This window comes from Streptomyces sp. NPDC050085, assembly GCF_044460595.1.
In the GTDB taxonomy this organism is placed as follows: domain Bacteria; phylum Actinomycetota; class Actinomycetes; order Streptomycetales; family Streptomycetaceae; genus Streptomyces.
In genome coordinates this window covers 1-54808 of sequence record NZ_JBITJZ010000010.1, presented here as the reverse complement: position 1 = coordinate 54808, position 54808 = coordinate 1, and the positions used below count along the sequence as shown (strand labels likewise).

Sequence of the window (54808 nt, the reverse complement as noted above, 5' to 3'; positions counted from 1 at the left end):
CCTCGGGCACGGGAGACACGGGCTGAATCGGCTGGGTCATACGAGCTCCCCCCGCGAAGTGATGTGGTCGAGCTGCCGGGCCAGGAGATCGGCGACGGCCTTGCTGTCGATCGACTTCGGCCCGTACGCGGTGACGGAGACGAGCAGATCGTCCTCGTACGCGCTGCACATCAGCACGTCGAGCTTGGTGTCGCCGTCCCGGGGAGCGAGGAAGCAGTCGGCGTTGCTGTGCCCCTTGATCCTCGGGCCCTTGGTGAAGATGCCGAGCGCGCGCAGGAACTGCGTCTGGAACGCCTTGAGGTCCCGGCCCGCCTGCCGGTTCTGCAGCTGAGCCAACTGCAGTTCGACGACGAGATCGTCGGTGTCCGCGGAGTAGCTGCGCATCGCCAGGCCCTTGAGCTTCAGCCTGTCGATGGCCTTGCGCTGGGACGCGCGCTGGCGGGCGGGCAGGTCGTCCGCGGCCTTGCGCAGCCGGGCCACCGCCTCGGGCCCGGTGATCACCTTGTCGTTGCCGAACTCGTCGATGTCCGGCCCCGGAACGTACCCGTCGGGCACGGGCAGCAGCCGCTTGGTGAGATCGCCCTGCACGCCGCCGACACCTCCGGCACGCTGCTTCTGCTTCTCCGGCTTGCCCCACACCTCGGTACGGACCGTACGGTCGGCGTCGTTCACCTTCATCACGGTGAACCCGGTACCTGCGGCGACGGCCAGCACGACGACGCAGGCCACGAGGACGGCGGGCCAGCGGCGGGGCCTGCGGGCGGGCGCGGGTGCCTCGCCGGGCGGAACCTCCGCGAACTGTTCGTCGCTCACAGGCGCTCCAACTGCCGCTTGGCGAGCGCCATCGCGGTCTTCTTCGGAATCGGCTTGGTGTCGAAGAACCAGAGGTCCATGACGATGTCGCCGCGTGCGCCGAGCGCCCTGGCCTCGTACAACGGCAGGTAACCGGCCTCGGTCCTCGGGTGGTCGAAGACGTAGACGCGGGCGTTGGAGCTGCCGGGGACGGGCTCGCCCCCGTTGCCCGCCCACTCGGAATCGCTCATGTACGTCAGCTGGCCGCTGAGGAAGTTGCGGGAGCTGAGCTTCTCGGTGTCCCGGAACTGGATGAGGTGGACCTCGGTCGTGGACTGGCCCTTCTTCCACTCGGTGACGGCAGACCGCCTGAAGGAGTCGTCGGACAGGTCGGCGAACATCCGGCCCGGCTCCTTGTAGTCGCCCGCGTAGCCGTACTGGTCGACCCAGCCCTGCACGCCGCCCGACTTCTGGGTGCCCGCAGGACGCGGGACGAGCAGCTTGCGCAGGTCGCCGTCCGTCTTGACCCGGTGGTCCTCGGCGGCGGACAGCGCCACGGGCGCCTTGGTGTCCTTGGCCTGGCCCACCTTCTGCTGCGCGAGCGGCGGCAACGGGTCCGGCTCCCGCCCCGCCTGCACGACGTATCCGGTGCACACGCCCGCGACGACACCGAGCACGGCGGCGCAGGCAATGAGTGCGGCGGTACGCCCACGTCTACGGCGACGGAGCGGCTCCTCCGCCCGCTCCTCCGCTCGCGGAAATTCTTCGTGATCCAACGATCCCCCCAGGAACGTGAAGCGCGAATTCCGTATCCACGCGCACAGGAGACCCATAGAAGTCGTGCCTGGTTGTACGGGGGTTGATCACGGGTTCATCAAGACTCCACCACGAAATCGCTGGGGCGGGAGTCACAGATGCGTCACATGAACAACACACTAGGCGCAAGGGACATCCCTATGACAAGATCCCGCTGGGGGGCGCCTCGGAAGCTCATTGCCGAGGCCCAACAGGCGTGAACCAGCACCCTGGTTCCGCCTGTGCGAAATCAGATTCGGCCTGCCGGTGACGACGTCGTGAGTGACGTCCGCGGCACATGACCGGCACTGGCTTTCCCGGGCCGTTCCAAGGGGCTCTCCAGCACACCCTTTCATCACCTTCATCACCTTTTGTCGCCGAGGTCGCCTTCGACGACCCGCGACACCCCATCAACACCACCGGGCTCACGGCCACCACCAGTGGCCGGTCCCGGACTGAGGAGATCCTCATGACCCGTCGTACTACGCGCGCGATGAAGGCCCGCGTGGCCGTCGCTTCCGTCGCCGCCGCCCTGCTCGCCACGACGCTGGGCGCCGCGTCGGCCTCGGCCGACACGGGCTCCGCCAACGCCGCCAAGATCGCCAAGCACACCACCGCGCAGCAGAACCGGTCCTTCGCCGCGGCGTCGGCCGACGCCGCGGCCCCGCTGCCGGGCCTGTACGGCATCGACAAGAACGACTGGCTGTACCACTACACGCCCAACGGCTCGGGCGGCCTCCAGGCCCGTGAGCCCCTCGGCGACTACACCGGCGTGATCGCGGCCGCCGACGCCGACAACGACGGCGACGGCTACAGCGACGACGCCTGGATCTGGACCAAGAACGGGGACGTGTACAACACGGACTCCAAGAAGGTCGGCTACGGCTGGACCATCTACAGCAAGGTGCTGTCCCCCGGGAACATCGCCGGTGCCCAGGGCGCCGACGTCCTCGCCCGTGACAAGTCCGGTGTCCTGTACGCCTACCTCGGCTACGGCGACGGCACGCTGACCAAGCGCATCAAGATCGGCAGCGGCTGGAACCAGTACAACCAGATCACCGGCCGCGGCGACCTGACCGGCGACGGCAAGGCCGACATCGTGGCCCGCGACAGCGCCGGTGTCCTGTGGCTGTACAAGGGCACGGGCAACGTGAACTCGCTGTTCAGCGCCAAGGTCAAGATCGGCGCCGGCTGGAACCAGTTCAACACCCTGGTCGGCAGCGGCGACATCGACCTGGACGGCAAGGCCGACCTGCTCGCCCGCACCAGCACTGGTGACCTGTACCTGTACAAGGGCACGGGCAGCGCCTCACCGGTGTTCGCCGCGAAGAAGAAGATCGGCTACGGCTTCTCGACGTACCGCCTGCTCTACAGCTGATCCTGCACGCTGAACTGAAAAGCGCCGACAGTGAGCCCGCCCTCGGGCTCACTGCCGGCGCTTTTTTGGTTTCAGCCGACAGCACTACACATCTTCATAAAGCTCACCGGTGAAATGCCCCTTCACCCACTCAACACCCTTCGGGCGAAACCCGGTCCCCTCGCGGAAGTAAATCCGCGACGTCAGTGCCAAGCTCTTCCCTCACCCGGTCGGCAAATCGGCCCTCGCACCAGCGCGGCGCTACGGCTCCCGCCGCCGCTTCTTCCCGTCCAGCTCGTCCCACCACTCGTCGGACTTCGAGTCTCCCGACGGGTCGTCCCACCACCGGTCCTCGGGCCCGCGCCGGTTCGCGACGATCGCGGCGAACGGGGGGATGACCATGGCGACGACGCACATCGCCACGGCGGCGGGGATCGACCAGAGACGTACGACGCCCCACGCCAGGACGAAGAGGGCGATGCAGACGCCCATCATGGCGAAGTAGAGGTGCTTTCGCCGCGCGTACATGTCTCCAGCGTAAGTCCGGGCAAGCCAAAGGGCCGCACCCTGTTCCCGGAATGGCGTCCAACCCCCAGGGGTGCGGCCCTCAGGCCGTTCAACGAGTGACCGCTCAGGTCACTCAGATCATTCAGGTCACTCAGACCGCGATCGCGACCTCCGCGAGGCCGCCCGTCTGCGCGACGACCGTACGGTCCGCCGTGCCACCCGGCACCAGCGCGCGCAGCGTCCACGTGCCCTCGGCCGCGTAGAAGCGGAACTGGCCCGTGGCGGAGGTGGGGACCTCCGCGGTGAACTCGCCGGTCGAGTCCAGGAGACGGACGTAGCCCGTCACCGGCTCGCCGTCGCGGGTCACCTGGCCCTGGATCGTGGTCTCACCGGGCTTGATCGTCGAGGCGTCGGGGCCGCCGACCTTCGCTCCACACATGCTGAACTCCTAGAAGAGGAAGAGAAGTTGAAGGTCGGTTGGGTTACTTGTTGGCGCCGAGCTCGATCGGCACGCCGACCAGCGAGCCGTACTCGGTCCACGAGCCGTCGTAGTTCTTGACGTTCTCGACGCCGAGCAGCTCGTGCAGGACGAACCAGGTCAGGGCCGAGCGCTCGCCGATGCGGCAGTACGCGATGGAGTCCTTGGCCAGGTCGACCTGCTCCTCGGCGTACAGGGCCTTCAGGTCGTCGTCCGACTTGAAGGTGCCGTCGTCGTTGGCGTTCTTCGACCACGGGATGTTGCGGGCCGACGGCACGTGGCCGGGGCGCTGCGACTGCTCCTGCGGGAGGTGGGCGGGGGCGAGCAGCTTGCCGCTGAACTCGTCGGGGGAGCGCACGTCGACCAGGTTCTGGGTGCCGATCGCGTTCACGACGTCGTCGCGGAAGGCGCGGATCGACGTGTCCTGGGGCTTGGCCTTGTACTGCGTGGCCGGACGGTTCGGAACCGCGTCGCCGTCGACCAGGTCGCGGGAGTCGAGCTCCCACTTCTTGCGGCCGCCGTCGAGCAGCTTGACGTCCTGGTGACCGTAGAGCTTGAAGTACCAGTAGGCGTAGGACGCGAACCAGTTGTTGTTGCCGCCGTAGAGGACGACGGTCGTGTCGTTGGCGATGCCCTTCTTCGACAGCAGTGCCTCGAAGCCGGCCTGGTCGATGAAGTCACGGCGGACCGGGTCCTGGAGGTCCTTGGTCCAGTCGATGCGGATCGCGTTCTTGATGTGGTTCTTGTCGTACGCCGACGTGTCCTCGTCGACCTCGACGATCGCCACGTTCTCGTTGTCGAGGTTGGCCTCGACCCAGTCGGCGTCGACCAGGACGTCAGTGCGGCTCATGCTGTCTTCCTCCGGGGCAGTTGCGGCAGGCATGCGGGGATGTGAGGGGTGCGGATGCACGGATGGGCCCCGAGTCGTCTCAAAGGGCCGAGGAGGAGCGGGAGTTGACCGCCCGCTCAGACGGCGCGACAGAGCATGGCGGCGACGCGGCACAGGTCTACTGCCCGCCGCTTCGTGAGATCCGCCTGTCGCTTCATGCATCCGATCGTAAGGACGCACAGGCGGCCGTGTCACCGGCGTGTCGGATCCTGAGACAGGATCGTCCGGCATATGAGAATGATCAGGCCCCGGGGCCGCTCCCGCGGGGTCCCGGGGCCGCTGTGGCTCCGCTCACTTCTGCTGTTCGGACGGCGCCGTCTCGCAGTGCGGACGCAGCGCCGTCTGTCCGGTGCCCTCGGTGCCCCCGGTGCCTACCCGACGAGGTCGAGGTTCGAACCCTTCACCGTGATCTCGACGCCGTCCTCGACGGCCTCGACCTTGTCCAGCTTGATGCCGGCCGGCAGGTCGTCGATCTTCTGCGAGAAGTCGGTGACGTTGCGGGCGGTGCCCTCGGGCAGCGGCACGGAGACGCCCAGGACCTTGAGGGACTTGGGGATGCTGTCGGCGTGCGCGTTGATGGTGTCGCCCTTGACCGTGATCGTCGACGTGACGTACATCGGCTCGGGCAGCTTCACGCCGCCGCGGCTCACCTCGACGGCGACCTTGATCTTGCCGTTGCCGCCGTCGGAGAGGCCGATGACCTTGCCCGTCGCGCCGAGCGGCAGCTCGACCGGCTCGGACTTGGCGGACTTGAGCAGTTCGGCGTACGTGATGAGGGCCGTGCCCGTGGCGGAGTCGGCGGTGGCCGAGCTGTAGCTGCTGTTGAACTCCACGCCGTGCATCTCGGCCTTCAGGTCCGCGATGTGGACGCTCTCGCCGCCGCTCTTCGCCTCGTAGTCCTTGATGCCGATCTCCACGTCGTCCAGGCTGCCGCCGACGACCTGGGTCAGGAACGGGAAGCCCTTGATGGACACGTCCGGCGTGCTGGCCAGGCCCTCGCTGGACTTCAGCTTGTCGGCGGCCTTGCCCTCGGCGAAGTTGACCGCGACGCGGTCGGCGATGACGAAGAGGCCGCCGACGATGACGACGATGATCAGCAGTATTCGCAGTGCGCGCATGGCCTTGGGGCTCCCCCACGTCCGACGTTCCCCGGCGCCCGTGTGTCCCCCGGCCGGGATGTACTGGTCGCGAGGTTACGTGGCGAGGACCACGGGTGGCGGGCCTGGGCACAGTTGTTCCCAAGTTGTCGATCAGGCGCCGGGCGCCGCGGGGGCCTAGCCGAGCGCCCTTAGCCGAGCGCCCGGCCCAGGACGTACACCGCCGGAGCCGCCGCGGCGAGCGGCAGGGCCACCCCCGCCGTCATGTGGACGAAGCGCGACGGGTAGTCGTACGAGGCGACCCGGTGGCCGATCAGGGCGCACGCGCCGACGCCGAGTCCGAGCAGCCCCCCGTCCGGGCCCAGGTCCGTCAGGCCCCCCGCCAGCACCCCCGCCCCGGCGGCCGCGAGCAGCGCGACGACCACGGACACCGGTGTCGGCAGCGGCAGCGCGCGGGCCACGATCGCGGCGGCGACGGCGATCGTGCCGACCGTCACCGCGTCCGGCGTGGCCGCGAGGTGACCGGTGGCCACGATCGCGAGGGCCGCCGAGGTGACGGTCGCCATCAGGCCGTACATCCGCTCGTCCGGCGACGCGTGCGAGCGGAGCTGGAGGACGAGGGTGAGCAGGACCCAGACGCCGAGGGTGCCGAGGATCGCCGCGGGCCCGTTCTCCCGCCCCGCGGCGAGCAGCGCGACGTCCGCCACGACACCGCCGAGGAACGCGAGGGCGATGCCCTGCCGGGCGGGCCACATCCCGTTGAGCCGGAACCAGCCCGCGGCCGTGACCGCCTGCAGGAGCAGGAGCGGTACGAGGAGTGCGTACGAGCCGATGGCGGCGCCGCCCGCGAGGATCAGGGCCAGGACGGCGGTGAGGCCGGCCGGCTGGATGCCCGGCTCGATGATCGGGGAGCGGCCCTCGGCGCGGGCGCGCTGGGCGTCGGTGACGCGGGTGTTGCCGGTGGTCGTGGCGGGACCGTAGGAGGGCCCGGCCGGTTCCGCCGTCACGGAGACCGGCGCCGCCGGGGGCACCTGGGACTGGGACTGGGCAGGGGCCTGCGCCTCGTAGGACCACTCCTGCTGCGGCGGCAGCGGCTGTCCCTCGGCCCCGTACACGTACGCCTGCTCCTGCTGCTGCGGCGGCAGATACGCCTGCGGCGCGGGCTGCACCTGGGTGTCCCAGGTCTGCGCCTGCCACTGCTGGGTCTGCGGTTGCTGAGGCTGCTGCTGCGCGTACGGGTCGTAGGGCTGCCCGTACTGGTCGTACTGCGGTTGCTGGGGATGCTGCGGGTACTGCTGGTCGTTGCTCATCGGGGTCACCCTCCTGCGAACGGCGGGAGCACCTCGACCGTGCCGCCCTCGGCAAGCCGTACCGTCTCATGCCCACGGGTACCCACGGGGTTCCCGTCGACGAGGAACGAACAACGCTGCAGCACACGCACCAGTTCCCCGGGGTGTCGGCCGCGGGCCGCCTCGAGGGCCGTGGCCAGGTCGTCGGCCTCGTACGGTTCCTCGGCGACTCCGGCGGCCGCCTTGGCAGCCGCCCAGTAGCGAATCGTGCCCTGAGCCATCGGGCGGCTCCTCTCCTCGTAAGCAGTCGTCAGCGTCAGCAGGCGTCAGCAGTCGTCAGCGTCAGCAGTCGTGAACAGTTCGGCGTCCTATTGTGCGGCACCTGCGGCCGCGGCCCACTCCCCGATCCGTTCGAGGAGTGCGTCGCTCGCCGCGTGCTCCGCGTGCCCCATCCCCGGCTCCAGCCACAACTCGGCTCCAGCGCCCCCTTTCGAGGCCGCTTCGACGAGCATCCGCGGGTGGTCGAGCGGGAAGTACGGGTCGCGGTCGCCGTGCACGACGAGCAGCGGGGTCGGAGCGATCAGCGGGACCGACTCGACGGGAGACAGCGGGATCGGGTCCCACTCGTGGGGATGGATGCGGGTGCGCAGACCGAGGCGGCCGACCATCCGGCCCGTGGGCCGCGTCACCACCCAGTGCAGGCGCCGCATCGGCGCCGTCCCCCGGTAGAACCACCGCGCCGGGGCGCTGACCGCGACGACGGCGTCCGTACGCGCTTCCGTGCGCCCCCTGTGCGACGCCGCGTGCCGCAGCACCACCGAACCACCCATCGAAAACCCGACCGTCACCACGCGCGCGTGGCCGAGCGAGCGGGCCCATGCGACGGCCGCCGCGAGATCGAGCACCTCCCGGTCGCCGACCGTGGAGCGCCCGCCGGAGCGTCCGTGCCCCCGGAACGAGAACGTGACCACGGCCGCACGCTGCGCGAACACCCCTGCCGCGCGCCGCACATGGGGCCGCTCCAGATCGCCGGTGAAGCCGTGCGCGAGGACGATCACGGGCCCGCCGGGCACCCCGTCACCCGGGTCGTACGCCGCGTCGATCGCCACTCCGTCCTGTGTGCGGAGCATCACGCGCAGCGCTCGTTCAGTGAGCGGCCGCACAGAAGATCCACGTTCGTCACCTGCCGGACCCCAACTCATGTGGGCTATTGTGCTGGGCAGAGGACTCGGGCAATGCAGCCCCCGGGTCCTTTTGTGCTTTCAAGCGCGTTGTATACGAAGGCGCAGGACCCCGGGGCGCGGGGTCCACCGAGCAGTACGCAACACGAAGCAGTGCCGCAAACGTCCTCGCAGGGACCGAGGAGGAACCAGACGTTATGGGCGAGCGAACCGTGCACGAACGCAGGACCACCCAGGCAGGTGGGGACCGATGAGCTCTCTGCTGCTCCTCACCAATGCCCTTCAGCCGTCGACGGAGGTGCTCCCCGCCCTCGGCCTGCTCCTGCACAACGTGCGAGTGGCCCCGGCGGAGGGCCCCGCCCTCGTCGACACCCCAGGCGCCGACGTCATCCTGATCGACGGCCGCCGTGATCTCCCGCAGGTCCGCAGCCTGTGTCAGCTCCTTCGCTCGACGGGGCCCGGCTGTCCGCTGGTGCTCGTCGTGACCGAGGGCGGCCTCGCCGCCGTCACCGCCGACTGGGGCATCGACGACGTACTTCTCGACACCGCGGGCCCGGCCGAGGTCGAGGCGCGCCTGCGTCTGGCCATGGGCCGCCAGCAGATCGTCGCCGACGACTCCCCGATGGAGATCCGCAACGGCGACCTGTCGGTCGACGAGGCGACGTACAGCGCGAAGCTCAAGGGCCGGGTCCTCGACCTGACCTTCAAGGAGTTCGAGCTCCTCAAGTACCTGGCGCAGCACCCCGGCCGCGTCTTCACGCGTGCCCAGCTGCTCCAGGAGGTCTGGGGCTACGACTACTTCGGCGGTACGCGGACGGTCGACGTCCACGTACGGCGCCTGCGCGCGAAGCTCGGCCCCGAGCACGAGTCGCTGATCGGCACCGTGCGCAACGTCGGCTACCGCTTCGTCACCCCGGAGAAGCCGGAGAAGAGCGCCGACAGGAGCCCCGAGAAGATCGCCGAGCGGGCCGACGGCAAGCCGGTGACGAACGTGAAGGACCTCAACGCGGACGAAGCGGACACGGCACCGGCGGTGCGCGCCGAGGCCGTCACGGCGGAGCCCTAGGAACGGTCTTTACGCCCTGCCCACGGCGGGGTCCATCCGCGTAGACTCCGCGCGTGGCCAAGGTGACTCGGGACGACGTTGCGCGACTGGCGGGTACTTCGACCGCCGTCGTGTCCTACGTGATCAACAACGGACCCCGGCCGGTCGCCCCGGCCACGCGCGAGCGCGTTCTCGCCGCGATCAAGGAGCTGGGGTACCGGCCCGACCGGGTCGCCCAGGCCATGGCCTCACGGCGCACGGACCTCATAGGGATGATCGTCCCTGACTCGCGGCAGCCGTTCTTCGCGGAGATGGCGCACGCGGTGGAACAGGCGGCGTCCGAGCGCGGAAAGATGGTCCTCGTCGGCAACTCCGACTACGTGAGCGACCGCGAGGTCCACTATCTGCGCGCGTTCCTCGGCATGCGGGTCTCCGGGCTCATCCTCGTCAGCCACGGTCTGAACGATCTGGCGGCGACCGAGATCGAGGCGTGGGACGCCCGCGTCGTGCTGCTGCACGAGCGGCCCGAGGCGATCGACGACGTCGCCGTCGTCACGGACGACCTCGGCGGCGCCCAGCTCGCCACCCGCCACCTCCTGGAGCACGGGTACGCGTACGTGGCCTGCCTCGGCGGCACCGCGGACACCCCGTCCGTCGGCGACCCGGTCTCCGACCACGTCGAGGGCTGGCGCCGGGCGATGCAGGAGGCGGGCCACTCCACCGAGGGCCGGCTCTTCGAGGCGCCGTACAACCGCTACGACGCGTACAAGGTGGCGCTCGAACTGCTCGCCGGGCCGCACCGGCCGCCCGCGATCTTCTGCTCCACCGACGACCAGGCCATCGGTGTGCTGCGGGCCGCGCGCGAGCTGCGCATCGAGGTGCCGAGCGAGCTGGCCGTCGCCGGGTTCGACGACGTGAAGGAGGCGGGGCTCACCGATCCGCCGCTGACCACGGTCGCCTCGGACCGTTCGGCGATGGCGCGGGCCGCCGTCGATCTCGTCCTGGACGACTCGCTGCGCGTGGCGGGATCGCGCCGGGAACGCCTGAAGCTGTTCCCGTCGCGACTCGTCGTACGTCAGTCCTGCGGCTGCGCGTAACGGGCGGGCCCAGGCCTTTATTTCGGGCAAACAGGCTTCTGCTGGGACTCTCAGGACACACTCAGGTGGCTCTCATGTACGCGCCACAGGCTTACTGCCATGACCGAGAGCTTCCGCCGCAGCGGCGAGTACCCCCAGGGCCCCGAGCAGTCCCCGTACTCCGAGAGCGCGTACGCCGAGAGCGCCTACCCTCCCCCGCCGTCGTACGAGCCCGTGAGCGTCGCTCCCGGTACGACGGTCTGGCCGGGCGGCGGTGACTCCGGGCACGGCGGTCACGGCGACGGGCACACCGCCCGGTTCGCCGCGTACGGTCCCGAGCCCCAGCCCGAGACCCCGAAGAAGAAGCGGCTGCGCGGCCCGGCCGGGCTGCTCGCGGCCGTGGCGATCGCGGCGGCCGCCGTCGGTGGCGGCACCGCGTACGCCTTCCAGGAGCTGACCGGCTCGGACAACGCCACGGCGTCCTCCTCCACCAGCACCAACGTCGTGCCCAGCAGCCAGAAGGGCACCGTCTCCGGGGTCGCCTCCGCGGTCAGCCCGTCGATCGTCGAGGTCAACGCGGCCCTGTCGAGCGGCTCCTCGACCGGCTCCGGCGTCATCATCACCGACGGCGGCGAGATCATCACCAACAACCACGTCGTCTCCGGCGCCTCCTCGGTCAAGGTCAAGACGAGCGACGGCAAGTCGTACGAGGCCGAGGTCGTCGGCACCGACGCCAAGAAGGACCTCGCGCTCCTCAAGCTGAAGAACGCCCCCTCGGGCCTGAAGGCCGCCACCCTCGGCGACTCCGACGGCGTCAAGGTCGGCGACCAGGTCGTCGCCATCGGCTCCCCCGAGGGCCTGACCGGCACCGTCACCAGCGGCATCGTCTCGGCCCTCGACCGCGACGTCACCGTCTCCACCGGCGAGGGACAGCAGGAACAGCAGCAGGGCGGTGGCAGCGGCCAGTGGCCGTTCGAGTTCGGGGGCCGGCAGTTCAACGGCGACACCGGCTCGTCCACGACGACGTACAAGGCGCTGCAGACCGACGCATCGCTCAACCCCGGCAACTCCGGCGGCGCCCTGATCGACATGAACGGCAACATCATCGGCATCAACTCCGCGATGTACTCGGCCGGTTCGGACTCGTCCGGTTCGTCGGGGGCCTCGTCGAGCGCCGGCAGCGTCGGCCTCGGCTTCGCCATCCCGATCAACACGGTCAAGGCCGACCTCGACACGCTCCGCGCCGGAGGCGCCGACAGCAACTGACCCCCTTCGGGGAGAACCGGGAGCACCACCATGATCCGCACCGTTCACCGTCACACCACCGAGGCCGCGGGCCCCGCCGACCTGGCCCTCGCCCTCACCGTCGCCGCGGCCCTCACCCCGCCGGTCACCCGCGCCCCCGAAGTCGTGTCCTCCACGGCACGGCGCCGGGCGGCACGCGGCCGCCGCGCCACCGTGCGAGGCTGAGAACCGCCCCGCCCCTACCCGTCCGTTAGGAAGCCGCAGCCCATGAGCCCCGCCGAAGGCGACCGCGACCCGCACCGCATCCTCATCGTCGACGACGAGCCCGCGGTGCGGGAGGCACTCCAGCGTTCCCTCGCCTTCGAGGGGTACGGGACCGAGGTCGCCGTCGATGGTGCGGACGCGCTGGAGAAGGCTGCCGTCTACCAGCCCGACCTGGTCGTCCTCGACATTCAGATGCCGCGCATGGACGGTCTGACGGCCGCGCGCCGCCTGCGCGCGACGGGCTCCACGACCCCGATCCTGATGCTCACCGCCCGCGACACCGTCGGCGACCGGGTCACCGGCCTCGACGCGGGCGCCGACGACTATCTGGTCAAGCCGTTCGAACTCGACGAACTCTTCGCCCGCGTACGCGCACTGCTGCGCCGCAGCTCTTACGCTGCCGCTTCCCACGGGGCCGTGGACGACTCCGATGCGCTGTCGTTCGCCGACCTGCGCATGGATCTGTCCACCCGTGAGGTCACCCGGGGCGACCGCACGGTCGAGCTGACCCGCACCGAGTTCACGCTCCTCGAAATGTTCCTGGCCCACCCGCGCCAGGTCCTCACGCGCGAGCAGATCCTCAAGGCGGTCTGGGGCTTCGACTTCGAGCCGTCGTCCAACTCGCTTGACGTGTATGTGATGTACCTCAGGAGGAAGACGGAGGCCGGGGGCGAGCCGCGGCTCGTTCATACGGTGCGGGGTGTGGGGTACGTGTTGCGCTCGGGCGGGGCCGAATGAACCGGTTGGTGCGGCGGATGCGGTCGTTGCCGTTGCGGTCGCGGTTGGCGTTGCTGGTGGCGGTGGCGGTTGCGGCGGCGGTTGCGGCTGTGGCGGTGACGTGTTGGTTCATGACGCGGGCTCAGTTGCAGGCGCAGATGGACTCTTCGCTGCGCAGTTCACAGGTGAGTAGTCAGTACCTGCGGCTCCTGGCCGGATCCTGCATCGGCGGAAGCGACCAGGCCCTGCCTCCGGTCGGCAACTACACCGTCCAGATCGTCACGACTCACGGTCAGAGCTGTACGTCCGCCGACCAGACGGCAATTCCCGTGCAGGCCGGCGATGTCGCCGTCGCCGACGGTGAACGCAAGAACGCGTTGCACACGACCGACAACGCCGACGGCACCGCCATGCGGGTCTTCACATACCAGCCGGGTCCAACTGCCCCTGTTCTTCAAGACAGGTACGCCGTCTCCATGGCCCAGCCCATGGACGAGATCACCAAGCCGCTCACCTCACTGGCCTGGGTCCTCCTCCTGGTAGGCGGCATCGGCGTACTCGGTGCCACGGCTGCCGGCCTATGGATCGCCCGCACAGGACTGCGCCCCGTCGATCAACTCACCGAGGCCGTCGAACACGTAGCCAGAACCGAGGACCTGACCGTCCGGATCCCCGTAGAAGGAGACGACGAGATCGCGCGGCTCTCGGAGTCGTTCAACTCCATGACCGCGTCGCTCGCCTCCTCCCGCGAACTGCAGCAGCAGCTGATCGCCGACGCGGGTCACGAGTTGCGGACCCCGTTGACGTCCATGCGCACCAACATCGAGCTGCTCACCCGCAGCGAGGAGACGGGCCGCGCCATCCCCCCGGACGACCGCAAGGCGCTGATGGCCTCGGTCAAGGCGCAGATGATCGAACTGGCCGCGCTGATCGGGGACTTGCAGGAACTGTCGCGTACGGGGCTGAACGGCACCGACGGCCCGCTCAAGGTGATCTCGCTGCACGAAACCGTGCGGGCCGCCATCGAGCGCGCCCGCCTGCGCGGCCCGGAGCTGACCATCGAGGCCGACCTGGCCCCCTGGTACGTACGGGCGGAACCGGCCGCGCTGGAGCGGGCGATCGTGAATCTGCTGGACAACGCCGTGAAGTTCAGCCCGGAGAAGGGCACGGTCCAGGTCGCGCTGATGCGCGGGACGCTCACGGTGCGGGACCACGGTCCGGGTATCCCGGAGGACGAACTGCCGTACGTCTTCGACCGGTTCTGGCGGTCGCCGACCGCGCGGGCACTGCCCGGTTCGGGGCTCGGCCTGTCGATCGTGGCCCGTACGGTCGAGGCGAGCGGCGGCGAGGTCGCGCTCGCGGCCGCGGACGGCGGCGGCACGGTGGCGACCCTGAAACTGCCGGGTGCGCCCACCCCGCCGCCGGAGATCACAGAGCAGCCGGCCTGAGCTCCCGCGGCGCGGAGGCCATGCGCAGGCCGACCTCGACCAGGGTCCAGCCGAGCCGGACGCGCAGGTCGCGCAGGTCGCGCGGCTGACGGGCGTCGCGGGCGCGCCGGTGTTCGGCGGCCGCGGCATGGAGTTCGGCAGCGTGCGTCTCGTGCAGGAGGAGATGACTCTCGGGAAGCATCGACGTGCCTTTCGGTCCTTGGACGTCAGTCCGTGTGGATGGGGAAGGCGTGCGTGTGGATCCGTACCTGCTCGGCCTGCGGGTCGCCCTTGGTGACGGCGAGGTCGCGGTAGCTCTCGAGCAACTCGTGCATCTTCTCGGTGAGTTCCTTGGTGAGCTCCGGCGTCAGCCGTAGCGTCCAGCTGCTCACGTCCGTGGCGTCGTCCCACGCCTTGCCCCACGCGTCGCGGCTGCCCAGCCAGGTGGACAGCTGCCGGGCGTGCATGGTCGCGACCTCGTGCAGGAAGAAGTCGGCGGCGCCCCGCACCTCCGGGTCCTCGTCCTTGAGCAGGGCGCTGTCGAAGACGGTCCCGGAGTAGACCGCCTTCCACCAGCGCTCGCGGCCCTTGCCGTGCTCCGGTGCGTCCTCGACGAAGCCGTACTCGGCGAGCTGGCGCAGGTGGTAGCTGGTCGCACCGCTCGACTCGCCCAGTTTCGCGGCGAGTTGGGAGGCGGTGGCCGGGCCGCTGTAGCGCAGCGAGTCCAGCATGCGCATCCGCAGCGGATGGGCCAGGCCCCGCAGCGAGCGGGCGTCCAGATTGCGGACTTTGGGTGTGGTCGGTTCGCTCGACGGCGGGGTGGGCGGTGGGGTGGGCTCGTCCATGGGTACAAAGGTAGCTATGCAAAGAATCCCTTGCAAGGGATTCTTTGCAACATCTTCTTTGGAAGGTCCTCAGCCCCCGTGGCCCACCGCCAGCCCCGCGCCCGACAGATCGATCCGGATCCCGTCCTTCTGCACGTCCACGCCCCGCAGCCGCACGTACCCGTGCCCGCCCGGCAGCCGCGGCATCCGGAAAGCGAGGGAGAGGCGGTCGGCGAGCTGCGGGCGGGTCAGCTGTGACAGGCCCTTGAGCAGCGACGGGTCCAGGCCCAACTTCTGCAGCAGCCAAGGGTGTTCGAGCCCGATGTCGATCAGGTTCATCCCCATCAGGCTCTTCACGAAGCGCGGCGAACCCGTGAGGTCGCTCAGCTTCGCGTCGCTGCGCAGGGCGGTGCGCACCGCCGCGTCGGGGACCCCGGCGCGGTGCACGATCGCCGGGACGGACAGCAGCCGCCTGGCCTTGTCGGTCTCGTCGGTGATCCGGGCCACCGACTTCGCCGTCAGGTACAGCCCCTCCGCGGACCGCGTACCGGGCCGGTAGGTCGCCAGGTCGCCGATGTCCAGGCGCATCCCGTCGATCTCGGTGGCGATGCCGGTCGCGCCGAGGCGCCGGATGGTGGCGTCGGCCCTGACCTTCACGTCGTGCCCGGCGACGGGCAGGGTGCCGCGCGCGAGCACCCGGTCGCGGCCGTGACCGGTGAACGTGACCTGGGACGCGCCCAGTTCACGGTTCATGTCGGCGAAGCTGAGCAGCACCTCGCCGTGCATCGCGTCCACGGAGGCACCGCTGATGCCGGTGAGGCCCGAGCCCTCGATGCGTACGTCCTTCGCGGTCGCCTGCACCTTGGCGAGGGTGACGCGGTCGGCGGCGACGTCGGGGACGGTCACCTTCATCTCGTCGACGCGGCGGTCGGCGAGCTGGGTGAGGAAGGGAAAGCCCTCGATCTCGACCTCGGGCGCCGCCGTCAGGTGCAGCTCCTTCTTGAGCTGCTGGGCGGCGCGGTGCTCGGCGTACAAGACGGCCCAGCGGTCGGCGAGGGCGAGGAAGGCGACGAGGACGAGGACGGCGACGAGTGCCTTGGCGGCGAGCGGGAGGCCCGCGAAGCGGTTGCGGCGGCGGCTGCCGCGCCGGTGATTGGGCGGCAGCCACGCGTCGTCGGCGTCGTCGGCTCCGCCGAAACCGTCAGAGCGGTCGGAGCCGTCGGAGCCGTCGTGTTCCTCGTGCAGGAACTCGTCGAGCGGGTTGGGCTGTTGGAACTGACGGTCGGCGAGTTCGTCGAGTTCGCCGAGTTCGTCGTACGGATTGGGATGCGTGGCTATGCGGTGGGGGGAACGCATCGGCTCATCCCACCATGCGCTCCTGCCCCACCCGCAAGCCCTACGCGCAGTAAGCGACCAGGTGAGGCACAGGTCACTGTCACTGTCACTGTCACTGTCTGCTGTAGGACGTCACTTCACGATCGTGATCCGGTCCCCCTTCGGCGGCGCGATCGGGTTCGCGGCCGAGGAGTTGGCGGTCAGGTAGTCGTTGAACGCCTTCAGGTCGTCGCTGCCGACCAGCGGGTTCTTGCCCTGCCCGAGCGCCGCGAAGCCGTCGCCGCCGCCCGCGAGGAAGGAGTTCATCGCGACGCGGTAGGTGGCGGCCGGGTCGATCGCCGCGCCGTTGAGCCTGATCGAGTCGACGACGACGCGGGCCGCGCCCGCCTTCGTCATGTCGAGCGTGTACGTGAGTCCCGCCGACGGCTGGAGGATCTTCGGCGAGGCCTCGTTCGAGCCGCTGACCTGCTGCTGGAGCGCCGTGATGACCTGCTCGCCGGTGAGGTCGACCAGATTGACCGTGTTGCTGAACGGCTGCACGGTGAACGCCTCGCCGTACGTCACGACCCCGTCGCCCTCGCTGCCGCTCGCCTTGAACACGAGGTCGGAGCGGACCCCGCCCGGGTTCATCAGGGCCAGACTCGCCTTCGGATCAAGGGACTTGGCGTGTGCGAGCTGCGCGTCCGCGATGAGGTCGCCGAGCGGCTCCTCGGGCGTGCCCGCGCCACGGCCGGGGACGTCGCCGGAGATGTAGCCGACGGCCTGGTTCGAGACGGGCGCGGCGAGCTTGTTCCACTTGCCGATCAGGGCCGTCATGTCGGCGGCCTTGGGCTGCGTGCGCGTCACCACGTGGTTCGCCGACGTGGGCGACTTCGGCGACTTCACCGACGTACGGACGATGTCCTTCGTACGACGGTCGTAGGTCAGCGTCGTGTCCGTGTAGAGCTTCCCGTACGAGGACGCCGACGTGACCATGCGCGGCTTGCCGGACGGGTCGGGGATCGTGCACACGTACGCCTGGTGCGTGTGGCCCGTGACCAGGGCGTCGACCTTCGGCGTGATGCCCTTGGCGATGTCGACGATCGGCCCGGAGATGCCGTCGCCCGCGCCCGGGGAGTCACAGCCGTAGTTGTACGAGGTCGAGGCCGGGGCGCCGCCCTCGTGGATGAGCGCGACGATCGACTTCACGCCCTGCTTGTCGAGGATCTTCGCGTACTTGTTGACGGTCTCGATCTCGTCGTGGAACTTCAGGCCCTTGACGCCGTCGGCCGAGACGATGTTCGGCGTGCCTTCCAGCGTGACGCCGATGAAGCCGACCTTCACGCCGTTCTGCTTCCACACCCAGTAGGGAGCGAGGATCGGCTTGCCGGTCTTCTCGTCCGTCACGTTGGCGGCGAGGTAGGGGTAGTCGGCGCCCTCGAACGTCTTGCCCGCTTCGTAGCAGCCGGCCGTCGGGTGACAGCCGCCGTTCTGCATGCGCGACAGTTCCTTGGCGCCCTCGTCGAACTCGTGGTTGCCGACGGAGGTGACGTCCAGGTCGAGCTTGTTCATCGCCTCGACGGTCGGCTCGTCGTGGAACAGTCCTGACAGGAGCGGGCTCGCGCCGATCAGGTCACCGGCCGCCGCCGTGATGCTGTACGGGTGACCCGCGCGCGCGGTGCGCAGCGACGTGGCCAGGTACTCCACGCCGCCCGCGTCGATCTGCTTCTTCGTGCCGTCGGCCTGCGTCTCGGTGACCTGCCCGGACGAACCGGCCGGCGGCTCCAGGTTCCCGTGGAAGTCGTTGAACGACAGCAGCTGTACGTCCTGGTAGCGGCCTTGTCCGCCGCCGTGACCGCCACCGGGACCACCGCCGTGGCCGGAACCCGCGGGCATCGCGGCCATCAGCGCGCCTGCGGTGGCGAGGGTGGCGACGGCGCCGAGGGCGGCTCTCAGGCGCCTGCTCGTCCTGACGGGCATAAGGGATCCCCCTGGGTGCTGTGCGGAGACTGTGACTGCCGGGCAGCCTAGGGTCAACGCGCGTAGCGCAACAGGGGATTGCAGGTTACGAGCTGGTTGCCATCGCCTCGCCCCGGCCCCGCCGTACCCTCGTATCCATGACCACGGACCCCGCCCCCGCCCCCGATCCGGCCGTCCCGGGACGCCAGATCGACACCCTCTCCGCCCTGTCCGCCGAGCAGTCCGCCGCCGTGCTCGGGCTGCTGTCCGACGCCGCGCGCACGGACGGCCAGCAGGCCGTGTCCGAACAGGGACGGCTGCAACTGCGCGGCGGCGAGCGTGACGGCGTGCGGCATCTGCTGCTGACCGTCGACGGCGAGCTGTACGGGTACGCGCAGCTGGAGGACACCGATCCGGTCGAGGCGCCGGCCGCCGAACTGGTCGTGCACCCGGCGCACCGCGGGCACGGGCACGGGCGGGCGCTCGGCTCGGCGCTGCTCGCCGCGTCGGGCAAGCGGCTGCGGGTGTGGGCGCACGGCGGGCACGGTGCGGCGCGGCATCTGGCGCAGGTGCTCGGCCTGACCCTGTTCCGCGAACTGCGGCAGATGCGGCGGCCGTTGACGGACCTGGACCTGCCCGAGCCCGAGCTGCCGAGCGGGGTGCGCATCCGCACCTTCGTCCCCGGTCAGGACGACGCGGCCTGGCTGGCGGTGAACGCGGCGGCGTTCGCGCACCACCCCGAGCAGGGCTCCCTGACCCAGCGCGACCTGGACGACCGCAAGGGGGAGCCGTGGTTCGACCCGGCGGGCTTCTTCCTCGCCTTCAAGGGTGACCAGCTGGTCGGCTTCCACTGGACGAAGGTGCACGCCGACGACGCGGGGGCGCAGCTCGGCGAGGTGTACGTGGTCGGGGTCGCCCCCGGTCAGCAGGGCGGCGGGCTCGGCAAGGCGCTGACCGCGACGGGCCTGCGGCACCTGGCGGCGGCCGGGCTGCCGACGGCGATGCTCTACGTGGACGCCGACAACAAGGCGGCGGTGAGCGTGTACGAGCGGCTCGGATTCACGACGTACGAAACGGACTTGATGTACCGAACCGAGTCATAACGGCTCGATCGGAAGGCTCCGGCGGGATCGAGGGGGCGGCGTCACTTGACGCCGCCCCCTCTCTTGCATCACCCTTTCACTACTTGATTAGTGAAAGTAGGGAAGGGGGGTACGCCAGTGGCCGAGCCGCAGTACAGAGGGCCTGAGCCCGTCATCGAGTTCCGGATCGACCGCCACAGCGGCGTCGCCACCTATCTGCAGATCGTCCACCAGACCGAGCAGGCCCTGCGCATGGGCATGCTCGAGCCCGGGGACAAGCTGCCGACCGCCCGCGAGGTCGTCGAAGCGACGGCCATCAACCCGAACACGGTGCTCAAGGCGTACCGCGAGCTGGAGCGCTCCGGGCTCGTCGAGGCCCGCAGAGGGCTCGGCACGTTCGTGCGCAAGTCCCTCGGATCCGCGGCGGCCGACTCGCCGCTCAAGGCCGACCTGGACGACTGGGCGAGACGGGCGAAGGAGGCAGGGCTCGACCGCGACGACGTGGCAGCCCTGTTCGGCAACGCGTTGGAAGCACACTTCAGCACCACCACCAAGGGGACCCCATGAGCACGGCCATCGAGGCGACCGGCCTCGTCAAGCGGTACGGGCGGCACGGCGCCGCCGCCCTCGACGACTGCTCGTTCCGCCTCCCCGAGGGCCGCATCAGCGCCCTCGTCGGGCCCAACGGGGCGGGAAAGTCCACCCTGTTGGCGATCGCCGCCGGCCTGATGCGGCAGACCTCGGGCCGCCTGACCGTGCTCGGCGCGGGCCCGGGCGAGGCCCGCGAGAAGGTCGCCTACCTCTCGCAGGACAAGCCCCTGCACCCGCAGCTGTCCATCGCGGACACCCTGCGCATGGGCGCCGAGCTGAACCCGCGCCGGTGGGACGCGGCCTACGCGGCGCGCATCGTCGAGCAGGGCTCCCTCGACCCGAAGGCCCGCGTCCGCTCGCTCTCCGGCGGCCAGCGCACCCGCGTCGCGCTCGCCCTGGCCCTCGGCAAGCGGCCCGAGCTGATGCTGCTCGACGAGCCGATGGCCGACCTCGACCCGCTGGCCCGGCACGAGATGCTCGGCACGCTGATGGCGGACGCCGCCGAGCACGGCACGACCGTCCTGATGTCCTCGCACATCGTGTCCGAGCTGTCCGACGCCTGCGACCACCTGCTGCTCCTGGGCGGCGGCCGCATCCGGCTCGGCGGCGGCATCGACGACCTGATCGGCGCGCACAGCCTGGTCACCGGCCGCGGCGACCTGTCGGGCCACACGGTCGTCGAGTCCCGTCCCTCCGGCCGCGGCACCACCGCCCTGATCCGCCGCGAAGCACCGCTCGGCGATGCCGACGGCTGGCAGGTCCAGGAGCCCTCCCTGGAGGAGCTGCTCCTGGCCCATCTGCGCTCCCCCGAGGCCCCGGCCCTGCTCACCCCGGGCACGACCCCCTCTTCGCCGGCCCGCACGACCGGTTCGGCGGTGTCCGCATGAGCGCCCCGACCCTGGAGCGGCCCGTCGAGGCCCCGGTCAAGCGCACCCTGCCCGGCGCCGACGGCCTGGTGTGGACGGTGCTCCGCCTGCACCGCACCGCCCTGTGGGTGTGGACCGGGTACATCACGATCAGCGTCGGCCTGCTGCTGTGGCTGTGGGGGCCCGGCTCGTCCTCGGCACAGAAGGCGTTCGACGCGTTCGGCTACAGCGGGGCGCAGGACAACGCGTGGGACGGCAAGTCCCTCTACCTGCCCTTCATCGGCCACTCCTTCGACTCCCTCTTCTACGACCCGCTGACGCTGACCCGGATCGCCGCGGTCGTCATCGCCGTGTTCGCCGCGGGCCCGCTGATCGGTCGCGAACTGGAGTCGGGCACCGCCCGGTTGGCGTGGACCCAGTCCGTGTCCCCGATGCGCTGGCTCGCCACCAAGCTGGCCGTGCCCGCGCTGCTGATCACCGTCGGCACCGGCCTGCTCGTCGTGCTGTACCGCCTGGTGTGGGACGACCGGAACCACCTGCTCGTCGCCGGCATCGGCCCGCGCGACTTCGCCTTCTCCATCGGCCCGGCCACGCTCGCCAACGCCCTGTTCGGGCTGGCCGTGGGCGTGCTCGTCGCGCTGGTCCTGCGCCGCGCCCTGCCCGCGCTCGCCGTCGCCGGGACCGTCACGTACCTGGTCGGCGCGTTCCGCTCCAACTCCTGGCCGATCCAGGGCAGTTACCAGCAGCCCGAGCTGCCGGTGCACAGCAAGGCGATCACCTCGTCCGGCGCGCAGATCAGCGACCCGCAGTGCTACACGGACACCAAGTGCCTCGACGCCCACCACGTCACCGGCTTCACCCGGCACTACCTGCCCTCCCCCGACTACTGGCCGCGCCAGCTCGCCGAGACGGGCGTCCTGCTCGGCCTGACCGCGCTCGCCGTCGTCGCCGCGTTCCTGGTCCTGCGCCGCTACCAGCCCAAGAAGGGGGCCTCCGCATGAGCGCCACCGCTTTCGCCCGCCCGACGGGCCTGACCTGGACCGTGCTGCGCCTGCACCGCGTCGCCCTGCGGCTGTGGACCGCGTACGTCGCCCTCACGGCGGCCGCGCTGGTGTGGCTGTGGGGCCCGGGGACGAACGGGCTCGACATCTCCGGCCACTGCAGGTCCGGCTCGGTGAGCGGCTGCACCGCCGAGGGCCCGACGGGCACCTCGTACCACTACGTGATCACCCTGGTCGACGGCACACTGACCGCCCTCCCGTTCGCCGTCGCCGTGTTCGCGGGCGCCGTCCTCGTCGGGCGTGAACTGGAGCGCGGCACCGCGCACTTGGCGTGGACCCAGGGCGTCACCCCGGCGCGCTGGCTCGCCGCGAAGCTGTTCGTGCCCGCACTGCTGCTCACCACGGGCACCGGCCTCCTCGTGCTCCTGCGTCACGCGGTCGCCGCCCGGGCCCGCGGCCTGAACGACAACGTGTGGTTCAACGGCGCGTACGACGTCCTCGGCCCGACCGCGGTCGCCCTGCCCCTCCTCGGCCTGGCCTGCGGCGTCCTCGGCGCCGTGCTGCAGCGCAAGATGCTGGCGGCCGGCGGCTTCGCCGCGGTGCTGCTGCTCCTGCTGTCGGTGTGCGTGAAGGCGCTGCACCCGCACCTGTGGCCCGCGCGGACGGTCATCAGCAAGGTCGAGGTCGGGTACACGGGGGTCAGCGGCGACTACCTCGACGAGGGCGCCGTCACGTCCTCGGGCGCCCACATCGCCGACCCGATCTGCGTCGACGACAAGAAGTGCCTGGCCGACCACGACGTCGTCGGGTACTTCAGCTCCTATCACCCGGCGTCGCACTTCTGGCCGCTCCAACTGGTCGAGTCCGCCGTCCTGTTGGGCCTCGCCGCGGCTGTCTCCACCCTCGCGTTCCTCGTCCTCCGAAAGAGAGTGGCCGCATGAACCTCGCCAGGCCGCTCGTACGACTGTCGTCGGCGGCGGGCACCGCGGCCGCGGCACTCCAGATGTGGTTCACGGGCACGGCCGAGCCGCCCCCGTCCCCCCACCCGAAGCGAACCCGCACACAGAGCCCCACCCGCGGAAGGAGATCCGGCTCATGACGCACGCGCTGCCTGCCTCGGGCGTGAACTGGAGCGCGGCACCGCCCAGTTGACCCGGGCGCAGGCGCTCACCCCCACTGCGGGGGCGACCAGCGGGACAAGCCCGGCCAGGTAGCGCCTCGTGTGGTCCTCGGGCCCGCTGCCCCGCGCCTGCCCTGCCGGGGGCGCTGCGCGCCCTGCCCGTCCTCGCGGCGGTCGGCGTCCCGGGCCACGGCGCGGTCACGTCCGCCGGCGAGCGCATCACGAACAACAACGCCTGCGTGGACTCCCACAGCGCGGCCGAGCCGACCCGCTGCTCCTCCGGGTTCCGCGACTTCCGGGTGACGTACCACCCCGCGTCACACGCCTGGCCCCTCCAGCTGGCAGAATCCGCGATCGTCCTGGCGGCGGCCGGGGCCGCCGTCGCCCTCGCGTTCCTCGTGCTGCGGCGTCGCACGCCCTGAGAGCCCGTCTGCGAGCGACAGCGGGAAAGTGCTCGTGGACGCCGGGGAGCCGCTCGCCCATAGCCCGCACGTCATGTCGCCGTAACCAGCGATTCAGACGGGCTTGCGACGCTCACGGAATGCAGCCCCCCGCGCCCGAACCCTCGAAGGCTCCGCCGGAGACGGCCCCGCCGGAGCCCGCCCCCCAGGGCCGGCTCCGCCTCGCGCCCGCCCTCTCGGACCTTCCGGCACCGGTCGACGCGCCCGCGAGGCGCTCCGCGCGGAAGAATGGGGCCATGAGCCAGCCGAACGCCGCACAGGACCGTCAAGAATCCCGTGAATCCCGTACGGAGCCGCAGCCGCAGCCCTCCGTGGGCTCGCTCGCCGAGCACCGCCCGCACCCCGTCGCGGGCACCGGCGACTTCGAGCGGTCGGCCGCCAAGCTCGCCGGGATCGTCGCCGACATCGACGCCGATCCGGACGACTACGAGGAGGACTTCGGCGCGCACGACGGCGAGGAGCTCCCGCAGGGGCGTTTCCTGGACCGCGAGCGCAGCTGGCTGGCGTTCAACGAGCGGGTCCTGGAGCTGGCCGAGGACCCGAACACCCCGCTCCTGGAGCGCGCGAACTTCCTGGCGATCTTCGCCTCGAACCTCGACGAGTTCTTCATGGTCCGGGTGGCAGGTCTCAAGCGGCGCATCGCGACCGGCGTCGCCACCCGCTCGGCCTCGGGCCTGCAGCCCCGCGAGGTCCTCGAGCTGATCTGGAACCGCTCCCGCGAGCTCATGGCCCGGCACGCCGCCTGCTACCAGGACGAGGTCGCCCCGGCCCTCGCCGACGAGGGCATCCACATCGTCCGCTGGCACGAGCTGACGGAGAAGGAGCAGGCCCGGCTCTACACGCTGTACATGAACCAGATCTTCCCGGTCCTGACCCCGCTGGCCGTCGACCCCGCGCACCCCTTCCCGTACATCTCGGGACTGTCGCTCAACCTCGCGGTCGTCGTCAGCAACCCGGTCTCGGGCCACCGCCACTTCGCCCGCGTCAAGGTCCCGCCGCTGCTCGCCCGCTTCCTGGAGGCCGCCCCGCAGCGCTACGTCCCCATCGAGGACGTGATCTCCGCGCCCCGGCACCTGGGCGAGCTGTTCCCCGGCATGTCGATCGAGGAGCACCACATGTTCCGCGTCACGCGGAACGAGGACCTGGAGGTCGAGGAGGACGACGCCGAGAACCTCCTCAAGGCCCTGGAGAAGGAGCTCATGCGGCGCCGCTTCGGGCCGCCGGTGCGCCTGGAGGTCGAGGAGACCATCGACTCCGAGGTACTGAGCCTGCTGGTACGGGAGTTGAAGATCAAGGAGGCCGAGGTGTACCCGCTGCCGGGGCCCCTCGACCTCACCGGCCTGTTCGCGATAGCGGGCCTGGACCGGCCCGAGCTGAAGTACCCGAAGTTCGTCGCGGGCACCCACCGCGACCTCGCCGAGGTCGAGTCGGCCTCGGCGCCCGACATCTTCGCGGCGCTGCGCAACCACGACGTCCTGCTGCACCACCCGTACGACAGCTTCTCCACGTCCGTCCAGGCGTTCCTCGAGCAGGCGGCGCAGGACCCGGACGTGCTCGCCATCAAGCAGACGCTGTACCGGACTTCGGGCGACTCGCCGATCGTCGACGCGTTGATAGAGGCCGCGGAGGCGGGCAAGCAGGTCCTCGTCCTCGTCGAGATCAAGGCGCGCTTCGACGAGCAGGCCAACATCAAGTGGGCGCGGAAGCTGGAGGAGTCGGGCTGTCACGTCGTCTACGGGCTCGTCGGCCTGAAGACGCACTGCAAGCTCTCCCTCGTCGTACGCCAGGAGGGCGAGCAGCTCGTCCGGTACTCGCACGTCGGCACCGGCAACTACCACCCCAAGACCGCCCGTCTGTATGAGGACTTGGGGCTTCTGACGGCCAATCAAGAAGTCGGCGCTGACCTCTCCGACCTCTTCAACCGGCTGTCCGGGTACTCGCGCCGCGAGACCTACCGCCGCCTTCTCGTCGCCCCCAAGTCCCTGCGTACGGGCCTGGTCACGCGCATCGAGAAGGAGGTCCAGCACCACCGCGCGGGCCGCCCCGCGCACGTCCGCATCAAGGTCAACTCGATGGTCGACGAGGCCGTCATCGACGCGCTCTACCGGGCGTCGCAGGCGGGCGTGCCGATCGACGTGTGGGTGCGCGGCATCTGCGCGGTGCGCCCCGGCGTCGCGGGCCTGTCCGAGAACATCCGGGTCCGCTCGGTCCTCGGCCGCTTCCTGGAGCACTCCCGCGTCTTCGCCTTCGGCAACGGGGGCGAGCCGGAGGTGTGGATCGGCAGCGCCGACATGATGCACCGCAACCTCGACCGCCGCATCGAGGCCCTGGTCCGCGTCGAGGACCCGGCCCACCGAGCGGCCCTGAGCCGGCTGCTCGAAACGGGGATGTCCGACACCACCGCCTCCTGGCACCTGGGCCCGGACGGCAACTGGACCCGGCACGCCCTGGACGCGGACGGGCGCCCCCTGCGGAACGTACAGGAGATGCTCATAGACGCCCGGAGGCGCCGGCGTGGCACAGCAACACCTTGACCCCGGCACGACAGGCGCCGCGGACACCGTCCTGGCCGGCTATCTGCGGGGCCAGGCGACGGAGTTCCTGCGCTCGCTGCGCGCCCACCGCGAGAGCGGGGCCACGGCGGGCGCGGCCCGGTCCCTGCGCCGCGCCGCCCGCCGCATCAGCGGCACCCTGCACACGTTCCGCCCGCTGCTCGACGCCGACTGGTCGGACGCGCTGCGGCCCGAACTGGCGTGGCTGTCCGGCACGTTGGCGCAGGAGCACGCGTGCGCGGACCGCCTGGAGCGGCTGAACGAGGCCCTGCACCGCCTCACCACGACGGGCACCGGCCGCATCCCCCAACAGGCCGCGGGTGCCACGGCGTTGACGCTCGGCTCGGCGAAGGCGGCCGCCCTGCTGGACCGCCAGCTGACGCTCGCCAAGACGCGGGCCCACAGCACGGCGCTCGGCGCGCTCGGCTCGTCCCGGTTCCACGCGGTGGCCGACAGCGTCGCCGTGCTCGCCAGCGAAGTACCGCTGTCCGGCGCGGACACCGACCTGAAGAGGCTCGCCTCGGACGCCGAGTCCCGCCTCACGGAGGCGGCCGCCGCCCTGCGGGACGACGCCGGCCACCCCTACAACGCGGAGGCCGACACTCCCTGGCACCACGTACGCCTGCTGCTGCGGCTGCACCGCTACGCCCAGGAAGTGCTCGCCGACGCCTGTCTCGACGGACGCCCCGCCGAGACCGACGCGGCCCACGCCCTCAACGCGCACCGCGACGCCGCCGAGGCGGCGGCCGCCGCGGCCCACGCGGCGCGCACCCCGCGCATCGCCCCGGCGACGGCGTACGCCCTCGGCGTGCTCCACGCCGACCAGCGCCACCAGGTGGAGGCCGCCAGGAACGCCTTCAGGGAGGCATGGCAGAGAGAGGCGGTGGGCACACCGTGACCGTGCACGAAGACGACACCTTCCCCGAGCCGGAACAGCAACGGGATCAGGACACCATCCGGGCGGCGGGCTGCGTGCTGTGGCGCCGCTCCCCCTTCGACGAGGGCCTGGAGATCTGCCTCGTCCACCGCCCCAAGTACGACGACTGGTCGCACCCCAAGGGCAAGCTGAAGCGCGGCGAGGCCCCGATGGCCGGCGCCCTGCGCGAGGTGCGCGAGGAAACCGGCCACGACTGCACCCCCGGCACCCGCCTGCCCACGGTCCGTTACCTGGCGAGCGGCCGCCCCAAGAGGGTCGACTACTGGGCGGCGGAGGCGGGCCCCGGCACGTTCAGCGCGAACCGCGAGGTCGACCGCATCCTGTGGCTGCCGCCCGCCGCGGCCCGCAACCGCCTCACGCAGCCCCGCGACCGCGGGCTCGTCGACGCCCTGCTCGACGCGCTGCACCTGGCCTGAATCCCCCGCTCACAGCTACGCAACGTAACCCCTCCGTGACCTAACCGCACCGCCCGCTTAGGTTCACCCTCCGTTCACTCACGGCCATCGGCCGCTTCACCTGATCTGCCTAATTTCAGCCTTACGCGGTGAGCCCCCGAATCGGGGAACAGCCTCATCGTTCACCTGAAACATCCGCAGATTTCGCACGCCGCCACGGACAACGAGAAGGCCGGCGGCTCCTGGAAGGAACATCCGAAGGTGAAGCTTCAGCGCAAGAACCGGCTCCGCGCCCTTTCCCTCGGCGCTCTCGCCGTCTCCGGCGCCCTGGCCCTCACGGCGTGCGGCTCCGACGACACCGGCAGCACCACGGGCGGTGGCGGCTCGACCTCGACCACCAAGGCCGGCGACATCAAGTGCGACGACGCCAAGGGCCAGCTGCTGGGCATCGGCTCCTCGGCCCAGGGCAACGCGGTCGACGCCTGGCGCCAGGCCTACGCCCAGGCCTGCAAGGGCGTACAGGTCAACTACAAGCCCGACGGTTCCGGCGCCGGTGTCACCGCGTTCAACCAGGGCCAGGTCGCCTTCGCCGGTTCCGACTCGGCGCTCAAGCCCGAAGAAGTCACCGCCTCCAAGAAGGTCTGCTCCGGCGGCCAGGGCATCGACCTGCCGATGGTCGGCGGCCCGATCGCCGTCGCGTACAACCTGGACAACGTCGACAACCTGGTCCTGGACGCCCCGACCCTCGCCAAGATCTTCGACTCGAAGATCACCAAGTGGGACGACGAGGCGATCAAGAAGCTGAACCCGGGCGCCAAGCTCCCCTCGACCAAGATCCAGCCGTACCACCGCGCCGAGGACTCCGGCACGACGGACAACTTCACCAAGTACCTCAAGGCCACGGCCGCGAGCGACTGGAAGTACTCCGGCGGCAAGGCCTGGCAGGCCAAGGGCGGCCAGTCCGCGCAGGGCTCCTCCGGTGTCGCCGCGGGCATCAAGCAGACCGCGGGCGCCATCGGCTACATGGAGCTGTCGTACGCCAAGGACGGCGTGAAGACCGTCGACATCGCCACGGGCGCCTCCGCCCCGGTCAAGGCCACCTCGGAGAACGCCTCCAAGGCGATCGCCGACGCCAAGATCGTCGGCACCGGCAAGGACCTCGCCCTCGAGCTGAACTACGCGACCAAGGCCGACGGCGCCTACCCGATCACCCTGGTCACGTACGAGATCGTCTGCGACAAGGGCAACAAGGCCGACACCCTCGCCGCCACCAAGTCCTTCCTGGGCTACATGGCTTCGGACGCCGGCCAGGCGCAGCTCTCCGCCCTCGGCTACGCCCCGATCCCGACCGAGATCAACGCGAAGGTCCGCGAGACCGTCGCGAGCATCAGCTAGCCCGCGTGCGGGCCGCTCGGCCTCGAACGGCACGAGCGGCCCGCACCGTCCGGTGCACCGCCGCCAGAAGCCCCAACTCCCCGACCGGGTACGGGACTTCGCAGACCGGAGAACCCCATGGACATAACCGCGCAATCACCCGCGCCCCCCGCACCCGCTGATCGCCCGACACCGGCACAGCAGAAGCGCGCCGCCCGCGGCGCCACCCGTCCCGGCGACCGGATCTTCCTCGGTCTGTCCCGCGGCTCGGGCATCCTGCTCCTGGTGATCATGGCCGCGATCGCGGTCTTCCTGACCTACCGCGCCTCGCTCGCCATCTCGAAGGACGAGGGCAACTTCCTCACCGCCTTCGAATGGAACACGGGCATGACGCCGCCCGTCTTCGGCATCGCCGTCCTCGCCTTCGGCACCGTCGTCACCTCGATCATCGCGATGGCGATCGCGGTCCCGGTGGCCGTCGGCATCGCGCTCTTCCTGACGCACTACGCGCCGAAGAAGCTCAGCGGCCCCATCTCCTACGTCGTCGACCTGCTGGCCGCAGTGCCGTCCATCGTGTACGGCCTGTGGGGCGCCCTGTTCCTGGTGCCGCACATGGAGGGCACCTTCAGCTGGCTCGACGCCTACTTCGGCTGGACCGGGATCTTCGAGTGGCAGGGCGGCGCCCCGCGCACCCTGCTCACCGTCTCCATCCTGCTGGCCATCATGATCCTGCCGATCATCACGAACGTCTCCCGCGAGGTCTTCAAGCAGGCCCCCCTGATGCACCAGGAGGCGGCCCTCGCCCTCGGCGCGACCCGCTGGGAGGTCATCCGCATGTCGGTGCTGCCCTTCGGCCGCTCCGGCGTGATCTCCGCGTCGATGCTCGGCCTCGGCCGCGCGCTCGGCGAGACGATGGCCGTCGCCACGGTCCTCTCCCCCGACTTCCTGATCCACGCCAGCCTGCTCGACCCGGGCGGCGGCACGTTCGCGCAGAACATCGCGGCGAAGTTCTCCGAGGCCAACGACCTCGGCCGGGACGCCCTGATCGCCTCGGGCCTCGTCCTCTTCGTCATCACGCTGCTGGTCAACGGCGGTGCCCGGCTGATCATCGCCCGCCGCAAGGAGTACTCGGGGGCCAACGCATGAGCCACGCACTGAACGACCGCCCCCAGGCCAAGCGCCCCTCCTCCCTGAGCGCCGCCCGCCTGCCCCGCTGGTCCCCCTGGGCCATCGCGATCGGCTCGGTCGCCGCGGGCTGCGCGATCGGCCTCGGCGCAGGACTCAGCAGCCGCATCCAGTGGGGCCTGCTCGCCGCGATCATCTTCGTCCTCGGCACCTACGGCCTCGCCGCCAAGGTCGAGGGCACCCGCCAGGCCAAGGACCGGGTGGCGACCAGCGTCGTCTGGGTCGCGTTCATCCTGGCCGTGATCCCGCTCGCCTCCCTCGTCTACGAGACGGTCAAGCGCGGCGTCAAGGTCCTCGACCCGTACTTCCTGACCCACTCGATGGGCTTCGTCACCGCCTACCAGCCGGGCGGCGGCATCTACCACGCCCTCATCGGCACCCTGGAGCAGGTCGGCCTCGCCACCCTGATCTCGGTCCCGATCGGTCTGCTGACGGCGATCTACCTGGTGGAGTACGGCCGCGGCGGCCTCGCGAAGGCGGTCACGTTCTTCGTGGACGTCATGACGGGCATCCCCTCCATCGTGGCGGGCCTGTTCATCCTGTCCTTCTGGATCCTGATCCTCGGCTTCGGCTTCTCCGGGTTCGCCGGCTCGATGGCCCTGTCCATCCTGATGATCCCGGTCGTGGTCCGCTCCACCGAGGAGATGCTCAAGCTCGTCCCGAACGAGCTGCGCGAGGCCTCCCTCGCCCTCGGCATCCCGAAGTGGCGCACGATCCTCAAGGTCGTCCTGCCCACGTCGATCGGCGGCATCACCACCGGCATCATGCTGGCGGTCGCCCGCATCGCCGGCGAGACGGCCCCGGTCCTCCTGCTGGTGTTCGGCAACCCGCTGATCAACACCAACCCGTTCGACGGCCCACAGGCCTCGCTGCCGCTGTACATCTACCAGCAGTACGCGAGCAGCGGCGGCAGCGAAGCGGCGTACGACCGCGCCTGGGCCGCGGCCCTGGTGCTCATCGCCTTCATCATGATCCTCAACCTCGTGGCTCGCGGCATCGCCCGCTGGAAGGCCCCGAAGACGAGCCGCTGACGCGGCACCTGAGCTCCTCAGCGACTCGAATCCGGAAGTGAACTAGTTATGGCCAAGCGAATCGACGTAAGCGGCCTGACCGCCTACTACAGCTCCCACAAGGCAATCGAGGACATCTCGATGACGGTCGAGCCCCGCTCGGTGACGGCCTTCATCGGCCCCTCCGGCTGCGGCAAGTCGACGTTCCTGCGCACCCTGAACCGGATGCACGAGGTCACCCCCGGCGGCCGCGTCGAGGGCAAGGTCCTGCTCGACGACGAGGACCTGTACGGCAGCCACATCGACCCGGTGGCCGTGCGCCGCACCGTCGGCATGGTCTTCCAGCGCCCGAACCCCTTCCCCACGATGTCGATCTTCGACAACGTGGCGGCGGGCCTGAAACTCAACGGCCGCTACAAGAAGTCCGAGCTGACCGACATCGTCGAGAAGTCCCTCAAGGGCGCAAACCTCTGGAACGAGGTCAAGGACCGACTGAACAAGCCCGGATCGGGCCTGTCCGGCGGTCAGCAGCAGCGCCTGTGCATCGCGCGTGCGATCGCGGTGGAGCCGGACGTCCTGCTCATGGACGAGCCCTGCTCGGCCCTCGACCCGATCTCGACGCTCGCCATCGAGGACCTGATCGGCGAGCTCAAGGAGCGCTTCACGATCGTCATCGTGACGCACAACATGCAGCAGGCGGCCCGCGTCTCGGACCGCACCGCGTTCTTCAACCTCGCGGCGGTGGGCCAGCCCGGCCGCCTGATCGAGATCGACGACACGGAGCGCATCTTCTCCAACCCGTCGGTCCAGGCCACGGAGGACTACATCTCGGGCCGCTTCGGCTAGACCCGACACCCCCGACCCCTCGTGGCGCTGCATGGCGGTGCCGCCACGAGGAAAAGGCGAAGGCCCACTCCCGCAAGGGAGTGGGCCTTCGCCTTGTTCTTCCAGGGGCGCGGGGCTGTGTTCATCAGCGTCAGCGGCTCCGCCGCGGGGCGCGCAGCAGGACCACGACCCGCAGTCGGCAACGAGGCCAAAGAGGCACCCTCTTAGCCGAAGGCCAGCCAAACGATCCCGTAGCTGGCGGCAGCGACAAGCGCAGCCGCAGGCATCGTGATGAACCACCCGATGACGATGTTCTTGGCCACACCCCACCGCACCGCGTTCACCCGCTTCGTCGCACCGACACCCATGATCGCCGAGGTGATCACGTGCGTCGTGGAGATGGGCGCGTGGAACAGGAACGCCGAGCCGAACATGATCGAGGCGCCGGTCGTCTCCGCGGCGAACCCCTGCGGCGGGTCCAGCTCGATGATCTTGCGACCCAGGGTCCGCATGATCCGCCAGCCACCCGCGTACGTACCGAGCGACAGCATCACGGCACACACGATCTTGACCCAGACCGGGATCGGGTCGTTGTAGTCCTCGTGCCCGGAGATGACGAGCGCCATGACGACGATGCCCATCGTCTTCTGCGCGTCCTGGAGGCCGTGCCCGAGCGCCATGCCGGCCGCCGAGACGGTCTGCGCGATACGGAATCCGCGCTTGGCCTTGTGCGGGTTCGAGCGCCGGAAGAGCCACATGATGAGGCACATCACGAGGTAACCGACGACGAGACCGACCACCGGCGACGTGAACATCGGGATGACGATCTTGTCGAGCACGCCGGACCAGTACACGGTCGTACCACCGGCGAGCGCCGCGCCGACCATGCCGCCGAACAGCGCGTGCGACGAGGACGAGGGCAGCCCGAAGTACCAGGTGATGAGGTTCCACACGATGGCGCCCGCAAGCGCCGCGAAGAGAATGCCCATCCCCTTCTGGCCCTCAGGCGTGGCGATGATGCCTTCGCTCACGGTCTTGGCGACGCCGCTGCCGAGGAAGGCACCGGCGAGGTTCATGACGGCGGCCATGGCCAGCGCCGCGCGAGGCGTCAGCGCACGCGTGGAAACAGACGTGGCGATGGCGTTCGCAGAGTCGTGAAAGCCATTCGTGTACGTGAATCCGAGCGCGACGCCGATCGTCACGATCAGTGTGAAGGTGTCCATGAGCGGGCCTCAGGACTCCTTCACGGCGATGGTCTCCACCGTGTTAGCGACGTGCTCGAAGGCGTCGGCGGCCTCCTCCAGCACATCCACGATCTGCTTCAGCTTGAGCACCTCGATGGCGTCGTACTTGCCGTTGAAGAGCGTCGCGAGCAGCTTGCGGTGGATCTGGTCGGCCTGGTTCTCCAGACGGTTGACCTCGATCCAGTACTCGGTGAGGTTGTCCATGGTGCGCAGGTTCGGCATGGCCTCGGCGGTCAGCTCGGCCGCGCGCGCCAGGACCTCGATCTGCTGCTCCACGCCCTTGGGAAGCTCCTCGACCTGGTAGAGGACGACCAGGTCGACGGCCTCCTCCATGAAGTCCATGATGTCGTCGAGGGACGACGCGAGGTTGTAGATGTCCTCGCGGTCGAACGGCGTGATGAACGAGGAGTTCAGCTGGTGGAAGATCGCGTGGGTGGCGTCGTCACCGGCGTGTTCCGCTGCCCGCATCCGCTCCGCGATCTCGGCCCGGGCGGAGGAATCCGCCCCGAGCAGTTCCATCAGGAGCTTCGAGCCCGTGACGATGTTGTCCGCGGATGCGGCGAACATGTCGTAGAAGCTCGTCTCCCTGGGGGTCAGACGAAAGCGCACGTGGGGTCCTCGGGGTGCTTTGGATTCGGTCAGGCTGATGCTAGGCGCATCATCCGGCCACGGCTAACCGGCGTTCCCCCAGTGTCGCCCATCAGGCACAGTGATCAGCACTGGGTCCCACGTGCCGGTCGAGCCGGGGAGAAATCCGGTACCATATACCCACCGGGGGTATGTAGATGACAACGGGAGGCCGGACGCCGTGAGTACGAGGACCACCGAGACGACCGACGCGACGACCGAAGCGCCCCAGGCGGAGCCCGCGGCCGAGATCGTGACCGACCACGACCGCGGCATTCACGGGTACCACCACCAGAAGGACGAGCACCTCAAGCGGCTGCGCCGGATCGAGGGCCAGATCCGCGGGCTGCAGCGGATGGTGGACGAGGACGTCTACTGCATCGACATACTCACGCAGGTCTCGGCCTCCACGAAGGCCCTGCAGTCCTTCGCGCTGCAGCTCCTGGAGGAGCACCTGCGGCACTGCGTCGCGGACGCCGCGGTCAAGGGCGGCGACGAGATCGACGCGAAGGTCGAGGAAGCCACGAAGGCGATCGCGCGCCTGCTGCGTACGTGATCGTGAGCAGGTCCCCGGGCCGGTCGTCCCGGCCCGGGGACCCGCTCACTCCGTGCTCGTTCCTGACCGTCTGTTCCTGGTCGTCTATTCCTGGTCGTCGGGGTCGCCGGACGGCAACGGCTCGGCGACCCGCAGCACCTCGTCGATCCGGTCCGCGCTGAGTCGCCCCTCGGCGACGGCGGACGCCGCGATGATCAACTCACCGCACAGCTCGATCTCGGCGAGGGCGACGTGGTCCTGAACCGCCGTACCGGCCACCGGAGCCACGCTCATCACCTCTCCCAGCCATCGGAGTCGACTTCCCAGAGTAGGGAGCGCCCTACGCACCGCGCATGGCACGGAAGAACCATTTCCGGCTCCCCGAGATGACCCCGGGCCGACCCCTACTTCTCGGCGACCTCGCCCGCGTAGATGTCCTTCTTCTGCGGCAGCCGCACGACCGCGGGCCTGCCGAACCCGTACAGCAGGGTCGTCGAGGCGACCACCGTGTTCCGAAGGCCGTTCTTCTGCTGCGTGTTGGCGAAGCTGAACCGGTGCCTGACCTTGCGCAGCAGCCCGTCGTCGTCGAGGTACGCGTCGAAGGGCACCGACGCCGACGTGCCGAACCCTTTCGCCGCCGCGGCGAGCGCGCCCTTGCTGCCCGCGGACGCGCCCTTCGCCGCCGCGGCCAGATCGACGGTCCCCCGGTAGTGCCGGGTCGCCACGCCCGCGACGTCGCTCTCGCCGACGTACGTCACGTCCTCGGCGCCGCGCAGCAGTTCGGCCGCGGCGAGCGGATCGGTGGCGCCGCCGGTGACCAGATTGCCGTCGGTCAGCGAGGCGGTCTCGACGCGGACCCACTTGTCGGCGGGCACGCCCGCACCCCGGTTCTTCATGAACAGGGCGCCGGGGGCGAGGAGTTCGGTGATCGGCCGGTGCTCGTCCGTGCCGGCCGCGTCCGGCGGCAGCTGCACCTTCAGCTCGCCGAGGCCCTTGCGGTAGTCGTAGACGCCCTCGCCGCGGATGGTGACGCGCGTGCCGCCGCTGGCCATCTCCATCGACGTACGCGCCTGGGAACTGCCCTCGCGGACCAGCCGGTCGGCGGCCTGGCGCACGAGCCGCGTCGGGTCCCCGTTCCGGTCGCCGGCCTCGGCACCGCCACCGCACCCGGCGGCACCGGCCATGACCGTCGCCGCGGCGACGGCCGCTGCCGCCGCTCTCGCCGCTGCCGCCTGCCGCGCGTGCTGCTGCACCACCATCGCTCGTGACCCCCAAGCCTGTCCGTGCGTTGCGGCCCCTCTGTTGTTCCGGTTAACGACGAGTAGGGGTCACCCGTCACGCGAACGGGGGGTTTACATGGGGCCGCTACCGTGACGGGGTGGCACAACAGCAGCACGAGCACACGACGAGCGTCGTCGAGCAGGGCCGGTTCTGTCTGGCCCGCTGCACCTGCGGCTGGCGCGGCCCGGCGCGACGGGCACGCAGCCGGGCCCGCACGGACGCCGAGGAGCACACCGGGCACGTCCGGGCGCAGAACGGGTAGGGGAACCCCTGCCTCCCGGATCTCGTCTCGTACCCCGGGAAGCACGGGAGCACGGGAAACACGGGAAACAACGTGTGGCCGAGGGATCCGAGGGAGACACGGCATGCAGCGGCGTACGTTCATAGCGGCTTCGGCGGCACTGACAGCGGGCGCGGCGTCGGCCTGCACGGCGGGCGACGGCCACGCGGCCGCGCCCTCGTCGTCCTCAGGGTCCCCGGCGTCCTCCGGTTCCGCCCCGGCCCGCTCCACGGCCTCCGCGCAGGCGCACGCCGCGGCGAACCTGGACGCGCTCGCCAAGGACCTCGACGGCTCGCTCGTCCGCCCGGGCCAGTCCTCCTGGGCGGCGGCCCGCCAGCTCTACAACACCCGCTACGACGACCTGAGGCCGACGGCCGTCGCGTACGTCGCGGGACCGGACGACATCCGTACGACCCTCGCGTACGCCCGCGCCCGCAAGGTCCCGGTCTCGATCCGCAACGGCGGCCATTCGTACGCCGGTTGGTCCTCCGGCGACGGCCGCCTGGTCCTCGACGTGTCCCGCATGAAGTCGGTCCGCGTCTCGGGCGGCACGGCGGTGGTCGGCGCGGGCGCCAAGCTCATCGACGTCTACCGGGCGCTCGCGGCCAAGGGCGTCACGATCCCGGCGGGCTCGTGCCCCACCGTCGGCGTCTCCGGCCTGACCCTCGGCGGCGGCCACGGCGTGGTCTCGCGGGCGTACGGCCTGACCTGCGACAGCCTCACGCAGGCCACGCTGATCACGGCGGACGGCAAGGAGCTGACCGCCAACTCCTCGACGAACAAGGACCTGTTCTGGGCCCTGCGAGGCGCGGGCAACGGACAGTTCGGCGTGGTCACGGAGCTCCGCTTCAAGACGCACCCCGCGCCCCAGGCGGTGACCGCCTACATGTCGTGGCCGTGGTCGAAGGCCGCGACCGTCCTCAAGGCCTGGCAGAAGTGGGGCCCGGAGCAGCCGGACGAGATCTGGTCCTCGTTCCACCTCGCGAACGCGGCGGGCGGCCGCCCCACGATCTCGGTGGCCGCCTTCTCCCTCGGCACGTACACGGAGCTGCAGAACGCGGTGGACCGCCTGGCCGACGGCCCCGGCGGCCCGGGCCCGGCCACCTCGGTCTCGCTGCGCCGGCGCTCGTACGAGGAGGCGATGGAGATCTACGCGGGCTGCTCGGCGTTCTCCACCGACGCCCAGTGCCACCTGCCGGGCGCCACCCCCGGCCGCTCCCCGCAGGGCGCGCTGCAGCGCGAGACGTACGCGGCGCACTCGGACTTCTTTGACCGCTCGCTCTCGGACGCGGGGGTGCGCGCGCTGCTCAAGCAGCTCGAGACGGTGACGGCGGGCGCGGGCTCGGTGGCCCTCACGGCGCTCGGCGGCGCGATCAACCGGGTCGACCCGACGGCGACGGCGTTCGTGCACCGCCGCTCGCGGATGCTCGCGCAGTACATCGTGTCGTGGCGGCCCGGCACGTCCGGCACCTCGGCCCGAGCGTGGCTGAAAAAGGCGCACGACGCGATGGGCCCGTACGCATCCGGCGCGGCCTACCAGAACTACACGGACGCGACGCTGACGAACTGGAAGCAGGCGTACTACGGCGACGCGGCCGACCGCCTGACGAAGCTGAAGCACCAATACGACCCGTCAGGCTTCTTCGACTTCCCCCAAGCCCTGTAGGGCCGGAGACAACCCCAACGGCCCTGCGGGCTACCCCACTCGGCGCACCCGACACGCCCTCAGGTGGCCCGGCCCCGGGCCGCGGGTTGACCTGAACACATGAACAAGCCCCGAATAGCCGCAGCCACCGCAGCCACCGCCGCGATCCTCACCGTCGGCGCCGCCGCGGCCTCCGCCCTGGCCGACGGTTCGGCCCACCCCGAGGCGGGCCTGCTGGCCACCGCCTCGGCCACGATCGCCCTCGCGTCCGGCGCCGCGGGATACAGCCTGTCCCGCAGCGGAGCGACTACGCGGCCAGGTCCCGTTCCTCGTCACCCGGCTCCGACTCCGACTCCGACGACTCCCGAGCGCCAGGCAGCCCCACCGCTCCGCGAGCCGGCGGCACAGCCCTAGGCGACCACACCAGCCACGCGACGCGGGACCGCCCGACCGCCTTGGCCAGCGGCGTGAGCAGCGCCGACGCGAGCGGCGACAGCAGCAGCGCCACGGCCGTGCCGAGGGCGAACCCGCCGATGACGTCGGTCGGATAGTGCACGCCCATGAAGACGCGGCAGAACCCTTCGAGCACGGCGAGCCCGATCGCGGCGAGCCCCAGCTTCCGGTTGGCGACGAAGAGCGCGGCGCCCATGGCCATCGCGAGGGTCGCGTGGTCGCTGACGAAGGAGAAGTCGTTCTTACCGGAGATCAGGACGGTCAGCCCGTCATGGTCCTTGAAGGGACGGGGTCGCTCGACGAAGGACCGGATCGGCACGTTCACCAGGACGGCCAGGCCCGCGGCGAGCGGCGCCCACACGACGGCGGCGACGGACGAGGCGGCGTCATCAAGGGCGCCCCGCTTCCGGGCCCCCCACCAGCACCACAGCGCGACCAGCACGAGGCCTAGCAGGATCCCGTACTCACCGACGAACTCCATGCCGCGGTCGAACCAGCGCGGGGTGTCGTCCGTCAGCCCGTTGATGTCGTAGAGCAGCGTGACGTCGGGGTTCGACCCGGAACTCTCGAGTGCCTCGAGTCCAGCCATGGTTCAGCGGCCCCTTCGTCGTCGCGTCTTACGTCAGCCACCCCCGTGGTTGTTTCCGGTCCATGAGCAGGAACGCACAGACCCACTCTCTACGTTCCACACTCCACCGAATGATCACGCAGACGTTATCGAAGAGAGACACAAACCCGCAGCTCAGGGCCAGGCCTTAACGGAGAGTTCAAGCCACGTCACACTTCGGGCGAGGCGGTCGGAAGGGCCTTGGCACCGTCCTCGGTGACCCGGGTCGCACCGAAGTAGTCGGGGGTGTCGATGGGGTCGAACCGGATGACGGCCCCCGGCCGAGGCGCATCGATCATGTACCCGCCTCCCACGTACAGCCCCACGTGCCGAATGGCACGACTGTTGCTGAGGTCGTCGGAGAAGAAGACGAGATCCCCCGGCAGCAGCTCGTCCCGCTTCGGATGCGGCCCGGCGTTGTACTGGTCGTTGGCGACCCGCGGCAGCTCGATCCCCACGGTCTCGTACGCGGCCTTGGTCAGCCCGGAGCAGTCGAACCGCCCGCCCTGGTCGGCGGTCCCGTTCCCACCCCACAGGTACTCGGTCCCCAGCTTCTTCTGCGCGTAATAGATGGCCGCGGCGGCCTGCCGAGAGGGCTGCACGCGCCCGACCGGCCGGGCGAAGCTCTTCTCCAGGGTCGTGATGGTCTTCACGTAGTTCTGGGTCTCGCGATAGGGCGGCACGCCCTTGTACTTGATGACGGCGTAGGCACCGGCGTTGTAAGCGGCCAGCATGTTCTTGGTCTGGTCGCCGGGCGCGTCCTTCACGTACTTGGCGAGCTCGCAGTCGTACGAGGCGGCGGACGGGATGGCGTCGTTCGGGTCCCAGATGTCCCGGTCCCCGTCCCCGTCCCCGTCGACGCCGTGCGTGGCCCAGGTCCCGCTGATGAACTGTGCGATGCCGTACGCCTTGGCGGGACTCGTCGCCTTCGGGTTGAAGCCGCTCTCCTGGTAGAGCTGCGCGGCGAGCAGGGCGGGGTTGATGGCGGGGCAGAGATTGCCCCACTTCTGCACGAGCGACTGGTAGGCGGCGGGCACGGCCCCCTTGGCGAGCCCGACGGCCCCCTGCCCCACCCCATTGGTCAGGCTCCCGGCCGCCATGTAGGTGCCCACGACGAGCAGCGTCACGAACCCGGTCCCCCCGGCGACGCCCGCACCCGCGACGATCCACGTCTTACGCACCGTCAACCGCCCTTCGCCGCAGGGGAGTACACCGGGCCACAGTGTAGGCGGGGGCCCGGCCGGGGACGGGTCTACCTTGTCCGTGGAAGTTGCCCCTGGCCGACGACGGAGAACCATGTCCGACATCCCCACCGACCTGAACTGGACCCGCGCCGCCCCCGAGGGCGCCGAGGGCCCGGGCCCCTGGATCGAAATCGCCTTCGGCGCGGGCGACTTGGTCCACCTGCGCGAGACCTCCGACCCCGGCACCGTCGTCACGACGACCCGGAGGAAATGGGAGGCGTTCGTACTCGGTGTACAAGCAGGCGAATTCGACCACTTCGTGGAGGGGCTCGAGACATGAGGGTCACGGCTGAGCCGTTCATTGCTCCATGTAATCGCCCGTGATACACAGAGTGACCTTACGTTTCTTCGTATACGGATCCGTCCCACCGGCATCCCTACGGAGAAACTCGGCCAACGAATGGCGCCAAGTCGGCAGGCATGGGCGACGTTCTGAGGAAGAATAGGCCTGACCTCTGCGCTGCGGCGGGGGCGACAGAACTACCCACTTGGGGCGGTGAGTTACACATGCTGCTGGCAGCCGAAAAGGGCGACATCACGACCATCATCGGCGGGATCGCCCCCGACTGGGGCCCGTTCGGGAGCCTGGGCAACGAGGCACGCGTGATGATCGAGGTGGTGATGGCGGTGGCCATCCTGCTCTGCCTCGGCATCGCGATCTGGGGCGCCGCCAAGCAACGGATCGGGGCGACGGCCCTGCGCGACACCTTCAGCGCCGAACAGGGCAAGGGCCTGATCATCGCGGGCCTGACCGGCGTCTTCATCATCGGTTCGCTCGGCACGCTGTTCACGATCGTGTACGGCATGGCCGTCTAGCCCCCGGGTCCGTCCGGTCTCCCACCTCAGTCCCGGCCCGTCCCCGTCCTGCCCGACTCCCTAGTCCCCGCTCGCTCTTGCGCCCCATGGCTGAGGTCCCGTGTCCCTGATGTCCAGTCACCACACCACGCCCCCAGGCGAACCAGGGCGGCTACCGTCGTACGCGGAGAAGTACGCGGAGATGCACGCGCGGGGCTTGAGGGGGCGAACCCGAGATGAGTCTTGACGGTCGGCACAGCGACGACGACGTCTACGGCGGCACCGGCCAGACCCGGACGCGGCTGCCCGAGGGCTCGGGCAGCGACGTGTACGGGGGCGCGCGCAGATCGGGCCGCACGTCGTCCCGTTCCCTGGTCACCGTGGTCGGGGTCGTGGTCCTCCTCATCGCGGCGATCGCCTTCGCGAACCGGGGTGGCGACGACGGTTCCTCCGGCGACAACGGGAGCGCGGGGTCCCGGGCCGGTTCGTCCCCCACGGCCCCGACCGGCACGAAGCCGGTCGGTTCAGGGTTCGCGCATGATGAGCAGGGTGTTCAGTCGGCGGCGGCGAATTACGCGGTGCAGTTGGGCTCCGCCGACATGTTCGACAAGACCAAGCGGGACCGGGTCGTCGACGCCGTCTATACGCCGTCGACAGCAGCCGCCCGCAGGGGTGACCTCGACAAGGTGTACTCCGACGAAGCCTTCCTGACGAGCATCGGCCTCAACAAGGACGGCACCGCGCCGAGCGGCACCACGTTCGTCTCCCGCATCATCCCGGTCGGTACGAAGACGACCGCGTTCCAGGGCGACACCGCGACCGTCTCGATCTGGTACTCGTCCCTGTTCGGCCTGGCCGGTGAAGGCACCAAGAATCCGGTGTCCGAGAGCTGGTACACGAATAGCTACCGGATGCGCTGGGTCAACGGTGACTGGAAGGTGGAGGACTTCACGCAGAAGGACGGCCCAGTCCCGGTCGGCCGCGACCAACGGGCCTCGACGGCCGACGACATGGCGAAGGCCGTGGAGGAGTACGGAGGCTTCACCTATGCCCGCTAGCCGCCGGCGCCGCACCCTCACCCTCGCCGCAACTGTCACCGCCGTTCAGACCACAGCGGTGCTGCTCGCGACCCGGGCGTTCGCCGCGCCCACTCCCACCCCCTCCAGCGATCCCTGCGACCTCATCCGCGGCCCCGCCAAGGCGTACTGCCAGCGCGACGACAAGGGCTCCGGTTCCACCGGCGGCACCACCGGCGGGAACATGCCCCCCGGCACCGAGAACCCCCTCGACCCCCTGTCCAGCCTCGCCAAGGGCTGTGCCGACGCCGCGTCATGGACCGTCGACAAGCTCAGTGAGGCCGTGCAGAAGACGGCCGAAGTCGACTTCACCAACCAGAAGTTCCTGCAGCAGTACGCCGTGGTGTTCGCCGCGTCGACCGTCCTGACCATCCTGCTGTGGCTGCTCGCCGTGGCCAAGCGCGCCGTGCGGGGCGTCCCGCTGAGCACCGCGCTGTCCGAGGCCGTCGGATTCCTCTGGCTGACCGTCCTCGCCTCCGCGTTCACCCCGCTCATCCTGTACACGGTCGTCTCCGCCACGGACGGCGTCACAGACGTACTCGCGAAGGCGACCGGCAATCAGACGGACACGTTCTTCGGGACGTTCTCGCAGGCCCTCAAGCAGGGCAACGACATCGGCGGCGGCCCGATCATGCTGATCGTCGTGTCGCTCGTGTCGATCATCGCGGCCGGGGTGCTGTACCTCGAGCTCTATCTCCGCGCCGTCCTGCTCTACGTGGGCGCGCTGCTCGGCGTCGTCGTGTACTCGGGCCTCGTCGACAAGAACCTGTGGGGCCATGTCCGCCGCTGGGTCGGGATCATGGTCGCCGTCATCCTCGTGAAACCCGTCATCGTGATCGTGCTGGGTCTCGCCGGAGCGCTGTCGACCAGCAGCGGCGGGCCCGATTCGCTGGCCGCCGTGGTGTCCGGGCTCGCCATCGTCCTGCTGGCCATCTTCGCGAGCGGCATGATCTACCGCTTCGTCCCGGGCTTCGGCGACGAGATGGCCAACGTACGCAAGAACCGGATCATGCAGGGCGCCGAGGGCAAGGCCGCGGCCGTCATCTCCTCGCCCGCCTCACTCGTCTCGCAGGGCATCAAGACCCACAGCAGCCGTTCGGACAGCGGGGGTTCGGGCAACAACGGCGGCGCGTCCCAGGGCCGCCCGGCCAACCCCGTGTCCGGCGGCGTGGCCGCGCACAGCAGTCGCCCGGCCGCCTCAGGGGGCGGCGGCGGAACTGTCCCCTCCGCCGCACCCCCGCCCCGCACCAGCCCCACGAACACCCCGCACGCGAGCCGCGGCCGCGGGGGCGACACGAGTAGCAACGGCAACAGGCAAGGAGGTGCAGGGCGTTGACGACCCAGTCCCATGTGTCCCCACAGGTCACGCCCCGCCGTACATATCTGATCGGCCGGGCCCGGCCGAACGCGATCGTCGGCAGGAACCGCGAGTCCGGCGAGCTCGCACTGATCATCGGCGGTGCCTTCCTCGGCATGATGTGCGGGCTCCTCGTGCCCGTACTGTCCCTGCGCATCGTGCTGCTCATGGGCTTTCCGCTGCTCGCCCTGGCCGCGGTCTACATCCCGTACAAGCACCGCACCTTCTACAAGTGGTTCGAGATCAACCGGAGTTACAAGCGGCAGCTGAAGCGCGGCTCCGCCTACCGGTCCCGCACCATGGAGGCCGGCACGCGGTTCGACGGGCGCGAGGTCGAGATCGGGCCGCCGCCCGGGATCGGCCGGCTGACCTGGCTCGCCGCTCCCTTCGGGCCCGACGAGATCGCCGTGCTGCTGCACGCCGACCGGCGGACCGTGACGGCCGCCATCGAGATCGAGGGTCCGGGCGTCGGCCTGCGCGACTCGGAGGACCAGGAAGCGCTCGTCGACCGCTTCGGGACACTGCTGAAGCACGTGGCCAACGGGGACGGGTTCGTGACCCGCCTCCAGATGCTCGCCCGTACGCTGCCCGCCGACCCGGACGCGCACGCCAAGGACGTGGCCGTACGCGGCGACGACCGCTCGCTCGGCTGGCTGCAGGAGTCGTACGACCAGCTGCAGTCCATGGTGTCGACCAGCAGCGAGCAGCACCGGGCCTATCTGGTGGCGTGCATGCACTTCACGCGCGAGCTCGCCGCCGAGGCCAACGCCATGGCGCGCGCCTCACGCCCCAAGGCCGGCAAGAAGGTCGACCGGGACGCCGGGCTCGCCGTCGTCATGGCGCGTGAACTGACCGACATCTGCTCGCGGTTGCAGGAAGCCGACATCCGCGTACGGCAGCCGCTCGGGCAGGGGCGGCTGGCCTCCCTCATCCACTCCATGTACGACCCGGACCACCCCATCGACCACATCCAGGCGATGACCAAGCGCAATGCGTGGCCCGCCGAGCTGGACGCGATGGAGCCGACCTATCTGCAGGCGAAGACGCGCGAGTCGTCGACGCGTGCGCCCTGGTGCCACGCCACGGCCTGGGTCAAGGAGTGGCCGATGACACCGGTCGGCGTCAACTTCCTCGCTCCGCTCCTCGTTCACACCCCGGACGTCATCCGGACCGTCGCCGTCACGATGGACCTCGAACCCACCGAGATCGCCATCGAGCGCATGCTGACCGAGAAGACGAACGACGAGGCGGAGGCGTCCCGCGCCGCCAAGATGAACCGGACCGTCGACCCGCGCGACATCGCCGCCCACGGCCGTCTCGACCAGCGCGGCGAGGACCTGGCGAGCGGCGCGGCAGGCGTCAACCTCGTCGGGTACATCACCGTCTCGTCCCGCAACCCGGACGCGCTCGCCCGCGACAAGCGCACCATCCGTGCCTCGGCAGGCAAGTCGTATCTGAAGCTGGAGTGGTGCGATCGTGAGCACCACCGGGCGTTCGTGAACACGTTGCCGTTCGCCACCGGCATCCGACGGTAGTCCCGTGGTCCTCATGTTTCACAAGGCCAGAAGGTAGGCGCTGCACATGCGGGATCCGTTGTCCCTCCTCACGGACGCCTTCACCTCCTTCCTGTTCGGAAAGGTGGAGACGACCCGGCTGCCCGTGCGTACGTCGACGGGCCAGGCCCAGGCCGTCTACCTGCCCACCGCCGCACCCGGACTCGGTGACTCCGGCGTGATCATCGGGCGCGAGGTCTACTCGGGCAAGGGCTACATCTACGACCCCTTCCAGCTGTACGGACAGCAGCTCCCGGCCCCCCACTGGCTGGTGCTCGGCGAGTCCGGCAACGGCAAGTCCGCCCTCGAAAAGACTTACGTGCTGCGGCAGTTGAGGTTCCGTGACCGGCAGGTCGTCGTCCTCGACGCGCAGGGTGAGGACGGGGTCGGCGAGTGGAACCTCATCGCGCAGGAGCTGGGGATAACTCCCATCCGGCTCGACCCGACCGCCGCCCTCGACATGGGGATCCGCCTCAACCCGCTCGACCCGGCGATCACGACGACGGGCCAGCTCGCGCTGCTCCGCACGATCATCGAGGTCGCGATGGGCCACGGCCTCGACGAGCGCTCCGGCTTCGCGCTCAAGGTCGCGCACGCCTACGTCAACGAGACGTTCGTCGAGCGGCAGCCCGTCCTCACCGACATCGTCGAGCAACTGCGCCACCCGGAACCGGAGTCGGCCGAGGCGATGAACGTCGCCATAGAGGACGTACGCGCCTGGGGACTCGACGTCGCTCTCGTCCTCGACCGGCTCGTCGACGGCGACCTGCGCGGCATGTTCGACGGCCCGACGACGGTCGGCATCGACCTCGACGCGCCCCTCATCGTCTTCGACCTCTCCCACATCGACCGCAACTCCATCGCCATGCCCATCCTGATGGCGATCGTCGGCGTCTGGCTCGAACACACCTGGATCCGCCCCGACCGCAAGAAGCGCATCTTCCTCGTCGAAGAGGCGTGGCACATCATCAACTCCCCTTTCGTGGCGCAGCTGTTCCAGCGCCTGCTGAAGTTCGGGCGCCGGCTCGGCCTGTCCTTCGTGGCGGTCGTCCACCACCTGTCCGACGTGGTCGACGGGGCGGCGGCCAAGGAGGCGGCCGCGATCCTCAAGATGGCCTCCACGCGGACGATCTACGCCCAGAAGGCGGACGAGGCACGGGCCACGGGACGGGTGTTGGGCCTGCCCAGATGGGCCGTCGAGATCATCCCCACGCTCACGCCCGGCATCGCCGTCTGGGACGTCAACGGCAACGTCCAAGTGGTCAAACACCTGGTCACCGAGACGGAACGGCCACTGGTCTTCACCGACCGCGCCATGACCGAGTCGTCCGCCGAGACGCTCGGTGACGATGCCCTGTACGCCGCCGAGTTGGAGGCCGAGGAGCGGGCGGCTGCCTTCGTCGAGCAGCGGCTGAGCGACTCGTCCGAGTCCACGGTGGCGTGACGATGCGCGATGAACGGCGTTACCGGGAGGAGCGCGGCCGGGGCGTCCCCGACAGCCTCCTGGTCGGCGTCCTGGCGTTCCTGCTGGGCATGACGATCATGGTGTGGACGGCGACGGGGCTGGCGGGCCTGTTCGCCAAGGGCGCGTGGCCAGAGAACGTGACGTTCGGTCATACACCGCTGGCCATGCGGTCGTTGGTCGCCCGGCCGCACGACATCGTCGGCGCCTGGCCGAACACCCCGAAGGACGAACTCACGGGGTACGGGCTCGTCTGGGGCCTGGTCATCGGCCAGTTGATGATCCTGGTGGTGCTGGCGATCTTCGTGGCGGGGACGGTGGCGCGGTGGCGGGCGGTGAGGGCCAGGGAGCGAGAGGCGCTCCGCCAGGCCCGCGAGCACACCCCCGCCGAGCAGACACAGGTGCCTCGGGGCCGTGGGCACACCCCCGAGCAGACACAGGTGCCCCAGGAGCGCGGGCCCGTGCCGATCAGCGGCTCCGCCGCGGGGCGCGAGCAACCACGGACAACCGTCAGCGAACCCGAAGCCCCAGCCACGCAGACGCCCGCTTTCCACCCCACTGAACCCGAACCCACACCCCCGGTGACCCCCGTCCCCGCCCCGCGAGGCCCTCTCCTCCTGGGCCCCCCGTCCGACCGCCACCCCCTGGCCGTACAGGCGATCCGGGACGCCGAGGGCCCGGCCCTGGTCATCACCTCCGCCCCGGACGTGTGGGCGGAGACGAAGGACGCCCGGGCCAAGCTGGGCCCGGTCCTCCTGTACGACCCGGCGCACCTGTGCGACACCCCGGCCAGAATGCACTGGAACCCAGCAACGGGCTGCGAGGACAAGGCAATTGCGGCCACCCGCGCCACCGCACTGCTCGCCCCGATAAGGCCGACGGCCAGACTCGACTCGGCGGTGGCCGAAACCGCCGACACCCTGCTGCGCAGCTATCTGCACGCGGCCGCCGTGGACGGCAAACCGTTCCGGCACGTGCACCGCTGGGCCCAGGGCAGCCAGGTCCAGGACGCCGTACGCATCCTGCGGACGAGCCCGAAGGCGGCGTCCGGCGCCGCGGGCGAACTGGAGGCGGCACTCACCTCGCACCCCGAACGCCGCGACGTAGCACAGGAGTTGACGGCCCGCGCCCTGTCCTCGCTCTTCTCGGTCCACATCCGCGAGGCGTGCAATCCCAACCGAACTGATGCGCTCACCCTGGATTCCTTCGTCGATGAAGGGGGCACGCTTTACCTGGTGGGTGAACCCATCGAGGACCCCAAGGCGAATCCCGGCGCCATGCCGCTCCTGACGGCCCTCGCCTCGAGCGTGGTCGAGCGCGGCCGCCGCATGGCCGAAAGGTCACCCGCCGGTCGGCTCGACCCACCAATGACGTTCGTCCTGGACGACGTCGCGGCAGTGGCTCCTCTTCCCCAGCTCCCGGAGCTGCTGTCCACCGGAGCGGACCGAGGCCTGGTGACCTTGGCCCTGCTCCGGTCCCGGGAACAGGGCCGCACGCGCTGGCCGGACGCCGAACTCCCCACCGTCTAGGCCCTGTTCGAACTCCGGGCCGCCCGGACCGAGTAGAGCCTCAAGAACGTGGCGACACCGCTCTCCACGCGCGCGTCGACCTCCGCCGCCGACATCGGCACGACGCCGTAGTACGTGTCGACGGTCACGGACCCCGGCACCAACAGCATGAAGTACCGTGCCGCTTCGGCGGAGTTGGCCTTGTCTACCGCCAACAGGCCCTGCTCGCCGATCTCGACGAACCGCGCGCGCACCGCCTCGACCGTCGCGCGCGGGCCGATGCGCTGCCACTCCTCGACGACGCCCGCGGGCAGATGGTGCCCCTCGGCGATGATCTGGCGGACGAGCAGCATGTGCGCGTCGTGGTCGCCGCGCCGCCCCATCCATTCCCGGGCGAAGGCGAGCAGGTCCTTCTCCACGTCGGTGACCTTGCTCAAGTGCCGTTCGGCGATGGCGACATGGGCGGCGGTGACGGCGGCCGCGCTGTCGAGGAGTGCCTCACGGAAGAGGTTCTCCTTGCCGCCGAAGTGGTTGTAGAGGGTGCGCGTCGAGACTCCGGCCTCGGCCGCGATCTCGTCGATGCCCGCGCGCGTGTACCCCTCGCGCCCGAAGACCGTGCGCGCCCCGCGCAGCAGCGCCTGCCGCTTCTCGACCGTGCCCTTGCGCGGCGCCGCCGATTCCCGTCCCGCCATCTCGCACCTCCGTCCCGTCCAGCCTAGGCACAGAGACCTAGGTACAACGACCGTTGCACTAACTACAACCCCGGTTGTACTTTACCGGCATGGCAACCGAACCCCCGGCTTCGGCGGCCCGCGAAGTCGGCGGCAGCCGCCCCACCCCTCTCACTCGACCCACCCGCCCCACGGTCACGCTCGCCGTCGTCCTCCTCGGCATGCTCACGCTCCCCATGGCGATGTCCGGCACCACGGTGGCGCTGCCCCGCATCGGAGCCGACCTCGGCGCATCCGGCGCGACCCTGCAGTGGGTCGTCGTCGGCTACTTCCTCGCCGCGTCCTCGCTGATGCTGGTCGCCGGCTCGCTCGGCGATCTGTACGGCCGCCGCCGGATCCTCACGGCGGGCGCGGCCCTCTACACGGCGGGCACGGTCGGCTCGGCCCTCGTCGACCACATCCTGCTCCTGGACGCGGTCCGCATCGTGTCCGGCATCGGCGCCGCCGGCGTCATGGCCAGCGGCGGCTCGCTGCTCGCGGCCACCTTCACCGGGACGGCCCGCACCCGCGTCTTCGCCTCGCTCGGCACGACAGCGGGCCTCGGCCTCGCCTTCGGCCCCACCTTCTCCGGCTGGCTCGTCGACGCGGTCGGCTGGCGCGCCACCTTCCTGTCCTACGCCGCTGTGGGCACCGTCATCGTCATCGGCACCCGGCTGATGGCGGAGTCCAGGGCCGAGACCCGGCCGCGGGTCGACAAGGCGGGCGCGGCCACGTTCATCGCAGGCCTGGCCCTCGCGCTCTTCGCCGTCACCCAGGGCTCCAAGTCCGGGTGGACATCGGCCGGCACACTGCTCCCCGCGGCGGCGGCAGCGGCCCTGCTCCGCACGTTCGTCCGCGTCGAGCAGCGCCTCGTCCGCACCGGCTCGGGCCGCCCGATCCTCGATCCGCGGCTCACCCGCAACCCGGCGTTCCTCGGCTGGGCCGTCGGCTCCTTCGGCCTCGGCGCGGGCACCACCGGCGTCCTCACCTTCCTGCCCACGTACCTCCAGGGCGCAGGCGGCACGTCGGCCCGGGCCGCGGGCCTGACCCTGCTGCTGATGACCGGCCCGATCCTGGCCCTGCCGCCGCTCGGCGCCCGCCTGGTCAACCGGGGCGTGCCGGCCCGGCACCTCCTGGTCCTGTCCCTGCTCCTGATCGCCGCGGGCAACGCCTGGCTCACCACGCTCCACCCCGGCATCTCCGCCACCGCCCTGGCGGGCCCCCTGCTCACCATCGGCGCGGGCCAGGGCCTGTCCATCGGCATCATCGACGCCCAGGCCATGTCGATGGTCCCCGCATCCGAGGTCGGCATGGCCTCCGGCTTCCTCAACACGGTCCGCGGCGGCACGGGCGCCGTCATGCTCACGGCCTTCGGCGCGATCATGCTGACGGCACTCGAATCCCGCCTGGGATCAGGGGAGTTGGCGGCGCACGTCCAAGCGGGAGCGGCGGGCCACACGGCGGAGTTCACCTCGGCGTGGCGGGTGACGCTGTGGACGGTGACGGCCCTGACGACAGCACTGGCGGCACTGGTCCACCGCCTTCTGACCCCAGGGCGCACCCCCGAGCGGCCCCGAACAACCACGTGATCTACGCACACACCGATCCGGCACGTCCCACCACACCCCAGGAGCACCTCGACATGACTTCCACCCAGACCCCCCTCCGCGTAGCCATCGTCATCGGCTCGACCCGGGACGGCCGCCTCGCGCCCACGGTGGGCACCTGGTTCACCACCCAGGCCAGGACCCACGCCCCCACGACCCACTTCGACGTCATCGACCTGGCCGACCTGGCGCTCCCCGACACACACCCGGCCTGGGGCCACGAACCCACCCCGGAACAGGCCGAGTTGGCGGCCCGCGTAGCCGCCGCGGACGCCTTCGTGATCGTCACCCCGGAGTACAACCGCAGCTTCCCCGCCCACCTGAAGCACTTCATCGACCTGCACATGAAGGAGTGGAAGGCCAAGCCCGTCGGCTTCGTCTCGTACGGCGGCGTGGCGGGCGGCCTGCGCGCGGTGGAGCAACTCCGCCTGGTCTTCGCCGAGTTGCACTGCACCACGGTCCGCGACGGAGTCAGCTTCCACCGCGCGACGGCGGACCTCTTCGCCGAGGACGGCCCGGCCCACGACCCGCAGGGCGCGGCCGGCGCCGCCAAGGTCCTCCTCGACCAGCTGGACTGGTGGGCCCACGCCCTGCGCACGGCCCGCGCGGCACGACCGTACGCATAACTCCGCGTCCGGGGATCTGAAGAGCCAGTGACCTAAAGAGACGTAAGCACCATCTCGTAGTCCACCTTGGAGGGGTCGCCCGGTTCCGGGACGACCCTTCCGGTGCGGACGAACCCGAACTTCCGATAGAACGCCTCGGCCCGCGCGTTGTCCTCGTGCACATGCAGCCGCACCCGCTCGAGCCCCTCCAGCGAGAACCCCCACGCACTGGCCGCGGTGAACAGCGCCTCGGTCACCCCGCACCCCCGCGCCTCGGGCCGCACGAACACGCCCACGAGCTGCGCCTGCCGCCGCTCGACCGGATACCCGAAGATGTCGTCGGCCCCGGCCTCCTCGACCAGCGTCACGACCGTCCCGAGCCACCGCCCGCTCTCGGCGACGGCCACGAACTGCCGCGCCGCCGTCCCGTGCGAGGCCCCGGCCGCCCGGTCCTGCCAGAACGAGTCGGGACGCTCCAGCGCCTGCTCGTACGTCTCGAGGAACGCGATCGGCGCCGCCGGATCCTGCAGCGCGTCGAGCCGCAGCTGCCTCACGTCCCGCCACTCGTCGGCCCGTACGGCCCTGACCTCGTACTTCTCATCCATGAAGCGCACCCTAAGGCCCCGTAGTACCCCGGTACTACGCCTTTTCCCCAGCTCGATGCCGCGGACGGACGCGGGCCGCCCCTGCCGCGCGGCATCTTCGTAGGCATGACGATCCGAGCCCACGGCCTCACCAAACGCTATGGCGGCAAGTCCGGCAGGACCGCCGTCGACGACCTGACCTTCACGGTCGAGCCCGGCACGATCACCGGCTTCCTCGGCCCGAACGGCGCCGGCAAGTCCACGACCCTGCGCATGCTCCTCGGCCTGGACGCCCCGACCGCAGGGCGTGCCACGATCGGCGGCCGCGCCTACGCCACCCACGCCGCCCCCCTCACCGAGGTCGGCGCGCTCCTCGAGGCCAAGGCGGTCCACCCGGGCCGCACCGCCTTCCACCACCTCATGGCCCTCGCCCACACGCACGGCATCCCGCGCTCCCGCGTCGAGCACGTCCTCGACCTCACGGGCCTGAGCGACGTGGCGGGCAAACGCGTGAAGGGCTTCTCCCTCGGCATGGGCCAGCGCCTCGGCATCGCCGCCGCCCTGCTCGGCGACCCGGCCGCGGTCGTCCTCGACGAACCCGTCAACGGCCTGGACCCCGAGGGCGTCCTGTGGATCCGCAACCTCCTCAAGTCCCTTGCCCAGCAAGGCCGTACGGTCCTGATCTCCTCGCACCTGATGAGCGAGATGGCGCTGACCGCGGACCATCTGGTGGTCATCGGCCGCGGCCGCCTCCTCGCGGACACCACGGTCGCCGACCTCGTCCGCGAATCGGGCGCCGCCTACGTCAAGGTGGTCACCCCGGAAGCCCCCCGCCTCCTCGACCTGCTGACCCGCGCGGAAGCGACGGTCGAGACCCCCGACACCCTCCACGTGCGCGGCATCGAGGCCCCGGACATCGGCCGGCTCGCCGCCACCCACGGGATCCCGCTCTTCGAACTCACCCCGCAGACCGCCTCGTTGGAGCAGGCGTTCATGAACCTCACCCACGACGAGGTCGAGTACCAGGCGACCACCGGCAAGCCCCTGACGGGAGCCGCACGATGACCACGACGACCACCCCCACCCCTACTCCCACTCCCACTCCCTACGCCGTGACGCCGCGCCGCGTCCTGCACTCGGAATGGCACAAACTCCGTACGCTGCGCTCCACTTGGTTCACCCTCGCCATCGCCTGCGCGCTGGTCATCACCGTCGGCGCCATCATGGGTTCCACCTACGACGGCGACGACTCCGAGATCGACACCATCACCTTCATCCTCCTGGGCACCCAGCTCTCCCAGATCTGCGTCGCCGTCCTCGGCATCCTGATCACGGCGGGCGAGTACTCGAACGGCATGATCCGCGCCTCGCTGACAGCCGTGCCGCGCCGTCTGCCCGTGCTGTGGTCCAAGGCGACAGTCTTCGCCACGCTCGCCTTCGCCCTCACCTTCGCGACGAACATCGTCACCTTCCTTGCCGCCCAGATCTGGCTCTCCGACACCGACAAGGCGCTGTCCCTCACCGACTCCGGCGTCCTCGGCGCCCTCGCGGGCAACGCGGCGGCCGTCACCCTGCTGAGCCTGGTCGCCCTCGCCCTCGGCGCACTGCTGCGCTCGGTCCCGGCGGGCATCGGCGCGTTCGTCGGCCTGGTCCTGATCCTGCCCGAGGTACTCGCCATGATCTCGGCGGACTTCGTCCAGGACGCCCTGCGCTACTTCCCCACGAAGGCCTCCGAGTCCCTCGGCTCGATCACACAGACCGGCGACTCCATCTCCCCGACCGCGGCCCTCATCAGCCTGATCCTGTGGGCGGCAGCAGCACTCGCGACCTCGGCCTTCCTCCTCAAGCGCCGCGACGTCTGACGCCGCACCGCCCCCGCACTGAGACCGTACGAGGACGGGGACGGGGACGAGGACGGGGATGAGGATGAGGACGGGGACGGGGACGAGGATGATGACCGGGTGACGGAACACGAACAGCCCCGCGACCCCCAACCGCTCGCCCGGTACGCCCAGCGGCTCACCGAGCGGGCCCGCGCCTTCGACCGGCGCCGCCCACTGGTCTGGGACCTGTTCCTCACCGGGTTCTTCGTCATCGCCGCCCTCATCGACTACACGGGCGGCGGCTGGCGCAACATCGCCCAGAACACCGACGTCCCCGACGCCCTCCTCCTGACCCTGAGCCTCGGCCTGTCGCTGCCCCTGCTGTGGCGCCGCACCCGCCCGCTGCCCGCGCTCGCGGCGGCCCTGGCCTTCGGCGCCGTCAACAGCTGGACGGGCGCGGTCCTCCAGGCCTCACTCCTCCAGATGCTGCTCCTCTTCAACGTCGCCCTGCGCCTCCCGCTGCGCACCCTGCTCCTCGCGTCCGCGGCGACGATGATCCCGGTGGTCATCGGCACCGTCCGCTACCCGGAGGGCAGTTGGGACCAGCAGGTCGTCCCCCAGATCTGGTCGATCGCCCTGGTCGGTCTGCTGGGCATCGCCGTCCGCAGCCGCCAGGACTACACGAACTCCCTCGTCGAACGGGCCCGCCAGCTCGAAGTCGAACGCGACCAACAGGCCCAGCTCGCCGCCGCCGCCGAACGCGCTCGGATCGCCCGCGAGATGCACGACATCATCGGCCACAACCTCTCCGTCATCACGGGCCTCGCCGACGGCGGCTCCTACGCGGCCACCCGCAACCCGGAACGAGCAGGTCAGGCCCTCACCGCCATCGCCACCACCAGCCGCCAGGCCCTCACGGAACTGCGCCGCCTACTGGACGCCACGGCAGAGCAACTCCCGCATGCCAACCCCGAGTTGACCCCCCAGCCCACGCTCACCGACCTGGACGCCCTCATCGACGGCGTCCGCACGGCAGGCCTCCCCGTCACACTCACCGACACCGGCACGCCACCCCCGCTCCCCCCGGGCACCCAGCTCGCCCTGTACCGCATCACCCAGGAAGCGCTCACCAACACCCTCAAACACGCAGGCCCGGGGGCCACGGCCACGGTCTCCTTCTCCTACGCACCCAACGCCGTGACCCTGACGATCACCGACACCGGCACGGGCGGCACTCCGACCCCCGGCGGCCGGGGCCTGACGGGAATGCGCGAGCGAACGTCCCTCTACAACGGCACACTTGAGGCGGCCCCGCACCCCGCCGGCGGCTGGCAGGTAACGGCCCACATCCCCGTCCCTGCCGTCCCTCCCGCCCCTAAGGAACCGCTCACGTGACCTCGGTCCTCATCGTCGACGACCAGCCGATGCAACGCTTCGGCTTCCGCATGCTCCTGGAGAGCCAGGACGACCTGAGCGTCGCGGGCGAAGCGGGCACCGGCACGGAAGCGGTCCGCCTGGCGGCCGAACTCCGCCCGGACGTCGTCCTGATGGACATCCGCATGCCCGGCATGGACGGCATCGAGGCCACCCGCCGCATCATCACGACGGGCACGGAGAACAACGGCCCGCGCATCCTCATCCTCACCACGTTCGACATGGACGAGTACGCGTATGCGGGCCTCCGCGCCGGCGCCTCGGGCTTCCTCATCAAGGACGCCCTCCCCGAAGAACTCCTCGCGGGAATCCGCGCGGTGGCCGCCGGCGACGCGATCGTGGCCCCGAGCCTGACCCGGCGCCTCCTCGACGCGTACGTCCACCATCTCCCGGCACCGGCCACCGCCACGGCCCCCGACCCGCGCATCGCCGCCCTCACCGACCGAGAACGCGAAATCCTCACGGTCATCGGCCAGGGCTGGACCAACTCGGAAATCGCCGAGCGCCTCCACCTCGCGGAATCGACGGTGAAGACCCATGTCTCCCGCATCCTGGCAAAGACGGGAGCGAGGGACAGGGTCCAGGCGGTCATCGTGGCATACGACGCGAAACTGGTCTCTTGAATTGCCCCCAAACGCAGAAAAGCCCCGGACCGTATCCCGGTCCGGGGCTTTCCATTCAAAAATAGTTCGGCGGCGTCCTACTCTCCCACAGGGTCCCCCC

The 54808-nt window shown here is 70.3% G+C and carries 59 protein-coding genes (1 of these 59 cut by a window edge); 36 read left to right on the top strand and 23 right to left on the bottom strand.

Going from position 1 to position 54808, the window contains the following annotated elements:
• The 3 genes in view from ACIBUY_RS30870 to ACIBUY_RS30860 are tightly spaced (each overlapping or abutting the next) and all read right to left on the bottom strand, a layout consistent with a single transcriptional unit that may run on beyond the window.
• Positions 1 to 40: the beginning of a hypothetical protein gene (locus tag ACIBUY_RS30870; RefSeq protein WP_399154352.1), read on the bottom strand. Its footprint begins 797 nt before the window's first position; the window shows 40 of its 837 coding nt (coding positions 1-40); its start codon is at positions 38 to 40; the stop codon falls past the left edge of the window.
• Positions 37 to 813: a hypothetical protein gene (locus ACIBUY_RS30865; protein WP_365579826.1), complete on the bottom strand. Its 777-nt coding sequence runs from the start codon at positions 811 to 813 to the stop codon at positions 37 to 39. The genes ACIBUY_RS30870 and ACIBUY_RS30865 overlap by 4 nt, the downstream gene beginning before the upstream one ends.
• A complete protein-coding gene (locus ACIBUY_RS30860; RefSeq protein WP_399154351.1) occupies positions 810 to 1469 on the bottom strand; it encodes a hypothetical protein in 660 nt (219 codons plus the stop codon). Before ACIBUY_RS30860 ends, ACIBUY_RS30865 begins: the two co-directional genes overlap by 4 nt.
• A gap of 587 nt (positions 1470 to 2056) precedes the next feature.
• On the opposite strand from ACIBUY_RS30860, the gene ACIBUY_RS30855 reads away from it, so the two are divergent.
• Positions 2057 to 2965, top strand: coding sequence for a VCBS repeat-containing protein (locus tag ACIBUY_RS30855; protein ID WP_365579832.1), 909 nt, complete (start codon positions 2057 to 2059; stop codon positions 2963 to 2965).
• Between the two features lie 240 nt (positions 2966 to 3205).
• Here ACIBUY_RS30855 and ACIBUY_RS30850 read toward each other — a convergent pair whose 3' ends face one another.
• The 8 genes from ACIBUY_RS30850 to ACIBUY_RS30815 form a co-directional block, all read right to left on the bottom strand.
• Positions 3206 to 3472 (bottom strand): DUF3099 domain-containing protein, encoded by a 267-nt coding sequence (locus ACIBUY_RS30850; protein WP_365579838.1) that lies wholly within the window; start codon positions 3470 to 3472, stop codon positions 3206 to 3208.
• A 130-nt stretch (positions 3473 to 3602) separates the two neighbouring features.
• Entirely contained in the window at positions 3603 to 3890 is a 288-nt protein-coding gene (locus ACIBUY_RS30845; protein WP_365579841.1) for a DUF1416 domain-containing protein, read from the bottom strand.
• A gap of 43 nt (positions 3891 to 3933) precedes the next feature.
• Positions 3934 to 4779: a sulfurtransferase gene (locus tag ACIBUY_RS30840; protein WP_399154350.1), complete on the bottom strand. Its 846-nt coding sequence runs from the start codon at positions 4777 to 4779 to the stop codon at positions 3934 to 3936.
• A gap of 116 nt (positions 4780 to 4895) precedes the next feature.
• Complete coding sequence (locus ACIBUY_RS30835; RefSeq protein WP_350962106.1) at positions 4896 to 4976, bottom strand: putative leader peptide; 81 nt, start codon at positions 4974 to 4976, stop codon at positions 4896 to 4898.
• A gap of 213 nt (positions 4977 to 5189) precedes the next feature.
• On the bottom strand, positions 5190 to 5936 hold the full coding sequence (locus ACIBUY_RS30830; RefSeq protein ID WP_365579846.1) for a DUF2993 domain-containing protein: 747 nt from the start codon (positions 5934 to 5936) through the stop codon (positions 5190 to 5192).
• Between the two features lie 170 nt (positions 5937 to 6106).
• A complete protein-coding gene (locus ACIBUY_RS30825; RefSeq protein WP_365579849.1) occupies positions 6107 to 7225 on the bottom strand; it encodes a hypothetical protein in 1119 nt (372 codons plus the stop codon).
• Between the two features lie 5 nt (positions 7226 to 7230).
• Positions 7231 to 7485 carry a MoaD/ThiS family protein gene (locus tag ACIBUY_RS30820; protein ID WP_365579852.1) on the bottom strand — a complete coding sequence of 85 codons (255 nt, stop codon included), beginning with the start codon at positions 7483 to 7485 and terminating at the stop codon, positions 7231 to 7233.
• A gap of 87 nt (positions 7486 to 7572) precedes the next feature.
• The gene (locus ACIBUY_RS30815) at positions 7573 to 8406 is read right to left on the bottom strand and encodes an alpha/beta hydrolase (protein ID WP_399154349.1); all 834 of its coding nucleotides are present in this window, start codon (positions 8404 to 8406) and stop codon (positions 7573 to 7575) included.
• 229 nt (positions 8407 to 8635) lie between these two features.
• Here ACIBUY_RS30815 and ACIBUY_RS30810 point away from each other — a divergent pair, with 229 nt between their 5' ends.
• The 6 genes from ACIBUY_RS30810 to ACIBUY_RS30785 all read left to right on the top strand — a co-directional run bounded on the left by ACIBUY_RS30810 (position 8636) and on the right by ACIBUY_RS30785 (position 14180).
• The gene (locus ACIBUY_RS30810) at positions 8636 to 9451 is read left to right on the top strand and encodes a response regulator transcription factor (RefSeq protein WP_365579857.1); all 816 of its coding nucleotides are present in this window, start codon (positions 8636 to 8638) and stop codon (positions 9449 to 9451) included.
• A 53-nt stretch (positions 9452 to 9504) separates the two neighbouring features.
• Positions 9505 to 10527, top strand: coding sequence for a LacI family DNA-binding transcriptional regulator (locus ACIBUY_RS30805; protein WP_365579859.1), 1023 nt, complete (start codon positions 9505 to 9507; stop codon positions 10525 to 10527).
• A gap of 99 nt (positions 10528 to 10626) precedes the next feature.
• Positions 10627 to 11772, top strand: a complete 1146-nt coding sequence (locus tag ACIBUY_RS30800; protein WP_399154348.1) for a S1C family serine protease — start codon at positions 10627 to 10629, stop codon at positions 11770 to 11772.
• Between the two features lie 30 nt (positions 11773 to 11802).
• Positions 11803 to 11976 carry a hypothetical protein gene (locus ACIBUY_RS30795; RefSeq protein ID WP_365579865.1) on the top strand — a complete coding sequence of 58 codons (174 nt, stop codon included), beginning with the start codon at positions 11803 to 11805 and terminating at the stop codon, positions 11974 to 11976.
• 42 nt (positions 11977 to 12018) lie between these two features.
• Positions 12019 to 12753 carry a response regulator transcription factor gene (locus ACIBUY_RS30790; protein WP_399154347.1) on the top strand — a complete coding sequence of 245 codons (735 nt, stop codon included), beginning with the start codon at positions 12019 to 12021 and terminating at the stop codon, positions 12751 to 12753.
• A complete protein-coding gene (locus ACIBUY_RS30785) occupies positions 12750 to 14180 on the top strand; it encodes an ATP-binding protein (RefSeq protein WP_399154346.1) in 1431 nt (476 codons plus the stop codon). The genes ACIBUY_RS30790 and ACIBUY_RS30785 overlap by 4 nt, the downstream gene beginning before the upstream one ends.
• Here the strand turns inward: ACIBUY_RS30785 and ACIBUY_RS30780 are convergent.
• The 4 genes from ACIBUY_RS30780 to ACIBUY_RS30765 all read right to left on the bottom strand — a co-directional run bounded on the left by ACIBUY_RS30780 (position 14161) and on the right by ACIBUY_RS30765 (position 18277).
• Entirely contained in the window at positions 14161 to 14361 is a 201-nt protein-coding gene (locus ACIBUY_RS30780) for a hypothetical protein (RefSeq protein ID WP_399154345.1), read from the bottom strand. The two genes, ACIBUY_RS30785 and ACIBUY_RS30780, sit on opposite strands and share 20 nt — an antisense overlap.
• Before the next feature lie 25 nt (positions 14362 to 14386).
• Complete coding sequence (locus tag ACIBUY_RS30775; protein WP_365579875.1) at positions 14387 to 15004, bottom strand: helix-turn-helix domain-containing protein; 618 nt, start codon at positions 15002 to 15004, stop codon at positions 14387 to 14389.
• Between the two features lie 69 nt (positions 15005 to 15073).
• On the bottom strand, positions 15074 to 16339 hold the full coding sequence (locus ACIBUY_RS30770; protein WP_399154344.1) for a DUF2993 domain-containing protein: 1266 nt from the start codon (positions 16337 to 16339) through the stop codon (positions 15074 to 15076).
• A gap of 111 nt (positions 16340 to 16450) precedes the next feature.
• Positions 16451 to 18277 carry a bifunctional metallophosphatase/5'-nucleotidase gene (locus tag ACIBUY_RS30765; protein WP_399154343.1) on the bottom strand — a complete coding sequence of 609 codons (1827 nt, stop codon included), beginning with the start codon at positions 18275 to 18277 and terminating at the stop codon, positions 16451 to 16453.
• Positions 18278 to 18414: 137 nt separating this feature from the next.
• Here ACIBUY_RS30765 and mshD point away from each other — a divergent pair, with 137 nt between their 5' ends.
• From mshD to pstB, 13 genes are all read left to right on the top strand, one after another.
• Positions 18415 to 19359 carry a mycothiol synthase gene (mshD, locus tag ACIBUY_RS30760; RefSeq protein ID WP_365579884.1) on the top strand — a complete coding sequence of 315 codons (945 nt, stop codon included), beginning with the start codon at positions 18415 to 18417 and terminating at the stop codon, positions 19357 to 19359.
• Between the two features lie 117 nt (positions 19360 to 19476).
• Positions 19477 to 19905, top strand: coding sequence for a GntR family transcriptional regulator (locus ACIBUY_RS30755; protein WP_365579198.1), 429 nt, complete (start codon positions 19477 to 19479; stop codon positions 19903 to 19905).
• Positions 19902 to 20816, top strand: a complete 915-nt coding sequence (locus ACIBUY_RS30750) for an ABC transporter ATP-binding protein (RefSeq protein WP_365579200.1) — start codon at positions 19902 to 19904, stop codon at positions 20814 to 20816. The genes ACIBUY_RS30755 and ACIBUY_RS30750 overlap by 4 nt, the downstream gene beginning before the upstream one ends.
• Positions 20813 to 21796 (top strand): hypothetical protein, encoded by a 984-nt coding sequence (locus ACIBUY_RS30745; RefSeq protein ID WP_399154342.1) that lies wholly within the window; start codon positions 20813 to 20815, stop codon positions 21794 to 21796. The genes ACIBUY_RS30750 and ACIBUY_RS30745 overlap by 4 nt, the downstream gene beginning before the upstream one ends.
• Positions 21793 to 22737 (top strand): ABC transporter permease, encoded by a 945-nt coding sequence (locus ACIBUY_RS30740; protein ID WP_399154341.1) that lies wholly within the window; start codon positions 21793 to 21795, stop codon positions 22735 to 22737. Before ACIBUY_RS30745 ends, ACIBUY_RS30740 begins: the two co-directional genes overlap by 4 nt.
• A 418-nt stretch (positions 22738 to 23155) precedes the next feature.
• Positions 23156 to 23338, top strand: a complete 183-nt coding sequence (locus tag ACIBUY_RS30735) for a hypothetical protein (RefSeq protein WP_365579206.1) — start codon at positions 23156 to 23158, stop codon at positions 23336 to 23338.
• A gap of 119 nt (positions 23339 to 23457) precedes the next feature.
• Positions 23458 to 25911 (top strand): RNA degradosome polyphosphate kinase, encoded by a 2454-nt coding sequence (locus ACIBUY_RS30730; protein WP_399154340.1) that lies wholly within the window; start codon positions 23458 to 23460, stop codon positions 25909 to 25911.
• Positions 25892 to 26827 (top strand): CHAD domain-containing protein, encoded by a 936-nt coding sequence (locus ACIBUY_RS30725; protein WP_399154339.1) that lies wholly within the window; start codon positions 25892 to 25894, stop codon positions 26825 to 26827. Before ACIBUY_RS30730 ends, ACIBUY_RS30725 begins: the two co-directional genes overlap by 20 nt.
• A complete protein-coding gene (locus tag ACIBUY_RS30720; protein WP_399154338.1) occupies positions 26824 to 27282 on the top strand; it encodes an NUDIX hydrolase in 459 nt (152 codons plus the stop codon). Before ACIBUY_RS30725 ends, ACIBUY_RS30720 begins: the two co-directional genes overlap by 4 nt.
• Positions 27283 to 27522: 240 nt before the next feature.
• Positions 27523 to 28656 (top strand): phosphate ABC transporter substrate-binding protein PstS, encoded by a 1134-nt coding sequence (pstS, locus tag ACIBUY_RS30715; protein WP_399154337.1) that lies wholly within the window; start codon positions 27523 to 27525, stop codon positions 28654 to 28656.
• Positions 28657 to 28773: 117 nt separating this feature from the next.
• Positions 28774 to 29781: a phosphate ABC transporter permease subunit PstC gene (gene pstC / locus ACIBUY_RS30710; protein WP_365579214.1), complete on the top strand. Its 1008-nt coding sequence runs from the start codon at positions 28774 to 28776 to the stop codon at positions 29779 to 29781.
• A complete protein-coding gene (gene pstA / locus ACIBUY_RS30705; RefSeq protein ID WP_365579216.1) occupies positions 29778 to 30851 on the top strand; it encodes a phosphate ABC transporter permease PstA in 1074 nt (357 codons plus the stop codon). Before pstC ends, pstA begins: the two co-directional genes overlap by 4 nt.
• A gap of 48 nt (positions 30852 to 30899) precedes the next feature.
• Positions 30900 to 31676 (top strand): phosphate ABC transporter ATP-binding protein PstB, encoded by a 777-nt coding sequence (gene pstB / locus ACIBUY_RS30700; RefSeq protein ID WP_365579218.1) that lies wholly within the window; start codon positions 30900 to 30902, stop codon positions 31674 to 31676.
• A 203-nt stretch (positions 31677 to 31879) separates the two neighbouring features.
• On the opposite strand, the gene ACIBUY_RS30695 is transcribed toward pstB, so the two are convergent.
• Together ACIBUY_RS30695 and ACIBUY_RS30690 are read right to left on the bottom strand one after the other, a co-directional pair.
• A complete protein-coding gene (locus ACIBUY_RS30695) occupies positions 31880 to 32878 on the bottom strand; it encodes an inorganic phosphate transporter (RefSeq protein ID WP_365579220.1) in 999 nt (332 codons plus the stop codon).
• A gap of 9 nt (positions 32879 to 32887) precedes the next feature.
• Positions 32888 to 33508: a DUF47 domain-containing protein gene (locus ACIBUY_RS30690; RefSeq protein WP_111665497.1), complete on the bottom strand. Its 621-nt coding sequence runs from the start codon at positions 33506 to 33508 to the stop codon at positions 32888 to 32890.
• A gap of 199 nt (positions 33509 to 33707) precedes the next feature.
• On the opposite strand from ACIBUY_RS30690, the gene ACIBUY_RS30685 reads away from it, so the two are divergent.
• A complete protein-coding gene (locus ACIBUY_RS30685) occupies positions 33708 to 34082 on the top strand; it encodes a metal-sensitive transcriptional regulator (protein ID WP_399154336.1) in 375 nt (124 codons plus the stop codon).
• An 84-nt stretch (positions 34083 to 34166) separates the two neighbouring features.
• Here ACIBUY_RS30685 and ACIBUY_RS30680 read toward each other — a convergent pair whose 3' ends face one another.
• Both ACIBUY_RS30680 and ACIBUY_RS30675 read right to left on the bottom strand, forming a co-directional pair.
• Positions 34167 to 34355, bottom strand: a complete 189-nt coding sequence (locus tag ACIBUY_RS30680) for a hypothetical protein (RefSeq protein WP_365579222.1) — start codon at positions 34353 to 34355, stop codon at positions 34167 to 34169.
• Between the two features lie 110 nt (positions 34356 to 34465).
• Positions 34466 to 35320: a hypothetical protein gene (locus tag ACIBUY_RS30675; protein WP_399154335.1), complete on the bottom strand. Its 855-nt coding sequence runs from the start codon at positions 35318 to 35320 to the stop codon at positions 34466 to 34468.
• Between the two features lie 119 nt (positions 35321 to 35439).
• Between ACIBUY_RS30675 and ACIBUY_RS30670 the strand changes: the two genes are divergently transcribed.
• Positions 35440 to 35604 (top strand): hypothetical protein, encoded by a 165-nt coding sequence (locus ACIBUY_RS30670; protein WP_399154334.1) that lies wholly within the window; start codon positions 35440 to 35442, stop codon positions 35602 to 35604.
• 103 nt (positions 35605 to 35707) lie between these two features.
• Positions 35708 to 37288, top strand: coding sequence for an FAD-binding oxidoreductase (locus tag ACIBUY_RS30665; protein WP_399154333.1), 1581 nt, complete (start codon positions 35708 to 35710; stop codon positions 37286 to 37288).
• Positions 37289 to 37574: 286 nt separating this feature from the next.
• On the opposite strand, the gene ACIBUY_RS30660 is transcribed toward ACIBUY_RS30665, so the two are convergent.
• The gene (locus ACIBUY_RS30660) at positions 37575 to 38309 is read right to left on the bottom strand and encodes a phosphatase PAP2 family protein (protein ID WP_399154332.1); all 735 of its coding nucleotides are present in this window, start codon (positions 38307 to 38309) and stop codon (positions 37575 to 37577) included.
• 188 nt (positions 38310 to 38497) lie between these two features.
• Positions 38498 to 39508 carry a bifunctional lytic transglycosylase/C40 family peptidase gene (locus ACIBUY_RS30655; protein WP_365579230.1) on the bottom strand — a complete coding sequence of 337 codons (1011 nt, stop codon included), beginning with the start codon at positions 39506 to 39508 and terminating at the stop codon, positions 38498 to 38500.
• A 115-nt stretch (positions 39509 to 39623) separates the two neighbouring features.
• Between ACIBUY_RS30655 and ACIBUY_RS30650 the strand changes: the two genes are divergently transcribed.
• From ACIBUY_RS30650 to ACIBUY_RS30620, 7 genes are all read left to right on the top strand, one after another.
• Positions 39624 to 39851: a DUF397 domain-containing protein gene (locus ACIBUY_RS30650; protein WP_365579232.1), complete on the top strand. Its 228-nt coding sequence runs from the start codon at positions 39624 to 39626 to the stop codon at positions 39849 to 39851.
• A gap of 227 nt (positions 39852 to 40078) precedes the next feature.
• Complete coding sequence (locus ACIBUY_RS30645) at positions 40079 to 40387, top strand: hypothetical protein (RefSeq protein ID WP_018527881.1); 309 nt, start codon at positions 40079 to 40081, stop codon at positions 40385 to 40387.
• Between the two features lie 215 nt (positions 40388 to 40602).
• Positions 40603 to 41424 carry a hypothetical protein gene (locus ACIBUY_RS30640; RefSeq protein WP_399154331.1) on the top strand — a complete coding sequence of 274 codons (822 nt, stop codon included), beginning with the start codon at positions 40603 to 40605 and terminating at the stop codon, positions 41422 to 41424.
• On the top strand, positions 41414 to 42778 hold the full coding sequence (locus ACIBUY_RS30635) for a hypothetical protein (RefSeq protein WP_399154330.1): 1365 nt from the start codon (positions 41414 to 41416) through the stop codon (positions 42776 to 42778). Before ACIBUY_RS30640 ends, ACIBUY_RS30635 begins: the two co-directional genes overlap by 11 nt.
• Positions 42775 to 44334, top strand: a complete 1560-nt coding sequence (locus ACIBUY_RS30630; protein ID WP_365579238.1) for an SCO6880 family protein — start codon at positions 42775 to 42777, stop codon at positions 44332 to 44334. Before ACIBUY_RS30635 ends, ACIBUY_RS30630 begins: the two co-directional genes overlap by 4 nt.
• A gap of 46 nt (positions 44335 to 44380) precedes the next feature.
• Entirely contained in the window at positions 44381 to 45796 is a 1416-nt protein-coding gene (locus ACIBUY_RS30625) for an ATP-binding protein (RefSeq protein ID WP_399154329.1), read from the top strand.
• Between the two features lie 2 nt (positions 45797 to 45798).
• Positions 45799 to 47343 (top strand): TraM recognition domain-containing protein, encoded by a 1545-nt coding sequence (locus tag ACIBUY_RS30620; protein ID WP_399154328.1) that lies wholly within the window; start codon positions 45799 to 45801, stop codon positions 47341 to 47343.
• Here the strand turns inward: ACIBUY_RS30620 and ACIBUY_RS30615 are convergent.
• Positions 47340 to 48014: a TetR/AcrR family transcriptional regulator gene (locus tag ACIBUY_RS30615; protein ID WP_365579244.1), complete on the bottom strand. Its 675-nt coding sequence runs from the start codon at positions 48012 to 48014 to the stop codon at positions 47340 to 47342. The two genes, ACIBUY_RS30620 and ACIBUY_RS30615, sit on opposite strands and share 4 nt — an antisense overlap.
• Positions 48015 to 48103: 89 nt before the next feature.
• Here ACIBUY_RS30615 and ACIBUY_RS30610 point away from each other — a divergent pair, with 89 nt between their 5' ends.
• The gene (locus ACIBUY_RS30610; RefSeq protein ID WP_399154327.1) at positions 48104 to 49621 is read left to right on the top strand and encodes an MFS transporter; all 1518 of its coding nucleotides are present in this window, start codon (positions 48104 to 48106) and stop codon (positions 49619 to 49621) included.
• A gap of 53 nt (positions 49622 to 49674) precedes the next feature.
• On the top strand, positions 49675 to 50265 hold the full coding sequence (locus ACIBUY_RS30605) for an NADPH-dependent FMN reductase (protein ID WP_399154326.1): 591 nt from the start codon (positions 49675 to 49677) through the stop codon (positions 50263 to 50265).
• A 32-nt stretch (positions 50266 to 50297) separates the two neighbouring features.
• On the opposite strand, the gene ACIBUY_RS30600 is transcribed toward ACIBUY_RS30605, so the two are convergent.
• Positions 50298 to 50849: a GNAT family N-acetyltransferase gene (locus ACIBUY_RS30600; protein ID WP_365579250.1), complete on the bottom strand. Its 552-nt coding sequence runs from the start codon at positions 50847 to 50849 to the stop codon at positions 50298 to 50300.
• 105 nt (positions 50850 to 50954) lie between these two features.
• On the opposite strand from ACIBUY_RS30600, the gene ACIBUY_RS30595 reads away from it, so the two are divergent.
• The 4 genes from ACIBUY_RS30595 (at position 50955) to ACIBUY_RS30580 (ending at position 54708) form a co-directional block, all read left to right on the top strand.
• Positions 50955 to 51893, top strand: coding sequence for an ATP-binding cassette domain-containing protein (locus ACIBUY_RS30595; RefSeq protein WP_365579252.1), 939 nt, complete (start codon positions 50955 to 50957; stop codon positions 51891 to 51893).
• Positions 51890 to 52690 carry an ABC transporter permease gene (locus ACIBUY_RS30590; protein ID WP_399154325.1) on the top strand — a complete coding sequence of 267 codons (801 nt, stop codon included), beginning with the start codon at positions 51890 to 51892 and terminating at the stop codon, positions 52688 to 52690. The genes ACIBUY_RS30595 and ACIBUY_RS30590 overlap by 4 nt, the downstream gene beginning before the upstream one ends.
• 99 nt (positions 52691 to 52789) lie before the next feature.
• The gene (locus ACIBUY_RS30585) at positions 52790 to 54046 is read left to right on the top strand and encodes a sensor histidine kinase (protein ID WP_399154324.1); all 1257 of its coding nucleotides are present in this window, start codon (positions 52790 to 52792) and stop codon (positions 54044 to 54046) included.
• Positions 54043 to 54708: a response regulator transcription factor gene (locus tag ACIBUY_RS30580; RefSeq protein WP_365579258.1), complete on the top strand. Its 666-nt coding sequence runs from the start codon at positions 54043 to 54045 to the stop codon at positions 54706 to 54708. The genes ACIBUY_RS30585 and ACIBUY_RS30580 overlap by 4 nt, the downstream gene beginning before the upstream one ends.
• The last annotated feature ends 100 nt before the right edge of the window (positions 54709 to 54808 follow it).

What these genes read in the sequence shown, in the direction of transcription:
- ACIBUY_RS30855 (WP_365579832.1), top strand. Translation starts at nt 2,057, where the DNA reads ATGACCCGTCGTACTACGCGCGCGATGAAGGCCCGCGTGGCCGTCGCT.
- ACIBUY_RS30850 (WP_365579838.1), bottom strand. Translation starts at nt 3,472, where the DNA reads ATGTACGCGCGGCGAAAGCACCTCTACTTCGCCATGATGGGCGTCTGC.
- ACIBUY_RS30845 (WP_365579841.1), bottom strand. Translation starts at nt 3,890, where the DNA reads ATGTGTGGAGCGAAGGTCGGCGGCCCCGACGCCTCGACGATCAAGCCC.
- ACIBUY_RS30840 (WP_399154350.1), bottom strand. Translation starts at nt 4,779, where the DNA reads ATGAGCCGCACTGACGTCCTGGTCGACGCCGACTGGGTCGAGGCCAAC.
- ACIBUY_RS30835 (WP_350962106.1), bottom strand. Translation starts at nt 4,976, where the DNA reads ATGAAGCGACAGGCGGATCTCACGAAGCGGCGGGCAGTAGACCTGTGC.
- ACIBUY_RS30830 (WP_365579846.1), bottom strand. Translation starts at nt 5,936, where the DNA reads ATGCGCGCACTGCGAATACTGCTGATCATCGTCGTCATCGTCGGCGGC.
- ACIBUY_RS30825 (WP_365579849.1), bottom strand. Translation starts at nt 7,225, where the DNA reads ATGAGCAACGACCAGCAGTACCCGCAGCATCCCCAGCAACCGCAGTAC.
- ACIBUY_RS30820 (WP_365579852.1), bottom strand. Translation starts at nt 7,485, where the DNA reads ATGGCTCAGGGCACGATTCGCTACTGGGCGGCTGCCAAGGCGGCCGCC.
- ACIBUY_RS30815 (WP_399154349.1), bottom strand. Translation starts at nt 8,406, where the DNA reads ATGAGTTGGGGTCCGGCAGGTGACGAACGTGGATCTTCTGTGCGGCCG.
- ACIBUY_RS30810 (WP_365579857.1), top strand. Translation starts at nt 8,636, where the DNA reads ATGAGCTCTCTGCTGCTCCTCACCAATGCCCTTCAGCCGTCGACGGAG.
- ACIBUY_RS30800 (WP_399154348.1), top strand. Translation starts at nt 10,627, where the DNA reads ATGACCGAGAGCTTCCGCCGCAGCGGCGAGTACCCCCAGGGCCCCGAG.
- ACIBUY_RS30795 (WP_365579865.1), top strand. Translation starts at nt 11,803, where the DNA reads ATGATCCGCACCGTTCACCGTCACACCACCGAGGCCGCGGGCCCCGCC.
- ACIBUY_RS30790 (WP_399154347.1), top strand. Translation starts at nt 12,019, where the DNA reads ATGAGCCCCGCCGAAGGCGACCGCGACCCGCACCGCATCCTCATCGTC.
- ACIBUY_RS30785 (WP_399154346.1), top strand. Translation starts at nt 12,750, where the DNA reads ATGAACCGGTTGGTGCGGCGGATGCGGTCGTTGCCGTTGCGGTCGCGG.
- ACIBUY_RS30780 (WP_399154345.1), bottom strand. Translation starts at nt 14,361, where the DNA reads ATGCTTCCCGAGAGTCATCTCCTCCTGCACGAGACGCACGCTGCCGAA.
- ACIBUY_RS30775 (WP_365579875.1), bottom strand. Translation starts at nt 15,004, where the DNA reads ATGGACGAGCCCACCCCACCGCCCACCCCGCCGTCGAGCGAACCGACC.
- ACIBUY_RS30770 (WP_399154344.1), bottom strand. Translation starts at nt 16,339, where the DNA reads ATGCGTTCCCCCCACCGCATAGCCACGCATCCCAATCCGTACGACGAA.
- ACIBUY_RS30765 (WP_399154343.1), bottom strand. Translation starts at nt 18,277, where the DNA reads ATGCCCGTCAGGACGAGCAGGCGCCTGAGAGCCGCCCTCGGCGCCGTC.
- mshD (WP_365579884.1), top strand. Translation starts at nt 18,415, where the DNA reads ATGACCACGGACCCCGCCCCCGCCCCCGATCCGGCCGTCCCGGGACGC.
- ACIBUY_RS30750 (WP_365579200.1), top strand. Translation starts at nt 19,902, where the DNA reads ATGAGCACGGCCATCGAGGCGACCGGCCTCGTCAAGCGGTACGGGCGG.
- ACIBUY_RS30745 (WP_399154342.1), top strand. Translation starts at nt 20,813, where the DNA reads ATGAGCGCCCCGACCCTGGAGCGGCCCGTCGAGGCCCCGGTCAAGCGC.
- ACIBUY_RS30740 (WP_399154341.1), top strand. Translation starts at nt 21,793, where the DNA reads ATGAGCGCCACCGCTTTCGCCCGCCCGACGGGCCTGACCTGGACCGTG.
- ACIBUY_RS30730 (WP_399154340.1), top strand. Translation starts at nt 23,458, where the DNA reads ATGCAGCCCCCCGCGCCCGAACCCTCGAAGGCTCCGCCGGAGACGGCC.
- pstC (WP_365579214.1), top strand. Translation starts at nt 28,774, where the DNA reads ATGGACATAACCGCGCAATCACCCGCGCCCCCCGCACCCGCTGATCGC.
- pstA (WP_365579216.1), top strand. Translation starts at nt 29,778, where the DNA reads ATGAGCCACGCACTGAACGACCGCCCCCAGGCCAAGCGCCCCTCCTCC.
- pstB (WP_365579218.1), top strand. Translation starts at nt 30,900, where the DNA reads ATGGCCAAGCGAATCGACGTAAGCGGCCTGACCGCCTACTACAGCTCC.
- ACIBUY_RS30695 (WP_365579220.1), bottom strand. Translation starts at nt 32,878, where the DNA reads ATGGACACCTTCACACTGATCGTGACGATCGGCGTCGCGCTCGGATTC.
- ACIBUY_RS30680 (WP_365579222.1), bottom strand. Translation starts at nt 34,355, where the DNA reads ATGAGCGTGGCTCCGGTGGCCGGTACGGCGGTTCAGGACCACGTCGCC.
- ACIBUY_RS30675 (WP_399154335.1), bottom strand. Translation starts at nt 35,320, where the DNA reads ATGGTGGTGCAGCAGCACGCGCGGCAGGCGGCAGCGGCGAGAGCGGCG.
- ACIBUY_RS30665 (WP_399154333.1), top strand. Translation starts at nt 35,708, where the DNA reads ATGCAGCGGCGTACGTTCATAGCGGCTTCGGCGGCACTGACAGCGGGC.
- ACIBUY_RS30660 (WP_399154332.1), bottom strand. Translation starts at nt 38,309, where the DNA reads ATGGCTGGACTCGAGGCACTCGAGAGTTCCGGGTCGAACCCCGACGTC.
- ACIBUY_RS30650 (WP_365579232.1), top strand. Translation starts at nt 39,624, where the DNA reads ATGTCCGACATCCCCACCGACCTGAACTGGACCCGCGCCGCCCCCGAG.
- ACIBUY_RS30645 (WP_018527881.1), top strand. Translation starts at nt 40,079, where the DNA reads ATGCTGCTGGCAGCCGAAAAGGGCGACATCACGACCATCATCGGCGGG.
- ACIBUY_RS30640 (WP_399154331.1), top strand. Translation starts at nt 40,603, where the DNA reads ATGAGTCTTGACGGTCGGCACAGCGACGACGACGTCTACGGCGGCACC.
- ACIBUY_RS30635 (WP_399154330.1), top strand. Translation starts at nt 41,414, where the DNA reads ATGCCCGCTAGCCGCCGGCGCCGCACCCTCACCCTCGCCGCAACTGTC.
- ACIBUY_RS30625 (WP_399154329.1), top strand. Translation starts at nt 44,381, where the DNA reads ATGCGGGATCCGTTGTCCCTCCTCACGGACGCCTTCACCTCCTTCCTG.
- ACIBUY_RS30620 (WP_399154328.1), top strand. Translation starts at nt 45,799, where the DNA reads ATGCGCGATGAACGGCGTTACCGGGAGGAGCGCGGCCGGGGCGTCCCC.
- ACIBUY_RS30615 (WP_365579244.1), bottom strand. Translation starts at nt 48,014, where the DNA reads ATGGCGGGACGGGAATCGGCGGCGCCGCGCAAGGGCACGGTCGAGAAG.
- ACIBUY_RS30610 (WP_399154327.1), top strand. Translation starts at nt 48,104, where the DNA reads ATGGCAACCGAACCCCCGGCTTCGGCGGCCCGCGAAGTCGGCGGCAGC.
- ACIBUY_RS30605 (WP_399154326.1), top strand. Translation starts at nt 49,675, where the DNA reads ATGACTTCCACCCAGACCCCCCTCCGCGTAGCCATCGTCATCGGCTCG.
- ACIBUY_RS30600 (WP_365579250.1), bottom strand. Translation starts at nt 50,849, where the DNA reads ATGGATGAGAAGTACGAGGTCAGGGCCGTACGGGCCGACGAGTGGCGG.
- ACIBUY_RS30595 (WP_365579252.1), top strand. Translation starts at nt 50,955, where the DNA reads ATGACGATCCGAGCCCACGGCCTCACCAAACGCTATGGCGGCAAGTCC.
- ACIBUY_RS30590 (WP_399154325.1), top strand. Translation starts at nt 51,890, where the DNA reads ATGACCACGACGACCACCCCCACCCCTACTCCCACTCCCACTCCCTAC.